The sequence below is a fragment of the Rhodanobacter sp. GW835-FHT13D09 genome (assembly GCF_058793995.1).
Window position 1 is genome coordinate 113,665 of record NZ_JBXAGL010000010.1, and the last position, 54,924, is coordinate 168,588.

Annotated in this window: 53 protein-coding genes and 1 tRNA gene (1 of these 54 only partly in view); 28 read left to right on the top strand and 26 right to left on the bottom strand. The window is 67.3% G+C overall.

Features of this window, described 5'->3' with window-relative positions; genetic code table 11:
• A protein-coding gene (gene trhA / locus AC1Q5A_RS13800) for a PAQR family membrane homeostasis protein TrhA (protein ID WP_492701540.1) crosses the window boundary here: on the top strand, positions 1-660 show its 3' portion. Its footprint begins 6 nt before the window's first position; the window shows 660 of its 666 coding nt (coding positions 7-666); its start codon lies off the left edge, out of view; it ends in the stop codon at positions 658-660.
• Positions 657-989: a TfoX/Sxy family protein gene (locus tag AC1Q5A_RS13805; RefSeq protein WP_492701542.1), complete on the top strand. Its 333-nt coding sequence runs from the start codon at positions 657-659 to the stop codon at positions 987-989. Before trhA ends, AC1Q5A_RS13805 begins: the two co-directional genes overlap by 4 nt.
• A gap of 3 nt (positions 990-992) precedes the next feature.
• On the opposite strand, the gene AC1Q5A_RS13810 is transcribed toward AC1Q5A_RS13805, so the two are convergent.
• The 3 genes from AC1Q5A_RS13810 to AC1Q5A_RS13820 all read right to left on the bottom strand — a co-directional run bounded on the left by AC1Q5A_RS13810 (position 993) and on the right by AC1Q5A_RS13820 (position 4,200).
• A complete protein-coding gene (locus tag AC1Q5A_RS13810) occupies positions 993-2,765 on the bottom strand; it encodes a DUF885 domain-containing protein (protein ID WP_492701544.1) in 1,773 nt (590 codons plus the stop codon).
• A 64-nt stretch (positions 2,766-2,829) separates the two neighbouring features.
• Positions 2,830-3,312 (bottom strand): DUF456 domain-containing protein, encoded by a 483-nt coding sequence (locus tag AC1Q5A_RS13815; protein WP_492701546.1) that lies wholly within the window; start codon positions 3,310-3,312, stop codon positions 2,830-2,832.
• Between the two features lie 111 nt (positions 3,313-3,423).
• Positions 3,424-4,200: a ferredoxin--NADP reductase gene (locus AC1Q5A_RS13820; protein ID WP_492701548.1), complete on the bottom strand. Its 777-nt coding sequence runs from the start codon at positions 4,198-4,200 to the stop codon at positions 3,424-3,426.
• 229 nt (positions 4,201-4,429) lie between these two features.
• Here AC1Q5A_RS13820 and dusA point away from each other — a divergent pair, with 229 nt between their 5' ends.
• From dusA to AC1Q5A_RS13840, 4 genes are all read left to right on the top strand, one after another.
• Positions 4,430-5,434 (top strand): tRNA dihydrouridine(20/20a) synthase DusA, encoded by a 1,005-nt coding sequence (gene dusA / locus AC1Q5A_RS13825; protein ID WP_492701550.1) that lies wholly within the window; start codon positions 4,430-4,432, stop codon positions 5,432-5,434.
• An 88-nt stretch (positions 5,435-5,522) separates the two neighbouring features.
• Positions 5,523-5,882 carry a PepSY domain-containing protein gene (locus AC1Q5A_RS13830; RefSeq protein ID WP_492701552.1) on the top strand — a complete coding sequence of 120 codons (360 nt, stop codon included), beginning with the start codon at positions 5,523-5,525 and terminating at the stop codon, positions 5,880-5,882.
• Positions 5,882-6,574, top strand: coding sequence for a response regulator transcription factor (locus tag AC1Q5A_RS13835; protein ID WP_114345225.1), 693 nt, complete (start codon positions 5,882-5,884; stop codon positions 6,572-6,574). The genes AC1Q5A_RS13830 and AC1Q5A_RS13835 overlap by 1 nt, the downstream gene beginning before the upstream one ends.
• Positions 6,540-7,958 (top strand): ATP-binding protein, encoded by a 1,419-nt coding sequence (locus AC1Q5A_RS13840; protein WP_492701554.1) that lies wholly within the window; start codon positions 6,540-6,542, stop codon positions 7,956-7,958. The genes AC1Q5A_RS13835 and AC1Q5A_RS13840 overlap by 35 nt, the downstream gene beginning before the upstream one ends.
• Before the next feature lie 7 nt (positions 7,959-7,965).
• On the opposite strand, the gene AC1Q5A_RS13845 is transcribed toward AC1Q5A_RS13840, so the two are convergent.
• Positions 7,966-8,760 carry a M90 family metallopeptidase gene (locus AC1Q5A_RS13845; RefSeq protein ID WP_492701556.1) on the bottom strand — a complete coding sequence of 265 codons (795 nt, stop codon included), beginning with the start codon at positions 8,758-8,760 and terminating at the stop codon, positions 7,966-7,968.
• Between the two features lie 12 nt (positions 8,761-8,772).
• A complete protein-coding gene (locus AC1Q5A_RS13850) occupies positions 8,773-9,096 on the bottom strand; it encodes a hypothetical protein (protein ID WP_492701558.1) in 324 nt (107 codons plus the stop codon).
• A gap of 221 nt (positions 9,097-9,317) precedes the next feature.
• Between AC1Q5A_RS13850 and AC1Q5A_RS13855 the strand changes: the two genes are divergently transcribed.
• The 4 genes from AC1Q5A_RS13855 to AC1Q5A_RS13870 all read left to right on the top strand — a co-directional run bounded on the left by AC1Q5A_RS13855 (position 9,318) and on the right by AC1Q5A_RS13870 (position 11,911).
• Positions 9,318-10,295: a biotin--[acetyl-CoA-carboxylase] ligase gene (locus AC1Q5A_RS13855; protein ID WP_492701560.1), complete on the top strand. Its 978-nt coding sequence runs from the start codon at positions 9,318-9,320 to the stop codon at positions 10,293-10,295.
• Positions 10,292-11,050 (top strand): type III pantothenate kinase, encoded by a 759-nt coding sequence (locus tag AC1Q5A_RS13860; RefSeq protein WP_492701562.1) that lies wholly within the window; start codon positions 10,292-10,294, stop codon positions 11,048-11,050. Before AC1Q5A_RS13855 ends, AC1Q5A_RS13860 begins: the two co-directional genes overlap by 4 nt.
• 32 nt (positions 11,051-11,082) lie before the next feature.
• Positions 11,083-11,775 carry an SPOR domain-containing protein gene (locus tag AC1Q5A_RS13865; protein WP_492701564.1) on the top strand — a complete coding sequence of 231 codons (693 nt, stop codon included), beginning with the start codon at positions 11,083-11,085 and terminating at the stop codon, positions 11,773-11,775.
• Between the two features lie 60 nt (positions 11,776-11,835).
• Positions 11,836-11,911 (top strand) — tRNA-Thr (locus tag AC1Q5A_RS13870).
• A gap of 637 nt (positions 11,912-12,548) precedes the next feature.
• On the opposite strand, the gene AC1Q5A_RS13875 is transcribed toward AC1Q5A_RS13870, so the two are convergent.
• The 6 genes from AC1Q5A_RS13875 to AC1Q5A_RS13900 all read right to left on the bottom strand — a co-directional run bounded on the left by AC1Q5A_RS13875 (position 12,549) and on the right by AC1Q5A_RS13900 (position 19,274).
• On the bottom strand, positions 12,549-13,088 hold the full coding sequence (locus AC1Q5A_RS13875) for a PaaI family thioesterase (protein WP_492701566.1): 540 nt from the start codon (positions 13,086-13,088) through the stop codon (positions 12,549-12,551).
• Between the two features lie 91 nt (positions 13,089-13,179).
• On the bottom strand, positions 13,180-13,395 hold the full coding sequence (locus AC1Q5A_RS13880; RefSeq protein WP_492701568.1) for a hypothetical protein: 216 nt from the start codon (positions 13,393-13,395) through the stop codon (positions 13,180-13,182).
• A gap of 135 nt (positions 13,396-13,530) precedes the next feature.
• Positions 13,531-14,337, bottom strand: a complete 807-nt coding sequence (locus AC1Q5A_RS13885) for an oxidoreductase (RefSeq protein ID WP_492701570.1) — start codon at positions 14,335-14,337, stop codon at positions 13,531-13,533.
• A gap of 43 nt (positions 14,338-14,380) precedes the next feature.
• Positions 14,381-17,443 (bottom strand): efflux RND transporter permease subunit, encoded by a 3,063-nt coding sequence (locus tag AC1Q5A_RS13890; protein WP_492701572.1) that lies wholly within the window; start codon positions 17,441-17,443, stop codon positions 14,381-14,383.
• Positions 17,440-18,570, bottom strand: a complete 1,131-nt coding sequence (locus AC1Q5A_RS13895; protein ID WP_492701574.1) for an efflux RND transporter periplasmic adaptor subunit — start codon at positions 18,568-18,570, stop codon at positions 17,440-17,442. Before AC1Q5A_RS13895 ends, AC1Q5A_RS13890 begins: the two co-directional genes overlap by 4 nt.
• An 86-nt stretch (positions 18,571-18,656) precedes the next feature.
• A complete protein-coding gene (locus AC1Q5A_RS13900; protein ID WP_492701576.1) occupies positions 18,657-19,274 on the bottom strand; it encodes a TetR/AcrR family transcriptional regulator in 618 nt (205 codons plus the stop codon).
• An 87-nt stretch (positions 19,275-19,361) separates the two neighbouring features.
• Here AC1Q5A_RS13900 and AC1Q5A_RS13905 point away from each other — a divergent pair, with 87 nt between their 5' ends.
• The 5 genes from AC1Q5A_RS13905 to rocF all read left to right on the top strand — a co-directional run bounded on the left by AC1Q5A_RS13905 (position 19,362) and on the right by rocF (position 24,931).
• On the top strand, positions 19,362-20,819 hold the full coding sequence (locus AC1Q5A_RS13905; RefSeq protein WP_492701578.1) for an efflux transporter outer membrane subunit: 1,458 nt from the start codon (positions 19,362-19,364) through the stop codon (positions 20,817-20,819).
• A 256-nt stretch (positions 20,820-21,075) separates the two neighbouring features.
• On the top strand, positions 21,076-21,756 hold the full coding sequence (locus tag AC1Q5A_RS13910) for a hypothetical protein (RefSeq protein WP_492701580.1): 681 nt from the start codon (positions 21,076-21,078) through the stop codon (positions 21,754-21,756).
• Between the two features lie 399 nt (positions 21,757-22,155).
• On the top strand, positions 22,156-22,407 hold the full coding sequence (locus tag AC1Q5A_RS13915; protein WP_492701582.1) for a hypothetical protein: 252 nt from the start codon (positions 22,156-22,158) through the stop codon (positions 22,405-22,407).
• A 167-nt stretch (positions 22,408-22,574) separates the two neighbouring features.
• Positions 22,575-22,904, top strand: a complete 330-nt coding sequence (locus AC1Q5A_RS13920) for a hypothetical protein (RefSeq protein WP_492701584.1) — start codon at positions 22,575-22,577, stop codon at positions 22,902-22,904.
• Positions 22,905-24,016: 1,112 nt separating this feature from the next.
• On the top strand, positions 24,017-24,931 hold the full coding sequence (rocF, locus tag AC1Q5A_RS13925; protein WP_492701586.1) for an arginase: 915 nt from the start codon (positions 24,017-24,019) through the stop codon (positions 24,929-24,931).
• 52 nt (positions 24,932-24,983) lie between these two features.
• On the opposite strand, the gene AC1Q5A_RS13930 is transcribed toward rocF, so the two are convergent.
• Positions 24,984-25,313 carry a YegP family protein gene (locus AC1Q5A_RS13930; protein ID WP_492701588.1) on the bottom strand — a complete coding sequence of 110 codons (330 nt, stop codon included), beginning with the start codon at positions 25,311-25,313 and terminating at the stop codon, positions 24,984-24,986.
• A 151-nt stretch (positions 25,314-25,464) separates the two neighbouring features.
• Here AC1Q5A_RS13930 and AC1Q5A_RS13935 point away from each other — a divergent pair, with 151 nt between their 5' ends.
• The 3 genes from AC1Q5A_RS13935 to AC1Q5A_RS13945 all read left to right on the top strand — a co-directional run bounded on the left by AC1Q5A_RS13935 (position 25,465) and on the right by AC1Q5A_RS13945 (position 29,070).
• Entirely contained in the window at positions 25,465-26,832 is a 1,368-nt protein-coding gene (locus tag AC1Q5A_RS13935) for a tryptophan--tRNA ligase (protein WP_492701590.1), read from the top strand.
• 38 nt (positions 26,833-26,870) lie between these two features.
• A complete protein-coding gene (locus AC1Q5A_RS13940) occupies positions 26,871-27,197 on the top strand; it encodes a hypothetical protein (RefSeq protein WP_492701592.1) in 327 nt (108 codons plus the stop codon).
• A gap of 277 nt (positions 27,198-27,474) precedes the next feature.
• Positions 27,475-29,070, top strand: coding sequence for a hypothetical protein (locus tag AC1Q5A_RS13945; protein WP_492701594.1), 1,596 nt, complete (start codon positions 27,475-27,477; stop codon positions 29,068-29,070).
• A 153-nt stretch (positions 29,071-29,223) separates the two neighbouring features.
• Here the strand turns inward: AC1Q5A_RS13945 and AC1Q5A_RS13950 are convergent, their stop codons facing one another.
• The 4 genes from AC1Q5A_RS13950 to pdhA all read right to left on the bottom strand — a co-directional run bounded on the left by AC1Q5A_RS13950 (position 29,224) and on the right by pdhA (position 33,278).
• Positions 29,224-29,607, bottom strand: coding sequence for a VOC family protein (locus AC1Q5A_RS13950; RefSeq protein WP_492701596.1), 384 nt, complete (start codon positions 29,605-29,607; stop codon positions 29,224-29,226).
• A 103-nt stretch (positions 29,608-29,710) separates the two neighbouring features.
• On the bottom strand, positions 29,711-31,057 hold the full coding sequence (locus AC1Q5A_RS13955; protein ID WP_492701598.1) for a dihydrolipoamide acetyltransferase family protein: 1,347 nt from the start codon (positions 31,055-31,057) through the stop codon (positions 29,711-29,713).
• A gap of 151 nt (positions 31,058-31,208) precedes the next feature.
• Positions 31,209-32,189: an alpha-ketoacid dehydrogenase subunit beta gene (locus AC1Q5A_RS13960; protein ID WP_492701600.1), complete on the bottom strand. Its 981-nt coding sequence runs from the start codon at positions 32,187-32,189 to the stop codon at positions 31,209-31,211.
• A 3-nt stretch (positions 32,190-32,192) separates the two neighbouring features.
• The gene (gene pdhA, locus AC1Q5A_RS13965; RefSeq protein ID WP_492701602.1) at positions 32,193-33,278 is read right to left on the bottom strand and encodes a pyruvate dehydrogenase (acetyl-transferring) E1 component subunit alpha; all 1,086 of its coding nucleotides are present in this window, start codon (positions 33,276-33,278) and stop codon (positions 32,193-32,195) included.
• 240 nt (positions 33,279-33,518) lie between these two features.
• Between pdhA and AC1Q5A_RS13970 the strand changes: the two genes are divergently transcribed.
• The 3 genes from AC1Q5A_RS13970 (at position 33,519) to AC1Q5A_RS13980 (ending at position 37,608) form a co-directional block, all read left to right on the top strand.
• Positions 33,519-34,367 (top strand): tryptophan 2,3-dioxygenase, encoded by an 849-nt coding sequence (locus tag AC1Q5A_RS13970; protein ID WP_492701604.1) that lies wholly within the window; start codon positions 33,519-33,521, stop codon positions 34,365-34,367.
• A gap of 108 nt (positions 34,368-34,475) precedes the next feature.
• A complete protein-coding gene (locus AC1Q5A_RS13975) occupies positions 34,476-35,978 on the top strand; it encodes a peptide MFS transporter (protein WP_492701606.1) in 1,503 nt (500 codons plus the stop codon).
• 133 nt (positions 35,979-36,111) lie between these two features.
• Positions 36,112-37,608 (top strand): peptide MFS transporter, encoded by a 1,497-nt coding sequence (locus AC1Q5A_RS13980; protein WP_492701608.1) that lies wholly within the window; start codon positions 36,112-36,114, stop codon positions 37,606-37,608.
• 45 nt (positions 37,609-37,653) lie between these two features.
• On the opposite strand, the gene AC1Q5A_RS13985 is transcribed toward AC1Q5A_RS13980, so the two are convergent.
• On the bottom strand, positions 37,654-38,115 hold the full coding sequence (locus tag AC1Q5A_RS13985) for a MarR family winged helix-turn-helix transcriptional regulator (protein ID WP_492701610.1): 462 nt from the start codon (positions 38,113-38,115) through the stop codon (positions 37,654-37,656).
• Positions 38,116-38,224: 109 nt separating this feature from the next.
• On the opposite strand from AC1Q5A_RS13985, the gene hppD reads away from it, so the two are divergent.
• The 6 genes from hppD (at position 38,225) to AC1Q5A_RS14015 (ending at position 44,415) form a co-directional block, all read left to right on the top strand.
• Entirely contained in the window at positions 38,225-39,319 is a 1,095-nt protein-coding gene (hppD, locus tag AC1Q5A_RS13990) for a 4-hydroxyphenylpyruvate dioxygenase (protein ID WP_492701612.1), read from the top strand.
• A gap of 71 nt (positions 39,320-39,390) precedes the next feature.
• The gene (locus AC1Q5A_RS13995) at positions 39,391-39,789 is read left to right on the top strand and encodes an endonuclease domain-containing protein (protein WP_492701614.1); all 399 of its coding nucleotides are present in this window, start codon (positions 39,391-39,393) and stop codon (positions 39,787-39,789) included.
• A 17-nt stretch (positions 39,790-39,806) separates the two neighbouring features.
• The gene (gene hmgA / locus AC1Q5A_RS14000; protein WP_492701616.1) at positions 39,807-41,102 is read left to right on the top strand and encodes a homogentisate 1,2-dioxygenase; all 1,296 of its coding nucleotides are present in this window, start codon (positions 39,807-39,809) and stop codon (positions 41,100-41,102) included.
• A gap of 37 nt (positions 41,103-41,139) precedes the next feature.
• Positions 41,140-42,126, top strand: coding sequence for a fumarylacetoacetate hydrolase family protein (locus tag AC1Q5A_RS14005; protein ID WP_492701618.1), 987 nt, complete (start codon positions 41,140-41,142; stop codon positions 42,124-42,126).
• 94 nt (positions 42,127-42,220) lie between these two features.
• Positions 42,221-43,621, top strand: a complete 1,401-nt coding sequence (hemN, locus tag AC1Q5A_RS14010; protein WP_492701620.1) for an oxygen-independent coproporphyrinogen III oxidase — start codon at positions 42,221-42,223, stop codon at positions 43,619-43,621.
• 32 nt (positions 43,622-43,653) lie between these two features.
• Positions 43,654-44,415 (top strand): helix-turn-helix domain-containing protein, encoded by a 762-nt coding sequence (locus AC1Q5A_RS14015; RefSeq protein ID WP_492701622.1) that lies wholly within the window; start codon positions 43,654-43,656, stop codon positions 44,413-44,415.
• Positions 44,416-44,445: 30 nt separating this feature from the next.
• Here AC1Q5A_RS14015 and AC1Q5A_RS14020 read toward each other — a convergent pair whose 3' ends face one another.
• The 3 genes from AC1Q5A_RS14020 to AC1Q5A_RS14030 all read right to left on the bottom strand — a co-directional run bounded on the left by AC1Q5A_RS14020 (position 44,446) and on the right by AC1Q5A_RS14030 (position 46,260).
• On the bottom strand, positions 44,446-44,742 hold the full coding sequence (locus AC1Q5A_RS14020) for a hypothetical protein (RefSeq protein WP_492701624.1): 297 nt from the start codon (positions 44,740-44,742) through the stop codon (positions 44,446-44,448).
• A 38-nt stretch (positions 44,743-44,780) separates the two neighbouring features.
• Positions 44,781-45,353: a GNAT family N-acetyltransferase gene (locus AC1Q5A_RS14025; protein ID WP_492701626.1), complete on the bottom strand. Its 573-nt coding sequence runs from the start codon at positions 45,351-45,353 to the stop codon at positions 44,781-44,783.
• Positions 45,354-45,495: 142 nt separating this feature from the next.
• Complete coding sequence (locus AC1Q5A_RS14030) at positions 45,496-46,260, bottom strand: cyclic nucleotide-binding domain-containing protein (RefSeq protein WP_492701628.1); 765 nt, start codon at positions 46,258-46,260, stop codon at positions 45,496-45,498.
• Positions 46,261-46,538: 278 nt separating this feature from the next.
• On the opposite strand from AC1Q5A_RS14030, the gene AC1Q5A_RS14035 reads away from it, so the two are divergent.
• Complete coding sequence (locus AC1Q5A_RS14035) at positions 46,539-47,102, top strand: cytochrome b (RefSeq protein WP_492701630.1); 564 nt, start codon at positions 46,539-46,541, stop codon at positions 47,100-47,102.
• Positions 47,103-47,174: 72 nt separating this feature from the next.
• Here the strand turns inward: AC1Q5A_RS14035 and AC1Q5A_RS14040 are convergent, their stop codons facing one another.
• The 6 genes from AC1Q5A_RS14040 to AC1Q5A_RS14065 form a co-directional block, all read right to left on the bottom strand.
• Positions 47,175-48,890 carry a cbb3-type cytochrome c oxidase subunit I gene (locus AC1Q5A_RS14040; protein WP_492701632.1) on the bottom strand — a complete coding sequence of 572 codons (1,716 nt, stop codon included), beginning with the start codon at positions 48,888-48,890 and terminating at the stop codon, positions 47,175-47,177.
• Complete coding sequence (locus tag AC1Q5A_RS14045) at positions 48,890-49,855, bottom strand: c-type cytochrome (RefSeq protein ID WP_492701634.1); 966 nt, start codon at positions 49,853-49,855, stop codon at positions 48,890-48,892. Before AC1Q5A_RS14045 ends, AC1Q5A_RS14040 begins: the two co-directional genes overlap by 1 nt.
• Positions 49,852-50,097, bottom strand: coding sequence for a hypothetical protein (locus AC1Q5A_RS14050; protein WP_492701636.1), 246 nt, complete (start codon positions 50,095-50,097; stop codon positions 49,852-49,854). Before AC1Q5A_RS14050 ends, AC1Q5A_RS14045 begins: the two co-directional genes overlap by 4 nt.
• A gap of 246 nt (positions 50,098-50,343) precedes the next feature.
• Positions 50,344-51,735: an MBL fold metallo-hydrolase RNA specificity domain-containing protein gene (locus AC1Q5A_RS14055; RefSeq protein ID WP_492701638.1), complete on the bottom strand. Its 1,392-nt coding sequence runs from the start codon at positions 51,733-51,735 to the stop codon at positions 50,344-50,346.
• Between the two features lie 40 nt (positions 51,736-51,775).
• The gene (locus tag AC1Q5A_RS14060; protein ID WP_492701640.1) at positions 51,776-54,307 is read right to left on the bottom strand and encodes a cation-translocating P-type ATPase; all 2,532 of its coding nucleotides are present in this window, start codon (positions 54,305-54,307) and stop codon (positions 51,776-51,778) included.
• A gap of 52 nt (positions 54,308-54,359) precedes the next feature.
• Positions 54,360-54,797: a universal stress protein gene (locus AC1Q5A_RS14065; RefSeq protein ID WP_492701642.1), complete on the bottom strand. Its 438-nt coding sequence runs from the start codon at positions 54,795-54,797 to the stop codon at positions 54,360-54,362.
• Positions 54,798-54,924 lie beyond the last annotated feature (127 nt).

Here is a 54,924-nt window from a genome sequence, read left to right on the forward strand (position 1 = left end):
GCCACATCCGTCGCGGCGATTCCCCGTTACAGCTTCGGCGACGAGCTGGCCAGCAGCATCGTGCACGGCCTCGGCATCGTGCTCAGCATCGCCGGGCTGGCGACGCTGGTGGCGTTCGCCGCGCTGCACGGCAATGCGCTGACCGTGGTGGCCTGCGCGGTGTTCGGCACCTCGCTGGTGCTGCTGTACACCGCCTCCACGCTGTACCACTCGATTCCCGTGGCGGCGGCCAAGCCGGCGTTGCGCGCGCTCGACCACATCGCGATCTACCTGCTGATTGCCGGCACCTACACGCCGTTCACCCTGGTGGCCCTGCCGGGGACGTGGGGCTGGAGCCTGTTCGTGGCGGTGTGGGCGCTGGCGCTGGCCGGCAGTGCGCTGGAGCTGGGCCTGCTCGGGCGCCACCGCAAGCTGGCGGTGCTGCTGTACGTGGGCATGGGCTGGATCGGCATGGTCGCGTTCAAGCCGCTCAGCGAGCATCTGCAGACTGGTGGCATCGTGCTGCTGCTCGCCGGCGGGCTGGCCTACACGCTGGGCGTGCCGTTCTACCTGTGGCGGCGGCTGCCGTACCACCACGCGCTGTGGCACGGGTTCGTGCTGGCCGGCAGCGTGCTGCATTTCCTCGCCGTGCTGCTGTACGTGATTCCCGACCCGGCATGAGCATGCCGCCGGGCCTCGCGGCGCTGCGCCGTGAGCTGGAAGACGCGGCCACCCACCTGGGCCGGCCGCACGAGCTGCGCTTCCGGCCGATGTTCGGCGGCCTGATGGCTTACCTCGACGAGCAGCCGTGCGCCTGGCTGACGCCGGGCGGCCTGGCCCTGAAACTGGCGCCCGCCGACCAGCCGGCGCTGCTGCGGCTCGATGGCACCGCGCGGCTGGTCGCGAAACCCGGTGCGGCGCCGAGCCGGCACTACATCGTGCTGCCCGCTGCGCTCAGTCGCGACACCGTGCAGCTCGCCGGCTGGCTGGCGAAGAGCGCGCGGCGCTGATGCTCAGCGCTTGCGCTGCGCCGGCACGAACTGCGTGCGCACCGCCTCGGCCAGCTGCTCCGGCGGCAGCAGGCCCTGGCCGATCACGAAATCGTTGAAGGCCAGGCGGTCGAATTTCTGGCCCAGCGCCAGCTCGGTCTGCAGGCGCAACTGCTGCAGGCGCAGGTAGCCGTAGAAATATGCGTTGGCCTGGCCGGGCGCGCGGAACGTGTAGCGGCTGATTTCCTGCTGCGCCATCGCCTCGGACAGGCCGACCTCGTGGACCAGCACCTGGTGCGCACGCTCGGGCGTGATCAGGCCCAGGTTGAGCATCGGGTCGAGCCATGCGCGCGCGGCACGCAGCAGGCGTGCCTGCAAGGCGGCGAACTGGCCGGCCGGCGGCTCGTACGGCAGCATCTCGGACTCGGCATACAGCGCCCAGCCTTCCACGTTGACGCTGTTGAACGCGAACAGGCTGCGCGCCAGCGACACGCCGCGCTCGACCATCGCGGCGAACTGCAGCTCGTGGCCGGGCCGGCCCTCGTGCGCGGTGAGTGTCCACGCCGCGGCCTTGAAGGTGAAGTCGTCGTAGGCCTGGGTGTTGTCGCCGTTCTTGCCCGGGTTGCCCATGGTCAGCACGAAGGTACCCTGCTCGCCGTGGTTGTTGATGAACGGCGGCGGGTCCATGTGCGGCGCCGGCTGCGCCGCGGATTCGGCCTCCGAGGCCACCCGCATCTGCATCTTGCGCTGCGGCAGGGTGACGATGCGCTCGCGGCGGATGGTGTCCTCGATGTGGCCGAGCACCTCGCGGTACCACGGCTCCACCTGGTCCCTGCCCAACTGCTGTTTCTTCAGCGCCTTCAGCACGTCGCGATAGTCGGTGGCGTCGATGCCTTCGGCCTTCGCCACCACCGGCGCCAGCACCTGCATCATGCCGCGTAGCTCGACGAACTCCAGCTGCGCCTGTTCCATCAGCTGCTGCGGCGGGATGTCGATGCCGACCTGGCGCAGGTTGTAGGCATACAGCGGTTCGGGCAGGCGGAAATCGGCGCGCGCGCGCGGCAGCACGGTGCCGCGCACCCAGCCGTCGTACGCCTTCAGCTGCGTGTCCAGCGCATCCAGCGCGGCCTTGCCCTCGGCATCGTCCAGCTTGTACTTGGCGAACAGCTGGCGGATGCCCTCCACGTAGCGCGAGGTATTGGACAGCTTCTGCTCCACTTCACCCCTGTACGGGCCAAGCAGGGCCTTGTCGCCGAGCCTGGCGACGGTCTGCGCCTTCGCCAGCTCGGCGATCGGCGTGCAGCCGGGCGCCTTGCCTACGTAGCACTGCAACCGCTTCAGTGCCGACGGGCGGCGCGCGGCGGCCACGTCGTCCTTCAGCAGGCTGAATTCGCCACGGAACACCAGCTCGCCGACATCGGTGTACGGCAACAGGTACTGGCGGTCGAGGTCGATGCCCTCGATCCGCTCGGCGGCGGCCTTGATCAGGATCTGCAGGTCCTGCCGCACGTTGGCATCCTGCTCCGTGGCCAGCAAGCCCTGCAGTTTCGCCTTCGCCGCGACCAGCGCGGCGCGCGAGCGCTCGTCCACGCCGGGGCGGAGGTCGGCGACCTTGTCGTCGTAGCCGGACACGCCCACCTGCGAGGCGAACTCCGGCCTGAAGCGGGCGATCTGTTCGAGCAGGATCTGCGAGTCGGCGTTGCTGCGGGCGATCCAGGCCGGCGGTGCGGTCTGGGCGTGCAGCGAACCAGTCGCCGCCAGCAAGGCGGCGAAGGCGAAGGCGAAGCGTCTGGACATGGTGTTCTCCCTGGGGAAGCCCAAGCCTAGGCCGCCGCGCGTCCCGAGGGCATGTGCCGGAAGCTCAGCCGAACAGCATCGCCAGCCCGAACAGGCCCGCCATCACGAACGAGAGCACCAGTTTCACCAGGGTGCCGAGCAGCAGGCCCAGCCAGGTGCCGATGCCGACGTGGGCCGAGCGCAGCACGCTGGTGCCCGAGGCCAGCTCGCCGGCCAGCGCGCCGAGGAACGGCCCGAACAGCAGCCCGGGGATGCCGAAGAACATGCCGACCAGGGTGCCCATCCCGGCGCCCCACAGCGCCCGCTTGCTGGCGCCGACGCGTTTGGCGCCGAGCGTGCCGGCGACGAAGTCGACGATCACCCCGAGCGTGCCCAGCGCACCGATGAGCAGCAGCCACCACAGGCCCAGGTGCCGGTAGTCGTCCACCGCCGCAGCCAGCCAGATGCCGCCGAACAGCATCGGGATGCCGGGCAGGCTCGGCAGCACGGCGCCGGCCAGGCCGCCGGCGATCAGCAATGCGGCGAGTACGTACAGCGCGATGTCCATCAGGCAGGTTCCGTCGACAAGGCGATGGCATTGGAGCAGAAACGAGTGGAGAGGAGTGAGCAACGAGAGAAATCCGCGCACCGGTGGCACTTCCACGCGTTCCTCGTCCGGCTACTTCTCCACGAACGCCCGCTCGACCACGTAGTCGCCCGGTTCGCGCGTGCGCGGCGAGGCGTGGAAGCCGCGGCCGTCGAGCAGGGCGCCGAGGTCGCCCAGCATCGCCGGGCTGCCGCACAGCATCACCCGGTCGGTGGCCGGGTTCAGCGGCGGCAGGCCGGTGGCGTGGCCCATCGCGCCGTCGACGATCGCATCGGTGATGCGGCCGTGGTGGCGGAACGGCTCGCGCGTCACGGTGGGGTAGTAGATCAGCTTCTCGCGCACCAGTTCGCCCAGGTAGTCGTGCCGGGGCAGCTCGTGTTCGAGGTAATGCGCATAGGCCAGATCCTCGACCCGGCGCACGCCGTGGGCCAGCACGATGCGGTCGAAGCGCTCGTAGGTGTCCGGGTCGCGGATGATGCTCATGAACGGCGCCAGCCCGGTGCCCGTGCCGAGCAGGTACAGGTGCCGGCCGGGCTTGAGGTCGGTCAGCACCAGGGTGCCGGTGGGCTTGCGCGTGACGACCAGCGGGTCGCCGGGCTTGAGGTGCTGCAGGCGCGAGGTCAGCGGGCCGTTCGGCACCTTGATCGAGAAGAACTCCAGGTGTTCCTCCCAGCTGGCGCTGGCGATCGAGTAGGCGCGCATCAGCGGGCGGCCTTCCATTTCCAGCCCGATCATCACGAACTGGCCGCTGTCGAAGCGGAAACCGGGGTCGCGCGTGGTACGGAAGGAGAACAGGCTGTCGTTCCAGTGCCGCACGTCGATCACGTGCTCGGTTGCCATTGCCACCATGGTTGGTCGTCTCGCGTTGTTGCGCTGTCGGGTACCGGGGAAGTCGCATGCCAAGCCATCCGGCGGACCGGAGATGGGGACTCGCGGGGAGAGCGGCAACGGCCGCGGTGCCTTGCGAGCGCCGGAATGGACGCGGCGACAGCTGCGTAGGATACGCGAGCGGACCGCGCGGCGCCTGTGCCGGTCGCTCCGGGGCGAGCATCGGGCTGCCAGCCATTACAATGGCGGCATGTCCGGCTTGCCTTCACCACGAACCAGCGCTCTCCCCGCCGACGACTGGCGTGTGAGCGTCGCGCCGATGATGGACTGGACCGATCGGCACTGCCGCTACTTCCACCGCCTGCTGTCGCCGCGGGCGCGGCTGTACACCGAGATGGTGACCAGCGCGGCGCTGGTGCGCGGGAAGCAGCTGCGCCTGCTCGAGCACAGCCAGCAGGAGCATCCGCTGGCGCTGCAGCTGGGCGGCAGCGACCCGCACGAACTGGCGCAGGCGGCGCGCTTCGGCGCCGAGGCCGGCTACGACGAGATCAATCTCAACGTGGGCTGCCCGTCGGACCGGGTGCAGTCGGGCCGCTTCGGCGCCTGCCTGATGTACGAGCCGGCGCTGGTGGCCGACTGCGTGCAGGCGATGCGCGATGCAGTCGGCATCCCGGTGACGGTGAAGTGCCGCATCGGCGTGGACGACCAGGACGACTACGCCGGCCTGCAGCACTTCACGGGGCTGATGCTGGGAGCCGGCGTCGAGGTGCTGGTGGTGCATGCGCGCAAGGCCTGGCTGAAGGGCCTGTCGCCGAAGGAAAACCGCGAGGTGCCGCCGCTGGACTACGAGCGGGTGTACCGGCTCAAGCGCGAATTTCCCGCGCTGGCGGTGGTGATCAACGGCGGCATCACCACGGTGGCGCAGGTGCAGGCGCACCTGGCCCGGCTGGACGGAGTGATGCTGGGGCGCGCGGCGTACCACGATCCGTACCTGCTGGCGCAGATCGAGCATGCGCTGCACGGCGAGCCGTTGCCGGCCCGCGAAAGCGTGCTGCGGCAACTGCGGCCGTACATCGAGGCCGAGCTGGCGCGCGGGACCGCGCTGAAGCACATCAGCCGGCACCTGCTGGGCCTGTATCAGGGCGAGCCGGGTGCGCGCGGCTTCCGCCGCATCCTCAGCGAGGGCGCGCACCTGCCGGGCGCCGGCTGGGCGCTGATCGAGCGGGCGCTGGCGCCGCGCCCGCTGGTGGCGTGACAGCGCACGCCCGTCCGGTCAGTATTCAGCTGCGGTTCCCTAGGCTGAACGGCAACCGGAACCGAATCCGGATGGAATCCAGGCAACGATGTCGAAGCAACGCCTCCCGCTGGTCCTGACGCTGCTGCTGATCGCAGGCGGCGGCGTGCGTGCGGCCCAGCCGTCCGGGCCGCCATTGACCCTGGAGCAGGCGGTGGCGAAGGTGCAGCGGGAGACCGGCGGCAAGGTGCTTTCGGCCGATCCACGCAAGTTCGGCCGCCATACCGAATACCGCATCAAGGTGCTCGATCCGGACGGCCACGTGCGGGTGGTGGCGGTACCCGCCGAGGTTCCCCGGAGTGGTCCGTCGGCGGCGTCGCCGGTCGAGTCGCCCCGGGGCAATTTGCCACCGGTCAACTCGAATCTGCGTCCGGCCATCATCGACTTAGGCAACAGAGGGAGACACTAATGCGCATCCTGTTGGTGGAGGACGAGGCGCCGTTGCGCGAGACGCTGGCGGCACGCCTGAAACGCGACGGCTTCGCCGTCGATGCGGCGCAGGACGGCGAGGAGGGCATCTACCTCGGCCGCGAGGTGCCGTTCGACCTGGCGATCATCGACCTGGGCCTGCCCAAGATGTCCGGCATGGAACTGGTCAGGGCGCTGCGCGAGCACGGCCAGCGCTACCCGATCCTGATCCTGACCGCGCGCGGCAGCTGGCAGGACAAGGTCGAGGGGCTCAAGCACGGGGCCGACGACTATCTGGTCAAGCCGTTCCACGTCGAGGAACTGCTGGCGCGCATCAACGCGCTGGTGCGCCGCGCCAGCGGCTGGTCGAAGCCGGTGCTGGCTTGCGGCATGATCAAGCTGGACACCACCGCGCAGACGGTGACGGTGGAAGGCAAGCCGGTCGATCTCACCAGCTACGAGTACAAGGTGCTGGAATACCTGATGCTGCACGCCGGCGAACTGGTCTCCAAGGCCGACCTCACCGAGCACATCTACCAGCAGGATTTCGACCGCGACTCCAACGTGCTGGAAGTGTTCATCGGCCGGTTGCGGCGCAAGCTCGACCCGGAAGGCACCCTCAAACCCATCGAGACGGTACGTGGACGCGGATACCGCTTTGCCATACCACGCACTGACGGCGACGACGAGTGAGGCAAAGCCGCCGCGCCGCCCGCTGTCGCTGGCGGCGCGTGCGGCGATCGCCACCAGCTTCGTGCTGGCCGGGTTTCTGGGCCTGGTCGGGCTGACCCTCACGCAGACCAACAAGGCGCGTGCGCTGCAGACGCTGCATGATCGTCTCGAGAACTTCGCAATCGCGTACATCACCAACACCGACGTCAACCGGTACGGCCGGCTGCTGCCGCCCGACACGCCGCCGGATCCCAACTTCTCGCGGCCGGGGTCGGGCCTGTACGCGGTGGCGATCGGCGACGGCTTCCACTGGGAATCGTCGTCGGCGATCGGGCGCGACTTCACCTTCCTGAAGCAGCTGAAGCCGGGGCAGGGCCAGTTCGTCGGCCCGATCGACACGCGCATGGGGCGGCTGTACTACTACAGCTACGGCGTGGCGTTCGACACGCCGGACAGGAAAGCCGTGCGGCTCACCATGATGGTGGCGCAGACCGAGGACCAGCTCGAAGGCGAGAATGCGGTGTTCCGCCACACCCTGGTGATCTGGCTGTCGATCCTCGGCGTGATGCTGATCGTGCTGCAGCTGCTGCTGCTGCGCTGGAGCCTGACCCCGCTGCGCGAGGTGGCCAGCGACATGAGCCGGGTCGAGCGCGGCGACAGCGAGCAGCTGGACAGCCAGTACCCGCTGGAGCTGACCGGCCTGACCGAACGCATCAACGCGTTCATCACCAACGAACGCGAGCAGCGCACGCGCTACCGGCACACGCTGGCCGACCTGGCACACAGCCTGAAGACGCCGCTGGCGGTGATCCGCTCGCAACTGGAATCGCCGACCGCGGGCGACGAGGCGGCGCGGCGCGCCAGTGTGCTCGACCAGGTGCGGCGGATGAACGAGCTGGTTGCCTACCAGCTGTCGCGCGCGGCTACCTCGGGCCGGCAGACGTTCGCCAGCGCGGTGCCGATCGCCGGCCATGCCGAAGACCTGGTGCAGGGCCTGGAGAAGGTCTACGCGGCGAAGAACGTGCTGTGCGAATTCGACATCGAGGACGGCGCGGTGTTCTACGGCGAGCAGGGCGACTTGCTGGAACTGATGGGCAACCTGCTGGAGAACGCGTTCAAGTGGGCCGCCCACCGCGTGCTGCTGGTGGTGAAGGTGCGCGCGCAGGCGGGGCGGCAACGGCCGGGCCTGTGGCTGAGCGTGGAAGACGACGGCCCCGGTATCGCCGAGGACAAGATCGAGAAGGTGCTGCAGCGCGGCGTGCGCGGCGACGAGCGGGTGCAGGGTCACGGCATCGGCCTGTCGATCGTGCAGGACATCGTGCACGCCTACCGCGGCGAGCTGGTGGTCGACCGCTCGCCCGAGTTCGGCGGCGCGCGCTTCAGCGTGAGCCTGGCGGCGAGCTGAGCCGGGCTCAGCTCGCGCGGCAGAAGCCGGCCGGTTCGCAGCCTTCGGCCGGCGAGCGGCCGTAGAACATTTCCAGCAACTCGGCGACTGCGGGCTCCGTCTCGCGCAGCAGCGCCGGCTGCGAATAGTGCAGCTCGCTGACCACGGCGAAATACTCGGCGGCGCTCTCGGTGGCGTAGTGGTCGATCGGGCTGTTGTAGCCGCCTTCCGGCAACGCGGCCAGCCGGTCGTAGGCCTTCTGGAACTGCTGGATCCAGCGCCGCCGCGGGATGTCCAGCAGCGGCGGCACGCCGTCGGGCGGCCCATCGAGCATGTCCAGCTTGTGCGCCATCTCGTGCACGACCACGTTGTAGCCATCCCACGGCTGCTCCAGGTCCAGCTGCACGTCGGCCAGCGACAACACCAGCGGGCCGTGTTCCCATGCCTCGCCGATGCGGATCTCGTCGCCCTCGGTGACCACGCCGGTGCGGTCGTCGTGATGGCTGCGGCGCACCTTGAACTCGCCCGGATAGATGAGCACTTCGCGCCAGCCGCGCAGGCTGGCCGCGCCCTGCTGCAGTGCCGGCAGGCAGGCCTGCATGGCGATCAGCAGGCGCCAGTAGTCGTCCAGCACGGCGCCGGCCAGCGCGTGGAAGCGCTTGCGCGCGAGGAACAGCGCGGAGAGCTGGCACAGCTGCTGCTGCCGCGCCGGCTCCAGGCGGCGCGCCAGCGGGCAAGCGGCGATGGCGCGCCGCCACAGCGGATCGGCAATCGGTGCGGGTTCAAGACGCGCCCGCAGGGATTGCCACCAAGGCCCCGGCATGACGCCGAGCGCTTACTGGATGGACCCAGGCAGCAGCGATTGCCAGCCCAGATGCGGCCGGCGGGTTGACGCCGGGGCGGAGGAGGTGCCGCCGGAATGATCATTGCTGTTGCCGGAACCGCCGCCGGAGCCGTCGCGGCTGTCGGTCTGCGGGCAGTCGCGGGCCAGCCCCACGGCATCGCCGCCGCTGCCGCTGCTGCCGTCGCGGCTGCCGACGCCGTCGAGCGCGGCGTGCGACGAGTTTTCCAGGTCCTGGGTGCCTGCGCTTGCTGCCGCGGCGCCGCCGATCCCGGCGATGCCCAGGGTGCAACCGATAAGCCAGTGGGTGATACGCATGGCGATCAAACTCCTTGACCTCGCAAGCGAAGATCCTGATCGTCGCAGAAACACCGGCACCCTGCCAGTGCTGCCGCCGCACCGGAGGCGGGGTCGGACATGGCTGGCGGATGCCGCATGGCGGGCCGCCCGGGCTAGAATCCGCCGATGTTCAGCCCGATCCGATCTGCATCACTCTCCCGCCGCCGGCCCGCCACCGCCCTCGCACGCAGGGCGTGCTGATGCAGCCGGCGCAGTTGCTGGCGCTGCTGGCCGATGGCGCACCCTTGTCCGGCGCCCGTCTCGCCGGGCAAGCCGGGATGACCCGTGCGGCGATCTGGAAACAGGTCGAGGCGTTGCGTGCCCGTGGCGTGCCGATCGAGGCGCGCGGCGTGGCCGGTTACCAGCTTCCGTGGCCGTTGCAGATGCTCGATGCCGCGCGGATTCGCGCCGCCCTGCCGGCGGCGGAGGCGCACGCGCTGGGTGCGCTGGAGGTGCACTGGGAGCTGGATTCCACCTCCAGCGAGCTGCAACGCCGCGGCGCCGCAGCCGGGGATTTCAGCGTGGTGCTGGCCGAGACGCAGAGCGCCGGCCGCGGCCGGCGCGGCCGCGAGTGGCTGTCGCCGCCGGGGCTCAATCTCTACATGTCCTGCCTCAAGCGTTTCGATGCGGGCTTTGCCGCGTTGAGCGGGCTGTCGCTGGCGGTCGGGGTGATCGTGCTGCGTGCGCTTGAGCGCCTCGATATCGCCGGCGCAGGCCTGAAATGGCCGAACGACGTGCTGGCTGCCGCGGGCGGCAAGCTGTGCGGCATCCTGGTCGAGCTGAGCGGCGAGTACCAGGGGCCGTGCGCGGCGATCATCGGCATCGGCCTCAACCTGCGGCTGACTCCGGCACTGCGCGCGCAAGCGGGCCAGCCGGCCAGCGATCTCGCCAGCCTGGCCGGCGGCGTCCCGCCGGACCGCAACCGTGTGGCGGCGGCGCTGATCGCGGCGCTGGTCGAGGGTCTGGAGCAGTTCGAGCGCGACGGTTTCGCCGCGTTCCGCGCCGACTACGCCAGGTACGACCTGCTGCATGGGCAGCCGCTGCAGCTGAGCGGCGCGCTGGGTGCGTTCGGCGGCGTCGGCGCGGGCGTGGACGCACATGGCGCCCTGCAGCTGCGCATGGCCGACGGCAGCGTGCGGCGGATCGACAGTGCGGATGTCACGGTGCGTCGTTCATGAGGCTGCTGCTCGATCTGGGCAACACCCGGCTGAAGTGGGCGCTGCAGGCGCAGGCGGAGGGCTGGCTGGCGCGCGGCGCGGTGGACTGGCGCGATGACGCGGCACGCGTGCTGGAGGCGGCCTGGACCGGTCTGCCGACGCCGCTGCGGTTGATCGGTGCATCGGTCGTCGACGCCGCGCGCGAGGCGCAGGTGGCGGCCGTGGCGCAACGCTGCTTCGGCCATGCGCCGGCATGGCTGCGCACGCCGGCCGAGGCCTGCGGTGTGCGCAATGCGTACGCCGAGCCGGCACGGCTGGGCGTCGATCGTTTCCTGGTGATGGTCGCGGCGCATGCCGGTGGCCACGCGCCCTGCGTGCTGGCCGGCGTCGGTACCGCGCTCACGCTGGACGCGCTGGCGGCCGACGGGCAGCACCTGGGTGGGCTAATCGCGCCGGGCCCGCAGCTGATGCAGCAGTCGCTGCGGGACGCCACGGCGCAGGTGCGGCCGGGACGACCCGGCGCGATCGTGGATCTGGCCGACAACACCGCCGACGCGGTGGCCTCGGGTTGCTGGCAGGCGGCGGCCGCCCTGGTCGAGCGATTCGCGTTGCGCGCGGCGCCGCGGTTTGGCGTTGCTCCCGAACTGATCATTGGCGGCGGCGATGCGGCGTCGTTGCTGCCGCTGCTGTCGCTGCCGGCCCGGCTGAGCCACGACGGCGTACTGCGCGGCCTGGCGGTATGGGCGAATGCGTCCGAGGCCGGTGGCGCCCTCTAGAATGACGACGGTTGCCGGCTGATGGGGGTCCGATGTTGCTGCGTCTGCTGTTCGTTCTGTTGATCGCGCTGAATATCGCGGTAGGCGCATGGCTGCTGCTGGGGCAACCGTATGCCCGTGGCGGCAGCCCCAGCGATCCGGGCGTGGCGCAACTGCGCCTGCTGTCGGAGTTGCCGCCGCCGGCCCAGACCGTGTCGCCGGCCGCCGCGCCACCCGTCGTTGCCGCCGCCGCGCCGCCCGTCGTTGCCGCCGCGGCGCCGCGCAACCCCAGCTACAGCTGCCTCGCACTGGGGCCGTTCGCCACCCCGCAGGACCTGCGCAATGCGCGGCAGGCCCTGGCTGCACAGGCCACGCGCATGCGCTCGCGGCAGGAGCAGACCAGCCAGACCAGCGGCTGGTGGGTCTACCTGCCGGCGGCGAGCAGCCGCGCCCAGGCGCTGGAAACCGCCAGGCAGCTCGCCGCGCACGACATCGGCGACTACTTCGTGGTCAACTCCGGCGACCAGCCCAACACGATTTCACTAGGCCTGTTCCGGGATCCGGCGAATGCGCGCAAGCGCCGCGACGAGGTCGCCGCAGCCGGCTTTCCGGCCCGCATGAGCGAGCGCAGCGAGAACGTACCCGAATACTGGTTGGATCTGGTGGTCGCCGACGGCGGCAACTTCGACTGGCGCAGCCATGTCCGTGCCAACGGCGTCGGCTCGCACAGCACCGTCTGCTTCTGACCAGCCATGGATCGGCCGCCGAGCGTGCCGCCACGCGGCCTGCTAGAATCCGCCACCTCCGCCGGCATAGCTCAGTTGGTAGAGCAACTGATTTGTAATCAGTAGGTCCCCAGTTCGAATCCGGGTGCCGGCACCAGTAAAAACAGGCGCTTAGATAGCCTAAGTGCCTGTTATTAATTGTTGGGGGTCCGGTCATGTCTCCCCCTTGTCTCCCCCCAGGGGCTCATCACATGGGCTTTTCCACGGATTCCCATGGCTCTTCATGTCTCCCCCTGGATTTTTCCCTGGCTCCCCCCGTTGGGCGTTTTTCTACCCTGACCCGCGCCTAAGCACATCCCTTGGGACGGCCGACGTTTGCCCAGGCGCGGGTGGTGGTGTGATGGGGGCTATTCGAACAGGGACCTAACGGTATCCTTTCGGCTGGCGACTGGACGCTGGATCGACGACTTGGCGAAGCTCACCCAGATCACTGAAAACGGGCGCGTCCGACCGCTTCGGAAGGAAGAGGAGCGGAAGGACATGCCGCCTGGCACCAGCTTTGCGTTCGAACTCGTGCCTGGCCGTGGCGAGGTGGTCATGGCGGCGTACATCCCGTCGTCGGTAGGTCGCCGACCAATATGATCAGCCGAAGGCCGCCGTCGATCGGCAGAATTCGACCCTTTCCTGCCGGCCGCGAACGTCTGCTTTCAGGACTCGTGCATCCCGGATAGCCACAACAGCCAAGTGAGCAATGGGCGGAGTCGGTGGGCATTGGGTTTCAGCGCGACTTGGTTTCAAGCCATCGGCATGTCGAAGACGAAGCACGTCGTGGTCGCATGGGCGTATAGCTTGCCCTGTTCGTCTTCAATGCGGGCCTCGGCCGTGGCGATCTGTCGGCCGCCGTGAATCACCGTGCCCACCGCGCGCAATGGACCGGTCTTGTGCGAGGCTGGCCGCACGATGTTGATGCTTAGTTCGGCCGTCGTATAGGAACGCCCAGGCGGCAGTGTGCTCTGCACTGCGCAGCCCAGGGCCGAGTCCAGCAGCGTGGCAAACCAGCCACCGTGCACCGTGCCCAGCGGGTTGTAGTGCTGCGCCAACGGGATGCCCTGAAACACAGCGCGACCATGTTCCACCTCCAGCAACGTCATGTTCATGGTCTCGTTCATTGGAGGGTACGGCAGCTCGCCAGACATCATGGCGTGGAGAATTTCGCGCCCGCTCTTGCCGGCAAGCTGTTCCATTCGGGCGACGCCAGGTTTGCCGCCACCAGCAATCGAACGTCGTTGCGAAGCTTCCTGCTGAGCGGCCCAGTCAATTGTCGTTACGCCCATTGGAGTCTCCGGGTAATCAGGTGCGCCAAATTTGGGGGAACAAAGCTCACGGAGCTTTCAGTTCTTGCACCGCAAAGCGCCATGGATGTCGCTACAGCCAGATAGGGGCGTCGGCTCGACCAACAGCCAATTTGAGCTGCGCCACTTCATGTTCCAAGCTTGAAATGCGCTTTTCGTAGTACTCATGGGTGCCTTCAAAATAAGGCGACGATTCAAACATCAAGATCGTGTCAAGAAAACGGCGCCATAGCGAACGGTTGCCAGCGTTGCCTCGCGTGCTCTCGGCATTGTCAATTTTGTTGGACATAAGTGCTCCGTGAAGTGCGTGCACCTCGATGGGGTCCATTGACCACTCGGGCAACGTGTTTCCCAGGGTGCTGCTGGAAAACCCCAAATCACTACGCGATGCGGCTGTGACCACAAGACCTCGCGTGCGAGGTACTCAGGCAAGTCCAAATGTTTTCCTCAGGCTCCCATCGACGGGGCCGGCAGGCATGAAGCGGCGCAATTTGCGCAGGAGAGAGGCTTCACCTTTCGGAGTACGCCGCATGCGCCATGCACCCAAAGCCGCATCGACAATCGTGGTTGCGACACCGTTGGGCTCTGGTGCGTCGTTGACATTTTTCTGAATGGCGCGGGACACGATGTCGCGCTCATCGTCATAGGCTGAAATCTTGGAAGCCGCATGCGGCGCGTTCATGTCCAGATTGGTTCTGGTGTAGGAGGGCTCGACCAGCACCACTCGGATACCGAACTTGCGCACCTCATGGTCCAAGGTCTCAGACATGCCCTCGACAGCATGCTTGGAAGCCGAATACAAGCCCATATATGGCGCCGGAAGGAAGCCCAGCACCGAGCTGACGTTGACGATTCTTCCCGAACCATGCGAGCGCATGTGCGGAAGTACTGCCTGGGTTGTGCGCAAGATGCCTAAAACGTTGGTATCGAACAGCGACTGGGCTTCGGCAATCGAAGTTTCTTCCGTCGAGCCGATGAGGGTCACGCCCGCACTGTTGACAAGCACATCGATCCGCTTGGCCAGCGTGATAATTGCCTCGATGCCTTGTCGCACGGAAGCATCGTCGCGAATATCCATCTTGACCAGCACAACGCCCGCTATGCCCTGTGCTTTTGTCGTGTTGCGCACGGTGCCGAATACCTTGCACCCCCGCTGGGCAAACTTCTCCGCCGTGGCACGTCCGATGCCCGATGACACGCCGGTGATGACGACAACTTTGGAAGTGGACATGATTGTTCCTTCGTATAGGGAATAAGTGGGGAAGGACGGCAAATCAATCCGGCGTGGGGACGGGCCTGATCTTGAACCAGATGGCATACATGGCCGGCAGGAACACCAGGGTCAAAATCGTGCCTGCAAACGTGCCGCCGATCAGCGTGTAAGCGAGGGTTCCCCAAAACACTGAGTGAGTCAGTGGGATGAAGGCCAGGATCGCCGCCAACGCGGTCAAAATGACCGGTCGTGCACGCTGTACGGTCGCCTCGACCACTGCCTCGAAAGGCGCCAGCCCTGCTTCGATGTTGTCCTTGATCTGCCCGACGAGAATCAGAGAATTGCGCATCACGATGCCGGAGAGTGCGATCAGGCCAACCAGGGCATTGATGCCGAACGGCTGGTTGAACAGCAGCAAGGTCGGCACTACGCCGATGAGGCCGAGCGGACTGGTCGCAAACACCATGATCATGGTGGCCATTGAACGTACTTGCAGGATGATGATCAGAAGCGTCAACGCGATCATGATCGGGAGGAGCGGCACGATGGCAGCCGTGGCTTTACCCGACTGTTCAATAGCACCGCCTTCTTCGATCCGGTAACCGTCCGGCAGCCTGGCGATGATCGGTTGCAGCTGCTTCAGTATGGCCGTGGATACGTCCGGTGGTTGCAACCCATCTGCAATATCGCCGCGCACGGTGATGGTCGATGTGCGGTCTCGCCGGCGCAGGATGGGATATTCCATTCGTACATCCACGGTGCCGATCTGCGAGAGCGGAACGCGCTGGCCAGCTGATCCTTCCAAAGTGAGGCCGTTGATCTTCGCCGGATCCAGGCGGATGTCGCCCGCCGCACGCGCGACAACTTCCACCGAGCGGATGTCCTCGCGAACCGCTGTGACAGGGATGCCGGTGAGCAGGAACTGCAACTGCTGGGCGACCGCACTCGAACTCAGACCCACCGCCTGCAACCGGTTCTGATCCAGGGCGAGGTGCAATGTTGGTACGCGTTGTCCCCAGTCGGTATTGACGGTGTGCATCATCGGGCTTGCGCGCATGACGGCTTTGACCTGCGCAGCAATCGCACGAAGCTTGTCCGGGTTCGGGCCCATCACGCGGAACGCCACGGGATACGGCGAATACGGGCCGAACACCAGTTGGGTGACTCGTACTTGCGCTCCCGGTGCGAGACCATCAGCGATGGCCCGACGCAGACGAACCTCGAGGGCATCGCGTTCGTGTTCGCTGTCGGTCCGAATCACCATCTTTGCGAAGGATGGATCGGGTAGTTCGGGTGCCATGGCGAGATAGAAGCGAGGCGCGCCCTGGCCGATGTAGGAGGTGACGATCTTCGCCGCCTTCTGCTTCGCCAGCCATGCCTCGACCTTGGCCGTTGCGGCGCTGGTCTGCTCGATGGACGAACCGTAGGGCAACTGCACTTCGACCAGCACCTCGGGGCGGTCGGAAGTCGGGAAGAACTGCTTCTTCACCACGCCCATGCCAAGTCCGGCCAGCAGGAGTAAGCCGACGACGATGCCGGCCACCAGCCACTTGTGCTGAATGACCCGCCCCAGCACACGGCGGAAGCGGTTGTAGTTCGGCGTGTCGTAGATGGCCTCATGACCACCTTCAGACTTGGGGAAGTCTGGCAACATCTTCACGCCGAGATAGGGTGTAAAGACCACCGCGACGATCCAGGAGATGATCAGCGCAATGCCCACGATCCAGAACATGTTGTGGGTGTATTCACCCGCCGTGGATCGGGCGAAGCCGTTGGGCACGAAACCCACGGCCGTGACCAGAGTACCGGCCAGCATGGGCGCGGCCGTATGGCTCCACGCATAGGCGGAAGCTTTGACCCGGCTGTAGCCTTCCTCCATTTTCACCACCATCATCTCGATGGCGATGATGGCGTCATCCACCAGCAGGCCAAGCGCGAGGATCAGTGATCCGAGGGTGATGCGGTCGAAGTCCTTGCCCGTGGCCGCCATGACAACGAATACCGCGGCCAGCGTCAACGGAACCGCTGCGGCGACCACCAGGCCGACACGCCAGCCCATGCTCACAAAGCACACGAGCATCACCACCAGCAGGGCGATGAAGAACTTGAGCATGAATTCGTTGGTGGCCAACTTGATGTTGACGGACTGGTCGGTCACCTTGCTCAGGCTCACACCCAGCGGCAACCCTGCGTTGATTCTGGTTACTTCATGATCCAGCGCCTTGCCCAGGTCCAGGCCGTTCCAGCCGTCACGCATCACGACACCCAACAGCAGCGCCGGCTTGCCATTATTGCGAACCAGAAACGTGGCGGGATCTTCGTAGCCGCGCTTCACGGTGGCGACATCGGACAGCTTCAGCGTCCGCCCATGCGCCACAATCGGTGTGTCGCGGATCTGCTGCAGTTTGTCGTAGGCGCCATCCAGGCGAATGAAAACTTGCGGCCCCTGGGTGTCGATCGATCCTGCGGGAGTGAGAAGGTTCTGGTTGTTGAGCGCCGCGAAAATAGCCTGTGGCGTGACGCCCATTGTCGCCAGGCGGTCGTGGGAGAAAGATACAAAGATGCGTTCGGGCTGTTCGCCGATGAGGTTGACCTTTTCCACGCCCGAAACGTGGAGCAAGTCTTGGCGCAGCGTCTCCGCCTCACGTATCAGCAACCGCTGTGGCTCACCTTGCGCCTGCAAGGCGAACAGCGCAAAGGTCACATCCGAGAACTCGTCGTTCACTAGTGGGCCGATGACGCCAGCCGGCAGGTTGGGTACCTCGTCGTGGAGCTTCTTGCGCGCCTGGTAGAACTGTTCCTGCACTTGCGCTGGCGGTGTACTGTCGCGCAGTTCCACCGTCGTGAAGGCCAGGCCCGGGCGGGTAAAGGTCTCCGTGTGGTCATACCAGCGCAATTCCTGCATGCGCTTTTCCAGTGGATCGGCGACCTGATCCTGCATCTGCTGGGCCGTCGCACCGGGCCACGCCGTGATGACGACCATCGACTTGACGGTGAAAGGTGGATCTTCAGCGCGACCCAGTGTGAGGAAGGCGATGATGCCCGCTACCGAGATCAGGATGATCAGGAACAGCGTGATGGAACGTTCGCGGACGGCGAGCGCCGAGAGGTTGAAACCGCTCATTGCAAGCCTCCACGATCCATGATCGCCGCCGTAGTTGTAGCCAGCGGTGTGGCGCGGACTTTCTCGTCCCCATGCAACAACTGGGCACCGAGCGCCACCACCGGATCGCCCACCTTGAGGCCGCCAGAGAGATCCTCAATACGCGCGGTTTCGTCGGTCAGACCAAGTAACTTGACGGAGCGCCATGCGACCTGCGCGGGATGCCCCGTGACCACCCAGACGCCTGCTCCTTCTCCCGGGTCTAAAACAGCACCTATCGGGACCTGCAAGCCCGCCTGCGCCGAACTCGCCGTTGCCGGTATCCAGAGGGTGACCGTGGCACCGAGTGGCGCATGGGCCAGTGCGCCGGTGAGGACATAGCGCGCCTCGTAGGTGCGTGTCGAAGGATCTGCTGCATCCGAAAGCTGCCGCAACTTCGTCGGGACGGCTGGCTGATCTTGGCCGTATTGCCTGGCCTCACTCTGGGAACCGATCGCCGGACGCAGCGTTTCGGGCAGGTGGACGATGGCTTCGCGGGGGCCGGCGTGTGCGAGGCGCACCACGACCTGCCCGGCGCTGACAACCTGGCCTGGCTCGGCCGTTGTGTCCACCACAACGCCATCGGCATCAGCCCGCAGCTCCGCGTAGCTGGATGCGTTCTTCGCCACGTCAGCTTGCGCTTCGGTGGCGGCGAGTTGGGCCCGGGCGGAATCAGCTGACGCCTTGATCTGGTCATAGGCCGACGCTGATATCGCGCCGGCGGCCACCAGACCGCGATAACGGGCTTCATCATCGGCGGTCTGCTTCGCCCGCGCGCGAGCCGCGGCAACGGACTGAATCTGTGCAGATGCATCCAGTCGCAGGTCGATCGGATCGATGCGCATCAGTACCTGGCCGCGCTTGACCGTCTGCCCCGTATCGACCAGACGCTGCAGCACCTTTCCCGAGACACGAAAACCCAGGTTGCTCTGCACCCGGGCAGCCACGACGCCGGTGAATGAGAGCGCCATGGTAGGCGCCACCGTGACAGGCGCAACCCCGACCAGGGGAGCCTCGGTGCGCGGATCGGAAGCATGCCCGTTGCCGCATGCCGTCAGGGCAAGGGGCAGCAAGCAGATGACGAATGAAGCAAGTAGGCGATGGCGCATGAGGTCCTTTTCCTATCAAAGGCAGGACCTGATCTTCATACTTGTGACTAATTAAGTCAATAGTCACTACACATCTTTTTTTCCGGCTATGGCGCCAAACTGCGCAGAATCAGACCGGAAAGCTGGACCGTGGCTTCGGCGGCGAGGTCCAGATTGTGCTGCAGCAGGAGCGGATCGACGTAGGGACGCATCACCAGGTAGATGGCGTTGGCAGTCTCGTCCAGGGGGGTCTTGCGCTCGAATTCGCCTGAGTTGCGGCCATCGACGATGACTTGCGCAACGAGCTTCCTGACGTGGTCTTCGTAAGTGCGCACCGAGGGCCATGGCCCGCTGGCAGCTGCCGCCGCAATGTCGTAGAGCTTGCGTTCGTGGAAGAACAGGTTACTGCCGCCCTCTACCAATGCGGCAAACATTCGGCGCAATCGCTCGGACGCGCTGGGAGCGGAGGACATGGCCTCGTCCACCGCCTTCATGATCGTATTCAGACAGTCGGCACAGATGACTTCGCCGATCGCCTGCTTGGAGCCAAAGAACTTGTAGATGTAAGCCTTGGAAAAGCCGATGGCCTTGGCCAGGTCGGAAACCGTGGTCTTCTCATAGCCGTAATGGCTGAAGTGTTCGGCGGCCGCTTCGACGATTTGGGTGCGAACCTCATGGTCCGACGGTCCCCGCGGTGGCGGGGCAACAGGAGGGATCTTGTTCATGCCATGAGCTTACCGCGGCACGGAAATATTGACAACGTGTGACCATATTGGATTATAGTCACTACTCAGTCACTACCCGAGAACACCATGCTCTCCCGCCGCTCTATCGCTCTTTTACTGTGCGCCAGCGTCACCGCCGGTTGTGCGGTTGGCCCGGACTATCGTCGACCCGACGTACCACTTCCGCATCACTACATGGAACAAGCGGCGGTCGAGCAGCAACATGCTGCCCCCACGGCCGATCTCGCGACATGGTGGCATGGTTTCAACGATCCGCTGCTGACGCATTTCATATCACTGGCTCTTGAACAGAACCTGGACCTGGCGCAGGCAGCGGCACGGGTCACGCAGGCGCGTGCCGCGCTCGGTGGCGCCAATGCCGCGCTGCTTCCCTCGGGCAGCATCAATGGATCGGCTGCCCGGGCACATCAGTCGATTGAAACCCCGCTGGGGCAACTGCTCAACGCCACGCCCAACTATGATCGCTGGGGCAATGCCTACGAGGCTGACCTTGGGGCAAGTTGGGAAGTGGATATCTTCGGGGGACTGCGGCGCGGACACGAAGCTGCGCTGGCGGACTATCAGGCATCGGAAGCAGGCGCCGTTGCCACGCGGCTGGAAGTCGCCGCGCAGACCGCTGACAGCTATATCGCCATTCGGGGGCTGCAGGCTCGTCTTGAGATTGCGCAGCGGCAAGTCAAGGTCCAGCAAGAATTGTTGGCGAAGGTTCGCTTGCTCTATGGCAAGGGCCTCGCTGCTGAATATCAGGTCCGGCAAACCGAGGGCGAACTCGCCCAAGTCCGGGCGACGGTTCCTGTCCTCCAGACCCACCTCGATGCGGCCATGAACGCACTGGATGTGATGCTGGGCTCACCGCCGGGAACGCACCGGGCCGAACTTGCGGTCATCGCACCGATACCCGCCACACCGAAGATCGCCTCCCTGGGCTCGCCTGCGGATCTACTCCAGCGGCGGCCCGACCTCATCGTCGCCGAGCGACATCTCGCGGCGGCCAATGCAAGGATCGGCGAGGCTATCTCCGAGTACTACCCGAAATTCTCACTCAGCGGCCTGCTGGGCAGTGCCACCGCGGTTTCCAGCGGCGACCTGTTCAGCAGTGGCGCAAGCCAGGCAGCCGGCGTGCTGGGGCTGCGCTGGCGTCTGTTCGACTTCGGCCGCATCAACGCGCAGATCAAACAGGCCAAGGGGCGGGATGCGGAAACCTTGGCTGCGTATCGCCAAGCAGTGCTTCGCGCCACGGAAGACGTCGAGGACGCGTTCTCGGCGTTGGTCAATCGTGAAGAACAGGCCAATACGCTAACCCAGGGTGAAGCATCGCTTGCTCAAGCACGCGAATCTTCATCGACAGCGTATCAGCACGGCGCGGCGAGCCTGATCGATGTGCTGCATGCCGACGCGACGTTGCTACAAGCTTCGGATGCGCGAGCACAGGCGAACACGGAATCAGCGATCGCAGCGGTCGCTGTCTTCAAGGCCCTCGGTGGTGGCTGGCAACCCCGCGAATCCTTCGCGGCAATCAAGTAGCAACAACAGTGCACACCAAAGTGAACCGTCACAGGGGCACGGAGGTCATTTGTATAAGTTACTCAGTGCCATGCTCGCTGAGCCTCCGGAGCGAGTTCAGCCAATGACTGCTTTGTAGCAATTAGGTAGGGAAGCGGGATGTCCGGAGTTGGCCGATTCCGGCCCGTGAAACCAACACGTTGAATCAATCGGCAAGGACACGGCCACGACGCAAAACGTGTCGGACTCATATGACGGGAGGCGTGCCACCCTCGTGTTGGATGACGGGCTGGGTCACACGAACCGCAGCGCGACTTGGACCATCGGCACGATCACGTTGACCTGGTTGGGCGACAACGACCAGCCCAACACCGAGCGGTTCCAGTCCAAGACCGATGGGCAATACGCCATGATTCTTCAACAGATCAACACGGCGCGACTGAAACTCGTGGACGAACACAACGCGGCGGAGCTGGTGGCCCGATTGCAGCGTTTCCTGACAAAGGAAGCCACGTGGAACCCGGACCTGATCGAGAAGCAACGGGACAAGGCCCTGGCTTTCGGCGACAAGTCCATCGCCAAGATCAATGAACTGCTGGCCCTTCACCGCGACCAGGCCGATGTGGCGGCCGATCAGGTGGACGTGGGCATGACGCAGGCGCAAATCCAGCCCGACCAGTCCCTGGACGGCACGGATCGCAACATTGCGGGCGATCACCAGACCATGGTGGCGCTGGACCAGGCGTTGGCGAACTCGCCGTGCCTGACACCGACGGATGACCTGCTGCACGGCGCGCGGCCGGCGTGCGATCCTCTGCCGGCGCTGGCAATCCGCTACAAGTCCATTCACGACGGGGCGCTTGCCAAGCTGGCGCAGGCCAGCAGCATTACGGTCCAGACGCGTAGCGACTTCGATGAGAAGGTGAAGGAAGCGGATCAATTGACGCGTTCGCGCTGAAATGCCGAACATCGGAGGCGGGCCGGGAAGGAGCGCGACAGGCGTAGCGTCGACTTGGAGCCATGGCTCCGGTATGGCTCCCCCCAGTTAGATATCTTGCCACCCCTTGGTCCTTTGAGCAGGGTGGCAAAATGGCGTGGTTGAGCCATTTCGGCCCATGGAACGAGCCAGGCAAAGCCCCAAATAATCTGTTTCTTTTTTTTTTTGTAATCAGTAGGTCCCCAGTTCGAATCCGGGTGCCGGCACCAGGAAAGCAGGTTTCGAAGGCCGCCCCCGGGCGGCCTTCGCCGTTCCGGAGCTGATGCTGAATGGCTTTGACCGCCCTTAACGCGGCCATCGCGAATCGTCGACTTCGGTTGATCCACCCTCGGGCATTCGACCGGAGCGAGGGCACGTCATATGGGCACGTTGTACGTGGTGCAAGGTTTTCACGAGATGGACGGGAATGTCGTCGCGGACAAGCCGATCCTGCATGGCCTGGAGCAGCTGGCGCTGACGCGCGGCCAGATCCTGGCGGATCATTTCGATGGCGTGCTGGTGTACGCGCAGGCGGGCGATGTCGATCGTGGCGAATACTCCGAGCCGGTCATTCTGGCCAAGTATGGCCACGTGCCGCATCCGGAACAGCAAGGCCTGGGCCGGTCGGGCTAGCGGCGTCCCCCATTCCGGGACGGGTGCGCACAGCAGGTGTAGGTCGGCGCCGACATACGTATCGAGCAGTTCTCGCCAGACTGGGCGACGCTGGGAATACACGATCATCCGCCCGTGGGGAGGCGACGGTGGGTGTTCCGGGCGACGTCCTTGTCCGGGGTATGGCGATGCGTATTGTCTTGACCATCAAGGAAAGCAGCCACGGCCTGTGGTGCATCTGCGGCGGAAGGGGGCTGCTGTATGACCAGCTGCGTTTCGCACCTGCTATCCGCTTGGCCCGCGGGCTGGCACGAGACGAGCATGCCAGCTCGGGTCGCACGGTGAGCGTCGAGTTGACCTGCGCGGAGTTCACCATCGCCCCGGTGCAGTACGCCGCGCCGGGCACAGCGGCGGGGGGAGACCGCCTTCAATCGCCGCCGTCGTCGGTGGTTTCGTCGCGCGGTGTGTGTGACCTATCACATTTCCGTGTCATGGTATGGGCTGCCTGTTCAAAATGAGAACTACGTGTGCATATAACGTGAAAGCTTGCTAGCATCAGTACCGAAGGCTGCGCAGGGGCAGCTCGGGATGACTGGTATGCAAACGTTGCTTGCACATTCCGCCTTCTGGCGTGGAGTGTCGCTGTTTGCAAGGATGCTGTTCGGCAAGATCGCAAGGAACAAGAGGTCCGGCGGGGTCTATCCCGGCGCGGATCTGGTGTCTTGGCGCCCAGGCGCGCGTTCGCGCCGCGAGGACGAGCTGGCGCGAAGTCGCCAGCTCGGACTCCAGTAGACGAGCGTCCCCGGTAGACGAACTTCCCCGGTATCGGGCATCGGCGCTACGGCGGCAGGCGCGATCGCGCGACCGTGCGACCGTGCGGCGGTTCGTCCCGGTTTCGGGTCGCGGGAAATCATGTCCATGGCCATCTCATCCTGACCGTGGCTGGCCTGCACCGGCACTGCGCCGGGTGTTTTTGCTGGCCGCAGCCGCGTGGGCGCAGTCGGACTCCGGCGGCATGATGGAGGTGGACGCCACCGTGCAAATGCGGATGCTCGGGTGTGGGCGACATGCCGGCGCAGGTCATCACCCGGCTCGTTGCCTGTCCGGGGACCTCGACAGGCGCGTGATGCTGCAGCGGCAGAAGGACTGCGCGGCAAGCCACTACCGGCAGGCTGGTGATGCAGCCAGCCACCACGCGACCCGCGGTGGCGATCGCCGAGAATGGTCGACGACGCGCGCCTCGAACGATTGTCCGGAGGCGATATCCGCGGCAGTGTCCGTGCGCAGCAGCCTTGGCGGCCGCGGCATGGCCGTGGGCTGGCGCGGTCGGCCGTAGCGGCGGCGACTGCGCCGCGAGCCAGCAGGAAAGCGAGTGTGCCGGTGACGCCATGGGCCGACGCTGCTGTGGTCGCGTGGCGCGCGCCTGCATCGGCCACGCCAGCTGCAGGCCGGGCATGTCTCTCGGCGCGGCAGGGCCGTTCCGGTAGACTCCGGAGGATCCGCGACTGGCCGGTCGCGCAGGCCCCTCCCGCCAGGCAGGGACGGCGGCGAGTCGCCCGGAGCGGCATGAGGCCGCTTTCGTCCGGCGAGCGCCGGCGCCTGCCGCCATGCATCAGGTAAACACAGGTATATGGACAAACAGACCGTTTCATTGATCGGTGTGCCGACCGACATCGGCGCCGGCCATCGTGGTGCCGCGATGGGGCCGGAGGCGCTGCGCGTGGCCAGGCTGGCGGAAAAACTGCAGCGCCGCGGACTGAAGGTGATCGACCGCGGCAACCTGCAGGGTCCGCTCAACCCGTGGCAGCCGCCCGAGCACGGCTATCGCCACCTGGATGAGGTGATCGCCTGGAATACGGCCGTCTATACGGCTGTCCACCAGGAGCTGCAGGCCGGGCGCCTGCCGATCGTGCTCGGCGGCGACCACTCCCTGGCGATCGGCTCGATATCCGCTGTGGCGCGCCATTGCCACGACGAGGGCAAGCGGCTGCGCGTGCTGTGGCTGGATGCGCACACCGATTTCAACACGGCGCAGGCCACGCCCACCGGAAATATCCACGGCATGCCGGTGGCGTGCCTGTGCGGCATCGGCCCGGCGGGACTCACCGGGCTCGGCGGCAGCACGCCGGCGACCACGCCGGACGTGTTCCGCTACATCGGCATCCGCTCGGTCGACGAGGACGAAAAGCGGCTGGTACGCGAGGCCAGCATGCAAGTGCACGACATGCGTCATATCGACGAAATCGGCATGAAGCGCGTGATGGAGGAGGCGCTGGCCGGGCTCGATGAGCACACCCACCTGCACGTGAGCTTCGACGTCGACTTCCTCGATCCCAGCATCGCGCCGGGCGTGGGCACCACCGTGCGCGGCGGGCCGAATTACCGCGAGGCGCAGTTGTGCATGGAGATGATCGCCGATGCGGCGCGCGTGGCGTCGCTGGACATCGTCGAGCTGAACCCGGCCTTCGACAAGCGCAACCAGACCGCGAAACTGGCGGTGGATCTGGTCGAGTCGCTGTTCGGCAAGTCCACGCTGATCCGCTGATCCGGAACAAGGAGGTTTCGGCGCGGCCCGATGGGCCGCGCCGAAGAACCGCTCATTCCTCGACCAGCTTGGCGTCCGGCGCGTTCGCCATCACCGAGGCTATGCCGACGTCGCGCGAGCGCTCGCTCTCGTACATCTCGCTGCTGCCGATGACCTGGTGGTTGGCGGCTTTCAGGTTGAAATGGAACTTGCCGTTGGCCGCCACCTTCTTCTCGTAGCGCGCCGCTTCCGGCGCGTTCTTGCGCACCGAGGCGATACCGTTGTGCGCGCCGCTCCGGTCCTTGTAGCCCTGGCTCTGCAGGATGATCTCGCCGTTGCCGGCCTTGAGGTTGAAGTAGGTCTCGCCGTTCTTGCCGGTGAACATCGTGAACTTGCCGCTCATCAGCTTCGAGCTCCTCGCCATGGTCAGGGTTGGCAGAATCTGGACCGCTCCGCGTGATTTTTTTGGGAAGGCACGCCGCCGGTGGCGCGGCCGGCCGGTCGAGCCGTTTTGCCGGATGTCGTAGACTGGCGCTTTACCCGCACGACACCGCATGAATACCCGAGTCCTCACCGGCATCACCACCACCGGCACGCCGCACCTGGGCAATTACGTGGGCGCGATCCGCCCGGCCGTCGCGGCCAGCCGGCGCGACGACGTCGATGCGTTCTTCTTTCTTGCCGACTACCACGCGCTGATCAAGAGCGATGACGCGGTGCGCATCGAGCGTTCGCGGCTGGAGATCGCCGCCACCTGGCTGGCCGCCGGCCTGGACCCGCAGCGGGTCACCTTCTACCGCCAGTCGGACATCCCGGAAATCCCGGAGCTGACCTGGTTCCTCACCTGCATCGCGTCGAAGGGCATGCTCAACCGCGCGCACGCGTACAAGGCCGCGGTGGACAAGAACACCGCGGCGGGCGAGGACGCCGATGCCGGCATCACCGCCGGCCTGTACATGTACCCGGTGCTGATGGCGGCCGACATCCTGGCGTTCGACGCGAACCAGGTGCCGGTGGGGCGCGACCAGATCCAGCACATCGAGATGGCGCGCGACCTCGGCCAGCGCTTCAACCATCTGCACAGCGACGAGTTCTTCGTGTTGCCGGAGGCGCTGATCGAGGAGCAGGTGGCCACGCTGCCGGGCCTCGATGGCCGCAAGATGTCGAAGAGCTACGACAACACGATCCCGCTGTTCGCCGGCGGCAGCAAGCAGCTGCGCGAGACGGTCATGCGCATCGTCACCGACTCGCGCCTGCCCGGCGAGCCGAAGGATCCGGATGACTGCGCACTGTTCACCATCTTCCGCGCGTTCGCCAGCGAGGCCGAGACCGCGGCGTTCCGCCAGGCACTGCTGGAGGGCATCGGCTGGGGCGAGGCGAAGCAGGTGCTGTACGAGCGGATCGAAACCGACGTGGCGCCGATGCGCGAGCGCTACGAGGCGCTGATGGCGGACCCCGCCGCGATCGAGACGATCCTGCGCCAGGGTGCGCAGAAGGCGCGCGCGATCGCCACGCCCAAGGTGGCTGCGCTGCGTGGCGTGCTGGGGCTGCGCGCGATGACCACCGCACCGGCACTTGCCGGCCAGCCGAAGGCTGCGCCGAAGCAAGGCAGGATGCCGCGCTTCGCCAGCTTCCGCGATGCCGACGGCAGCTTCCGCTTCCGCCTGTTCTCCGCGGACGGCGAGGAGCTGCTGCTGTCGAAGCCGTTTGCCGATCCGAAGGCGGCCGGTGCGCTGCAGAAACGCCTCAAGGGGCTGGGCACCGCCGCCGTGCTGCAGGTCCTGCCGCGGGCCCTGGTGCTGGAGCTGGACGGCGCGCCGGTCGCCACGACGCCCGAGTACCACCAGGAGCCGGCACGCGACGAAGCGCTGGCGCGTCTGCGCGAAGCGCTGGATCTGCTCGCCCTCGCCGAGCAGGAGTGAGGCGCAGCGAGTCCCTTTTCCCGCGGAGTCCGTGATCCATGCGCTATCTCGCCATCCTGCTGCTCGCCCCGTGGCTGCTGATCCTCGGCTGGGCCTACTGGGCCTACCCGAAGAACCTGCCGCGCACGCCGTGGCGGCGGATCTTCGATTTCACCGCCCTGCTGCTCGCTGCAGTGGCCACGGTGCAAGGCGCCGTGCTGGGGTTCGAAGGAGCCGGAAAGCCGGCTGCCGGCGAGTTCGGTCCGGCCAGCGGCGCGATCTGGCAGCAGGTGCTGCCGGCGTTGTACGGCTATGGCGCCTGCGTCGCCGTGCTGGCGGTGGCGATGATCGTGCGCCGCATCATCTTCCGCCGCGGTGCGGGCTGAGCAAAACCGGGCCATGCTTCGGCGTGGGCGAGACAAGAACCGGAAGTGGCGCACAAAGTAATTCGTAGAATATTGCGAATCATGTGCTTGCCGAACGCCGGCAGGATTTTCCATGGGATACTCGGCCACCAGCCGTGGGGAGCCATGACAAGGCATGTCGCGGGACGGCTGGTCATCATCGGTTTGCGCGTAGCGCCGGATCATCGGCAGTTGCGGGTGCCGTACGCGTGACCCGATCCTTTCGATAGATCCATGCATCTTCACTGGAGGGGATTACATGTCACCATGCAAATTGGGAGGCGTGGGCGTCGTGCTGTGCGCAGCCGTCAGCCTGGCCGCCGTGGGTATCGCCCACGCCGACACCATCGGATCACCCGAAGTCACTTCGGCGCAACACGACACCCTGCATTCGCTGCGCGGCACCATGCCGCGGCCCGATGATTTCTCCAAGAGCGGCCGCAGCCACCCGGCTCGCCCGCTACCCTGGCTGGATGGTCCCGGCGTGCCGCGCGACGGCGCGGTGCAAAGCACGACCACCGGCGCTGCCGCACCCACGCTCGGGTCGGGCATCGATGGCGTGGGGCAAGGCTTCAGCGGCCCGCAGGGCACCTTCACCGTGAACAGCGCGCCACCGGACACCAATGGCGCCGTCGGCGCCACCCAGTACGTGCAGATCGTCAACAGCGGCTTCGCCGTGTTCGACAAGGCGACCAAGGCGGTGACCTACGGCCCGGTGGCGACGAACACGTTGTGGTCCGGCTTCACCGGCCCGTGCGAGACCGACAACGACGGCGACGCGGTGGTGGTCTACGACAAGGCGGCCGGTCGCTGGGTGATCTCGCAGTTCGCGGTCACCGCCGCGCCCTACTACCAGTGCGTGGCGGTGTCGGCGACCAGCGACGCCACCGGTGCCTACTACCGCTATGCGTTCCCGTACGGCAGCACGTTCCCGGACTACCCGAAGATGGGCGTGTGGCCGGATGCGTACTACGAGGCGTTCAACATGTTCAACGGCAACACGTTCGCCGGCGCGAAGCTCTGCGCCTACGACCGCAACGCCATGCTGAGCGGTGCTGCGGCCACCCAGCAGTGCTTCCAGCTCTCCACCGCCTACGGTGGCGTGCTGCCGGCCGACCTGGACGGTGCCACCGCGCCGCCGGCGGGTTCGCCGAACTACCTCATGAACTTCACCGCGGGCCAGCTCAACCTGTGGAAGTTCCACGTCGACTGGAGCAACACCGCCAACACCACGCTGACCGGCCCGGTCGCCATTCCGGTGGCCTCGTTCGCCACGGCCTGCGGCGGCGGCACCTGCGTGCCGCAGGCAGGCGTGTCGCAGAAGCTCGATTCGCTGGCCGACCGCCTGATGTTCCGCCTGGCCTACCGTCACTTCACCGACCACGAGTCGCTGGTGGTCACCCATTCGGTGAAGGTCGGCACGACCAGGCAGAACCCGTACACGGGCGTGCGCTGGTACGAGGTCCGCAACCCGGGCACCACGCCGGTGGTCTACCAGCAGTCCACCTTCTCGCCGGACACCACCTATCGCTGGATGGGCTCGGTGGCGATGGACAAGCAGGGCAACATGGCACTGGGTTACAGCGCCTCCAGCAGCGCGCTGCACCCGGCGATCCGCTACACCGGCCGCCTGGCGACCGATACGCTGAACACCATGCAGGCCGAGAACAGCATCATCGAAGGCCTGGGTTCGCAGAGCGGCAGCAACCTGTCGCGCTGGGGCGACTACAGCGCGATGACGATCGACCCGGTCGACGACTGCACGTTCTGGTACACCAGCGAGTACCTGAAGACCACCGGTGCATTCAACTGGAACACGCGCATCGCGTCGTTCAAGTTCCCGACCTGCCAGTAAACCGGAACTCCTGTCCCGCATGCCATGCGGGACAGGACCCGCACAGACGAAAGGAGACGGGGCCGCCTTCGGGCGGCCCCTTTTTTACGCGGGTCCACCGTCGCCGGCCTGGCCACGGCACGTCGGCGCGGCGCCGGCCGAATCCGCCAACCCTCACTCCCAGCGGTTGAGGTGCGGGCCGAACGCCTCGCGTTGCCGGCGCACCACGCAGAAGCGGTGGCCGCTCGGCGCTTCCATCACCCACCAGCGCTCGCGCGCGAACGCGATGCGCTTCGCGCCGAGCCGCTCCAGCCGCGATGCTTCGGCTTCCAGATCGTCGGTCTCGATGTCCAGGTGCACGCGGCTGTCGTGCTCGACCTTCTGCAGCAGGATGACCGGTTCGTCGTCGTCGGTCGCCAGCTCGGCGTAGCGGCCGTCGCCGTCCTGGTCCGCCGCACCGGCCGGCTTGCCGAGCGCCTGGCTCCAGAACGCGGTGGATGCGGCGAGGTCGTCGACGCGGCAGTCGAGGACCAGGGTGCTCAGTCGGCTATGGTGCATGGCGGGTCTCCACGGCCGGGCAGCGGCTTGGCGCGCGCCGGCCGGCACAAAAAAACGGGGCGCCATCGGCGCCCCGTCGATCATGCCACGAACCGGCGTGTGCTCAGTGCGGCAGCGCCAGGTCGTCCAGCATCGCCTTGAGGAAGCGCGCGGCCTCGCCGCCGGTGGCAGCGCGGTGGTCGAAGGTGAGGCTGAGCGGCATGCGCCGGTGCACCTCGATGCCGCCGATCACCGCCACCACGTCGTGGCTGAGCTTGCCGGCGCCGACGATGGCGACGGTTGGCGGCACCACGACGGGCGTTGCGTAGCGGCCGGCGAACATGCCGAAGTTGCTGAGGCTGATGGTGTAGCCGGACAGTTCCGAGGCTGGGATCGAACGATCCTCGACCTGCGAACGCAGGCGCTTGATCGCGGCGCGGATGCCGGCGCCGTCGAGCACGTCGGCATTGCGCAGCGCCGGCACGAACAAGCCGTCGTCGGTGTCCACCGCGATGCCGATGTCGACCTGCGGATGCAGGGTGCGGGTGAGGTTCTTGCCGTCGAACCATGCGTTCAACGCCGGCACCGTCTTGCAGGCGAACACGATGGCGCGGATCAGGCGCGCGGTGATGTCCTGCTTGCCGATCCAGGCGTGCAGGTCGGCGTCGTCGACCAGGGTGGTCGGCACCACCTGGGCGTGGGCGTCGGCCATCACGCGGGCCATGTTGCGGCGCACGCCCTTCAGCTGCTCCGGCTGGCCGCTGGCCTGCACCGACGGCGACGCCGTGCGCACCGGCTTGCCGGCCAGCGAGACCGGGCCGCGCTGCGGACTTTGTGGGGCATGTCCGGGCTGCGGCAGTTCCGGCGCCAGGTGGCGGCCCGCCGAGGCGGGCACTGCGCGTGCCGGGGCGGCGCCGAGTGCGGCGCTGCTGTTGGCGGCGGCGTTTTTCACGTCCTGCATGGTCACCACGCCATCGGCGCCGCTGGGGCGCACGCGGGCGAGATCGACCTTGAGCTTCTTCGCCAGCGCGCGCACGGCGGGCACCGCCTTGACGCCGCCGATGCTGGCGGCCTGCTCGACGTGCACGGTGTTGCCGCTGACCATCGCGCCGACCACGGTACCCTCGTCCTCGCGCTCGGCCTTGGCGGCCGGCTTCGCTTCCTCGGCCTTCTTCGGGCCATGATGGTGGCCGGTGGCTTCGGCCTCGGCGCGCTGCTTGGCGTTCGGGTCCGGCTCGAAATCGGCCAGCGCGGCGCCGGTCTCGATGATGTCGCCGGGTGCACCGTGCAGCTTGACGACCTTGCCGGTGTACGGCGAGGGCACGTCGACCACCGCCTTGGCGGTTTCCATCGAGCACAACGGCGCGTCGAGCTTGATGCTGTCGCCCACCTTCACGTGCCACTCGACCACGGTCGCGTCGGGCAGGCCTTCGCCGAGGTCGGGGAGGTAGAACGTCTTGATATCAGCCATGAGCGGATTTCCAGGTATGAGTTTTCCGGTTTGCTCCCTCCCCCGCATGGCAGGGGAGGGTTGGGGAGGGGTGCTCTTTGCCCGGATTTCAGATCAAGAGCTTTACCCCTTCCCGGCCTCCCCCTGCAAGCAGGGGGAGGAGCAAAGAGTGTCAGCTTGCCGCCAACGTGCGCTTGGCCGCGTCGACGACGCGTTCCACGCTCGGCAGGTATTTCATTTCCAGGCGGAACAGCGGGATGTGCGTGTCGAAGCCGGTGACGCGCTCGACCGGGGCGAGCAGGTCGTACAGGCATTCCTCGGCGACGCGCGCGGCGATCTCGGCGCCGAAGCCGGCGGTCTTCGGGGCTTCGTGCACGATCACGCAGCGGCCGGTCTTCTGCACCGACTCGGCGATGGTGTCGAAGTCCAGCGGGGTCAGCGTGGCCACGTCGATCACCTCGGCGCTGATGCCTTCGGCGGCCAGCGCGTCGGCAGCCTCCAGCGCTTCCTTCACCTGCGCACCCCAGGTCACCAGGGTCACGTCGGTGCCGTCGCGCAGTACGAAGCACACGTCCAGCGGCAACGCTTCGCCGTCGTCCGGCACTTCTTCCTTGTACTGGCGGTAGATGCGCTTGGGCTCGAAGAACATCACCGGATCCGGATCGCGGATCGCGGCCAGCAGCAGGCCGTAGGCGCGCGCCGGCGACGAAGGCATCACCACGCGCAGGCCGGGGATGTTGGTGAACAGGTGCTCGTTTGCCTCGGAGTGATGCTCCGGCGCGCGGATGCCGCCGCCCCACGGCGCGCGCCACACGGCCGGCACGGTGAGGCGGCCGCGGGTGCGGTTGCGCATGCGCGCGGCATGGCAGGCGATCTGCTCCATCATCGGGTAGATGAAGCCCTCGAACTGCGCCTCGGCCACCGGCTTCATGCCCTGCACGGCGAGGCCGACGGTGACGCCGGCGATGGTGGTTTCGTCCAGCGGCGTGTCGATCACGCGCAGCTCGCCGAATTTCTCCTGCAGGCCCTGGGTGGCGCGGAACACGCCGCCGTTGACGCCCACGTCCTCGCCCAGCACCACGACCGATTCGTCGTGGGCCATCTCGTAGGCGAGCGCCTGGGTAACCGCTTCGATGAGAGTGATCTGTGCCATAACTCAGTGGGCCTTGTTTTCAAGCGAGAGGACGTAGTCGCGCTGTTTCGCGAGATCGGCGGGGACTTCGGCGAAGGTGTAGTCGAACATCGCCGAGACCGGCTGGGTCCTGGTCTCGAGGTAGGCGTTCACCTCGTTGTCCATCCACTCGTCGCACTCGGCCTTCCAGGCCTCCTCCTTCGCGTCGTCCCACACCTTCTTCGCCACCAGCCAGTTGCGCAGGCGCTTCATGGGTTCCTTCGCCCAGCCGTCCTTCACTTCCTGCTCGCCGCGGTAGCGGCGCGCGTCGTCGGCGGTGGTGTGGTCGCCGAGGCGGTAGGTGACCAGTTCGAGCACGCTGCCGCCCTGGCCACTGCGCGCGCGTTCCAGTGCGTCCTCCATCGCCTTGCGCACGGCGATGATGTCGTTGCCGTCCACCTGGATCGAGAACAGGCCGGCGGCGATGCCCTTCTGCGCCAGCGTGGGCGCGCCGGACTGGATCTTGCGCGGCACCGAGATCGCCCACTGGTTGTTGACGATCACCGCCACCAGCGGCAGGTTCTGCGCGCCGGCGATGTTGATGGCGCCGTAGAAGTCGCCCTTGGACGAACCGCCGTCGCCGATGGTGCATACCGCCACGCGCTTCTCGCCGCGGATCTTGAACGCCAGCGCCGAACCCGCCGCGTGCAGGCACTGCGTGGCGATCGGCACGCTCCACGCGAAGTCGTGGCGCGCCGGCTCCTTCTGGAAGTCGTTGCCGCGCTCGTCGCCGCCCCAGTACATGTACACCTCGCGCGGCTGCACGCCGCGGTACAGCTGCGCCCCGTATTCGCGGTAGCTCACCGCCAGCACGTCTTCCGGCCGCATCGCGCTGCCGATGCCCACGTGCGCGGCCTCGTGGCCGAGGCAACTGGCATAGGTGCCCAGCTTGCCGGTGCGCTGCAGCGCGATCGACTTGGCGTCGAACACGCGGGTGGACAGCATCAGCTTGTACAGCTCGACCATGTGGCCGAGGTCTTTCGCGAACTCGGGCAGATCATCGCGTACCTGCTTGCCCTCGGCATCGAGGTATTGCAGGTATTCGATTTCAAACTTGGCGGCGATGGTCACGACTCGCTCCGGAGTGAGGAATGGGGAAGGCCTGGAACTGGCGTGTCCGGAAGCCTGCAGCACGCGCAAGACGACCGGACAAGACCGCGCTTGATAGCAGGCAGGCATGTTGCGCTGCAAGGTACAGCGCAGCATGCGGAGCCGTACGGAGTGGATGAACCCGCTTGATTCTTGCTTCCGGTCAGGCGCGGCGGCGCGTCCAGCCGCTACCATGATCCTTTCGGTGTGTGACGGAACAGCATGAGCGACAACCAGCGCGATCTCGAAGCGGGCATCCGGACCGACCTCAACGGACAGATCACCTATGGCGGCTACCTGCACCTGGACACGCTGCTGTCGGCGCAGCGCCCGCTCAGCCAGCCGCCGCATCACGACGAGATGCTGTTCATCGTGCAGCACCACGTGGCCGAGCTGTGGATGAAGCTGCTGATCCACGAGTTGAAGGCGGCGCTGGCGCACCTGCGGGTAGATGGCATCGATGCCTGCCTGAAAATTCTTGCGCGGGTGAAGCAGGTGCAGCGCCAGCTGTTCGAGCAGTGGGCGGTGCTGGAAACGCTGACCCCGGCGGAGTACCTGGAGTTCCGCGGCGTGCTGGGGCCGTCGTCCGGTTTCCAGTCGCTGCAGTACCGCACCATCGAATTCATGCTGGGCAACAAGAACGCCGGCATGCTGAAGGTGTTCGCGCACGATCCGGCCGCGCAGGCCGAGCTGCGCGCGGTGCTGGAGGCGCCCAGCCTGTACGACGAATTCCTGGGCTACCTGGCGCGCCGCGGCCATGCGGTGCCGGCCGCGCTGCTGCAGCGCGACTGGACCGAGGCCTACCAGCGCAACGAGGCGCTGCTGCCGGCGCTGAAGCGCATCTACGAGCAGCGCGCGCAGTTCTGGCCGGAGTACCACATGTGCGAGCAACTGGTGGACGTGGAGGAGAGCTTCCAGTTGTGGCGCTTCCGCCACATGAAGACGGTGGAGCGGATCATCGGCCACCGCCGCGGCACCGGCGGTTCGTCCGGCGTGGCGTTCCTGAAGAAGGCGCTGGACCTGGAATTCTTCCCGGAACTGCTGGAGGTGCGCACCGTGCTCGACAGCTGAGGGCCTGACCTTTGCGATCATCCCTGATCGCGAGGATCAAACGGGCGGCCATCCATGGCTGCACTTTTCATGACATCCACCCATACGCCACGGACCACTGGGGAACGCATGATCCAGACCATCGACGCCGGCGGCGCTCCCGATTACCCGCAGCTGCTCGGCCATCCGCGTCCGCTGTGGATGCTGTTCATGACCGAGTTCTGGGAACGCTTCGCCTACTACAGCGTGAGCTGGGCGCTGGTGCTGTACATCGTGGCGCAGTTCTTCCACGGAGACCCTGCGGGGCAGGGCTGGGCCGCCGGCATCTATGGCGCCTACACCGCGCTGATCTATGCCGCCTCGATCTTCGGCGGCTGGGTGGCCGACCGGGTGATCGGCTACCAGCGCTCGATCCTGCTCGGCGCGGCGGTGATGGCGGCCGGCCTGTTCACCCTGCTGGTGCTGAGCAAGCCGCTGATGATGCTGGGGCTGGCGCTGGTGATCGCCGGCGACGGCCTGTTCAAGCCGAACATCTCCACCATGGTGGGCCAGCTCTACGGCCGCGACGACCCGCGCCGCGATCGCGGCTTCACCCTGTTCTACATGGGCATCAACGCTGGCGCCTTCGTGGCGCCGCTGCTCACCGGCTGGATGGCCGCCGCCTTCAGCGACACGCCAATGCAGCAGAACTACCGCGTGGTGTTCGCCGCCGCCGGCATCGGCATGCTGCTCAGCCTGCTGTGGTTCTGGTTCGGCCGGCGCGGCCTGAAGGGCGTGGGGCGGCCGCTGCCGGGCATGGAGAGCCGCGCGCGCGTGCTGTGGGTACTGCTCGGCGCCGCGCTGGCGGTACCGCTGATCTATGCGCTGCTCGCCTGGGTGGGCGCCGACGGCCTGCAGTGGCTGCTCGGCGTGCTGTTCATCGGCGTGGCGGCGGCGCTGATCGGCGAGGCGCGCCGTCACGACCGCGTGCAGCTGCACCGGGTGATCGCCATGCTGATCGTGTTCGGCTTCAGCGTGCTGTTCTGGACCTTCTATTTCCAGTTCGGCACCTCGCTCAACTTCCTCGCCGAGAACTGGGTGGACCGACAGATGTTCGGCGGCTGGAAGTTCCCGGTCGGCTGGTTCCAGTCAGTCACGCCGCTGGCGATCCTGCTGTTCGCGCCATTGCTGACGCTGGTATGGGGCGCGCTGGCGCGACGCGACGCGGAGCCGTCGATCCCGCGCAAGTTCGGCTTCGGCCTGATCTTCAACGGGCTGGGTTTCGTGGTGCTGGTGTATGCGCTGAAGGAACTGCTCGGCCCCACCGGGCTGATCCCGCTCTGGCCGCTGGTGCTGTGCTACGTGATGCAGACGCTGGGCGAGCTGTGCCTGTCGCCGATCGGGCTGTCGATGGTGACCAAGCTGGCACCACCGCGCTTCGTCGGCCTGGCGATGGGCGGCTGGTTCCTGTCGCTGGCCGCCGGCGGCGACTTCTCCGGTCTGGTGGCGCGCTCGATCAGCGGCGCGCACGGCATGACGGTGGCCTCGGCGCTGTCCGGCTTCACTTTCAGCTTCGGCGTGCTGCTCGGCGCGGGCGTGCTGTTGCTGGTGATCTCGCCGCTGATCAACCGGCTGATGCACGGGGTACGCTGACCGCGTCTTGCGCCACGACGGCGGGGGCGCGTGCTGCAGTGCATTTGACGCGACCCGCGGTCAGCGGTTACACCTTCCCGAAAGAATTTACGGATCCCCACGCGGGGTGCCGATCCACCATCGGGGAGCATCCATGAACCAAACCGTCGATACGGCGCCGCGCGCCGTACCCGGGTATCCGCAGCGCCTCGGCCATCCACGCCCGCTGTGGATGCTGTTCATGACCGAGTTCTGGGAGCGCTTCGCGTTCTACGGCATCCGCTGGGCACTGGTGCTCTACATCGTGGCGCAGTTCTTCGGCGGCGCGGGCGCGGGCCAGCAACCGGCCAGCCGCACCTACGGCGCCTACCTGGCCCTGGTGTATGCCGCGGCGATCTTCGGCGGCTATATCGCGGACCGCGTGCTCGGCTACCAGCGTTCGATCCTGCTGGGTGCGGCGGTGATGGCGGCGGGCCTGTTCATGATCGCCGTGCCGAGCCAGCAGGTGTTCGAGCTGGGCCTGGCCACCATCATCGTGGGCAACGGCCTGTTCAAGCCGAACATCTCCACCATGGTGGGCCGCCTCTACCGCACCGGCGACGAGCGCCGCGACAGCGGCTTCACCATCTTCTACATGGGCATCAACGCCGGCGCGCTGATCTCGCCGATCATCACCGAATACCTGGCCAAGGCGGTGTTCGGCAGCGAGGCGATGCCGAGCTACAAGTACGTGTTCATTGCCTCGGGCGTGGGCATGCTGATCAGCCTGGTGTGGTTCTGGATCGGCCGCCGCGGCCTGCAGGGCGTGGGGCTGGCGCCCGCCGGCGGCGAAAGCCTGGCGCGCGTGGCCTGGGTGCTGCTCGGCATGCTGGTGTGCATTCCCGGCGTGTACTTCCTGCTTGCCGCCGGCGCGGGCTTCCTGCAGTGGGTGCTGAGCATCCTGTTCGTGGCGCTGGCCGTGCTGCTGATGGTGGAAGGCATCCGCGAGGGCAGGGTGCAGCGCGACCGCGTGATCGCCATGCTGATCATCTTCGCGTTCAACGTGCTGTTCTGGATGTTCTTCGAGCAGGCCGGCAGCTCGTTCACCTTCCTCGCCGACCAGATCGTCAACCGCCAGCTCGGCGGCTTCGCCTTCCCCACCGCGTGGTTCCAGTCGGTGAACTCGCTGGCGATCATCTTCCTGGCGCCGCTGATCGCGTGGATCTGGGTGGCGATGAAGAGCCGCAACCCGTCGATCCCGCGCAAGTTCGGCCTGGGCCTTGCGTTCAACGGCCTAGCCTTCCTGCTGCTGATGTTCGCGCTGTCCAGCCTGGTGGACGGGGCCGGCAAGATCCCGTTCTGGACCCTGTTCATGGTCTACGTGATCCAGTCGGTCGGCGAGCTGTGCCTGTCGCCGATCGGGCTGTCGATGGTGACCAAGCTGGCCCCGGTGCGCCTGGTCGGTCTGGGCATGGGCGGCTGGTTCCTCTCCACCGGCATCGGCAACAACCTGTCGGGGATCTTTGCCGGCCACGTCAGCGGCGAAAGCGGGATGACCGTGCAGTCGGCGCTGGGCGGCTACACCTTCGGCTTCTGGTCGCTGCTGGGCGCCGGCGTGCTGCTGTTCCTGATCGCGCCGCTGATCAACCGGCTGATGCACGGGGTGAAGTGACCGGGAACGGGGCGGGAGGCCTGGAGGCTTCCCGCCACGGCCGCTTCACGGCTGCAGCTTGTCCAGTATCCGCATCAGCCAGGCCCGCTCCTCCGCGTCGAGCCGGGCCAGCACCTCGCGCTCGCGCACGCGGGCCATCGGCGCGACCTCGTCGTGCATGGCCCAGCCGGCCTCGGTGAGGCTGAGCACCGAGCGCCGCTTGTCGTTGTCGTGGGTGGCCCGGTCGACCCGGCCGGCCCCGACCAGCCGCGCCAGCGCCCGGCTCACCGCCACCTTGTCCATCGCGGTGCGCTCGGCCACCTCGCGCGCGGACAGGCCCGCGTAGCGCCCCAGCACCGCCATCACCCGCCATTCGGTCACCGAGAGGTCGAAACGGCTCTGGTAGTCGTCGGCGATCGTCTGGCTGATCGTGTTGGACAGGATCGACAGCCGGTAGGGCAGGAAGTGCTCCAGCTGCAGCGGGGCATGCTCGGCGGTGGCAGGGGCGGGCTTGTGCTTGGGGGACATTGCGGCGGTGGTCCTTGCAAATAGTTTCATATGAAACTATAACGTAAGACTAATCCACGGGTGGCACGCTTGCGTGCGGCCATCGTGCACCGACAGACAGGAGAGCGCCATGAACGCGCAACCGAACCTTGGCATGCAGGTCACCACGTTCGAGAACCCGATGGGCATCCACGGCTTCGAGTTCGTCGAATTCGCCGCCCCGGCCGGCCGCGCGAACGAGCTGCACGTGCTGTTCAAGCGGATGGGCTTCAGCGCCGTGCTGAGGCACAAGCGCCGGCCGATCACCGTGTACCGCCAGAACGGCGTGAACTTCCTGGTCAACGAGGATCCGGACTCGTTCGCCGCCGACTTCGCCGCGAAGCACGGTCCCAGCGCCTGCGGTTTCGCGATCCGCTTCCGCAAGCCGGCCGCGCAGGTGCATGCCGCCGTGCTCGGCAACGGCGGCGAGGCGATCGGGCCCGCGGAGGCGAGCAAGGCGGTGAACGCACCGGTGGTCAAGGGCATCGGCGACTGCATGCTGTACCTGGTCGATCGTTACGGCAGCGCCGGCAGCATCTACGACGGCGACTACGCGCCGATCGAGGGCGCCGCGCAGGACCCGAACGGCTTCGGGCTCACCTTCATCGACCACCTCACCCACAACCTGTACTTCGGCAACATGCAGCAGTGGTCGGACTATTACGAGAAGCTGTTCAACTTCCGCGAGATCCGCTACTTCGACATCAAGGGCGCCAAGACCGGCCTGGTGTCCAAGGCGATGACCGCGCCGGACGGCATCGTGCGCATCCCGCTCAACGAGTCGAGCGATCCGAAGAGCCAGATCAACGAATACCTCGACGCCTACCACGGCGAAGGCATCCAGCACATCGCCTGCTTCACCGACGACATCTACGCTACGGTGGAGCGGATGCGCGAAGCCGGGGTGGAATTCCTCGACACGCCGGACGCGTATTTCGAGGTGATCGACGTGCGCGTGCCCGACCACGGCGAGGACGTGCCGCGGCTGGCGAAAAACAGGATCCTGATCGACGCCGACCCGGAAACCCACCAACGCAAGCTGCTGCAGATCTTCACCCAGAACGCGATCGGCCCGATCTTCTTCGAGATCATCCAGCGCAAGGGCAACGAGGGTTTCGGCGAAGGCAATTTCCAGGCGCTGTTCGAGTCGATCGAGCGCGACCAGATGAAACGTGGGGTGCTTTGAGCTCCGAAAGCCCCTCTCCCATGGGGAGAGGGGTTGGGGTGAGGGTGCGGGGTTGAGGTGGGGATACGGATATGCCGAGTAGCATCAAACCGCCATTGCCTACGGGAGCACGCCAGCACGCGAGAGATCTGCGTCGGAGCGGAACCGATGCCGAACACAAACTCTGGTATCAATTGCGTGCCGGACGATTGAACGGACTGAAATTCCGTCGCCAGCATCCCATCCCGCCCTACATCGTCGATTTCTATTGCGAGTCGCGAAAGCTGGTAGTGGAAGTTGACGGCTCGCAGCACAACGATGAAGTCGACCGTGAGCGCACCCGGTTTCTCGAGAGGAAAGGCCTGAGAATACTGCGCTATTGGGACAACGAAGTTCTGCAACAGATGCAAGCGGTGCTGGAAGCGATTGTGGATGTTGCCGACAGCCGAACCCTCACCCCAACCCCTCTCCCGGCGGGAGAGGGGCTCTAAGAGCCAAAGGCGTGCGTATGGCTGACATCAGCGGCGATTACCAATCCGGCTTCGGCAACGAATTCGCCAGCGAGGCGATCCCCGGCGTGCTGCCGGTGGGTCAGAACTCGCCGCAGCGTGTGGCGCACGGGCTGTATGCGGAGCAGTTGTCCGGCACCGCGTTCACCGCGCCGCGGCACCTGAACCGGCGCAGTTGGCTGTACCGGATCCGCCCGGCGGCGGTGCACCAGCCGTTCCGGCAGCTGGCGCATGCCACTTTCCACAACCGTTTCGACGAGGCGCCGGCCACGCCGAACCAGTTGCGCTGGGACCCGCTGCCGCTGCCAGCCGCGCCGACCGACTTCGTCGACGGCCTGGTCACCCTGGCCGGCAACGGCGGCCCGGCCGAGCAGGGCGGCATCGGCATCCACCTCTACGCGGCGAACCGCTCGATGCAGGGGCGGTTCTTCTACGACGCGGACGGCGAGCTGCTGATCGTGCCGCAGCAGGGTCGGTTGCGGCTGGCCACCGAACTGGGCGTGATCGAGGTCGAGCCGCAGGAGATCGCGGTGATCCCGCGTGGCGTGCGTTTCCGCGTGGACCTCCCCGATGGCGGCGCGCGCGGCTACGTCTGCGAGAACTTCGGCGCGCCGCTGCGCCTGCCTGAGCTGGGCCCGATCGGCTCGAACTGCCTGGCCAATGCGCGCGACTTCCTTACCCCGCATGCGGCATACGAGGACGTCGAGGGTGCGTTCGAGCTGGTGGCGAAGTTCCAGGGCGGGCTGTGGACCGCGAACATCGGCCACTCGCCGCTGGACGTGGTGGGTTGGCACGGCAACTACGCGCCGTACAAGTACGACCTGTGCCGCTTCAACGCGATCGGCTCGATCAGCGTCGACCACCCCGACCCGTCGATCTTCACCGTGCTGACCTCGGCCAGCGACACGCCCGGCACGGCGAACGTGGATTTCGCGATCTTCCCGCCGCGCTGGCTGGTGGCGCAGCACACGTTCCGGCCGCCGTGGTTCCATCGCAACGTGGCCAGCGAGTTCATGGGCCTGATCACCGGCGTGTACGACGCCAAGGCCGAGGGCTTCGTGCCCGGGGGCGCCTCGCTGCACAACTGCATGAGCGCGCACGGCCCGGACGCCGCCACGTTCGAGAAGGCGTCGCACGCGGACCTGTCGAAGCCGGACGTGATCGGCGGCACCATGGCCTTCATGTTCGAGACGCGCAAGGTGATCCGCCCCACGCGGCAGGCGCTGGACTCGCCGCAATTGCAGCACGATTACTATCGGTGCTGGCAGGACATCAGCAAGCACTTCGCGCCGTGAACCCGACCGACCCACGCACCCGACACAAGGCAGCACGATGAAACTCGGATCCCTCAAGGAAGGCGGCCGCGACGGCACGCTGGTGGTGGTCAGCCGCGACCTCACGCGCGCGGTCAGGGCCAGCGGCATCGCCGCGACGCTGCAGGCGGCGCTGGATGACTGGTCGAACGCCGCACCACGGCTCAACGCGCTGTCCGATGCATTGAATGCCGGCACGGCGACGGGTGCGTTCGCGCTGGAGATCGCCGCGCTCGCCTCGCCGCTGCCGCGCGCGTACGAATTCGTCGACGGCTCGGCCTACCTGCCGCACGTGGAGCGCGTGCGCCGCGCCCGCGGCGCCGAGGTGCCGAAGTCCTTCTACACCGATCCGCTGATGTACCAGGCCACCAGTGCCGGCTTCCTCGGACCGCGCGATCCGGTGGTGGTGCCCAGCGAGGATTTCGGCATCGACCTGGAGGCCGAGGTGGTGGTGGTCACCGACGACGTGCCGATGGCGGCCACGCCGGCGCAGGCGTCCGAACACATCCAGCTGGTCGGCCTGGTCAACGACGTCAGTCTGCGCGGGCTGATCCCGGGCGAGCTGGCCAAGGGCTTCGGCTTCCTGCAGAGCAAGCCGCGCTCGGCGTTGTCGCCGGTACTGGTCACGCCGGACGAACTCGGCGCGGCGTGGTCCGGCGACAAGCTGCACCTGCCGATGCGCACCTGGCTCAACGGCGCGTGGTTCGGCGAAGCCGAGTGCGGCGTCGACATGCAGTTCAGCTTCGCCGAACTGGTCGCCCACGTGGCGAAGACCCGCCCGCTCACCGCCGGCACCATCGTCGGCTCCGGCACCATCGCCAACGAGGACACCGGCAAGGGCGCTTCCTGCCTGGCCGAGCAGCGCACGGTGGAAACCCTGCGCGACGGCCATCCGACCACCCCGTTCCTGAAGTTCGGCGACCGCCTGAAGATCGACGTCACCGACGCCGCCGGCGCCTCGATCTTCGGTTCGATCGAGCAGCAGGTGGTCCCGTACCAGCGGTAGCGCGCCGGCGGGCTGCTGCGGCATCTCGCCGCGATATGGCGGCAATTGACCCGGATCAAGGCACGCCGGGCGGCGCGTCGACAGACTCGCCAGCATGGCCATTCCCATCACTCCTCCCGAATTCGACCCGGCGCTGATCGCCCGCTACGACGTGGCGGGGCCGCGTTACACCAGTTATCCGACGGCGCCGCAGTTCCGCGCCGACTTCGACGAGGCGGCCCTGCGCGCGGTGATCCGCGCCTCCAACGAGGAGCCGATCCCGCGCCCGCTGTCGGTGTACGTGCATGTGCCGTTCTGCATGAGCCCGTGCTTCTACTGCGGCTGCAACCGGGTGATCACCCGCGACGCGACCCAGGCGGACCGCTACCTCGAGCGGCTGTACCGCGAGATCGAGTTGATCGCGCCGCTGTTCGACCGCGACCGCCCGGTACGCCAGTTGCATTTCGGCGGCGGCACGCCGAACTTCCTCGACGCGGCGCACATGGGCGAACTGCTGGAGTCGCTGGCGCGGCATTTCAGCTTCAGCCACGAGGCGGACCGCGAATACGGCATCGAGATCGACCCGCGCTTCGCCGACGGCGCCTACGTGCGCAACCTTGGCGAGCTGGGTTTCAACCGGATCTCGGTGGGCATCCAGGATTTCGATCCGGCAGTGCAGAAGGCGGTCAACCGGGTCCAGAGTTTCGAGCAGACCCGCGAGGTGATCGAGGCGGCGCGCGCGGCGTCGTTCCGCTCGGCCAGCGTCGACCTGATCTACGGCCTGCCGCTGCAGACGGTGGACGGCTTCAGCCGCACGCTGGAGCAGGTGGTGGCGCTGAATCCCGATCGTGTGGCGGTATACGGCTACGCGCATCTGCCGGAGATGTTCAAGGCGCAGCGGCAGATCGAGGCGTCCGAGCTGCCGGACGCGGCCACCCGGCTGGCGCTGTTCGGGCGCGCACTGGAGCAGCTCAGCGCGGCCGGCTACGTCTACATCGGCATGGACCATTTCGCGCGCGCCGACGACGAACTGGCGCTGGCGCAGCGCACCGGCACCCTGCAGCGCAATTTCCAGGGCTACTCGACACACGGCGACTGCGACATCGTCGGCCTCGGCGTCAGCGCAATCGGCCGCATAGGCGACAGCTACAGCCAGAACGCGCGCGACCTGATCGGCTACTACGCGGCGCTGGACGCGGGCCGCTTGCCGCTGATGCGCGGCCTGCAGCTGGACGAGGACGACCTGATCCGGCGCGAGCTGATCAACGAGCTGATGTGCCATGGCGTGCTCGACAAGCAGGCCTTCGGCGTGCGCCACCGGTTGCTGTTCGACGAGTACTTCGAGCGTGAGCGGCAGCGCCTGCTGCCGCTGCTGGAGGACGGGCTGGTGCTGGAGAGTCCACGCGAGATCCGGGTGACCTCGCAGGGCCGGCTGCTGCTGCGTATCATCGCCATGTGCTTCGATGCCTACTTGGGCGACAATGCCCGGGCCTCGCGATACTCGCGCGTGATCTGACCAACGCAGCCTCCACCGGCACGGCCGACATCATGCAATCCAAGTACCCGGCAGGTCGCCTGCCTGATCCGCCCAGCCCGATTGCCGACGACGGCGATGAAACGCATTTCTGCGGTACCTGCGCCTTTTCCAGCGCCTGCATCGCGGCGGGCTACCACAAGCCCGAGCTGGCGGCGCTGCAATGCCTGGTCGAGCACGTGGGGCCGTTCCGCGCCGGCGAGCACATCTTCCGCACCGGCGATCCGTTCCGGGCGATCTTCGCCGTGCGCAGCGGCACCGTGAAGACCTGCATGGTCGACAAGGAAGGCCGCGAGCAGGTACTCGGCTTCTACCTGCCGGGCGAGGTGATCGGCCTCAACGCGATCTACCCCGAGCACTTCCCGTGTGACGCGGTGGCGCTGGACACCACCTTCTTCTGCCGCTTCTCGTTCCCCGCGATGAGCGCGCTGGCCTCGCGCGTGCCGGCGGTGCAGCAGCACCTGTTCCGCATGCTCAGCAAGGAGCTCGGCACGGCCTCGCTGCTGGCCGGCGACCACAGCGCCGACGAGCGCGTGGCCGCGTTCCTGCTCGACCTGGCCAGCCGCTACGCCGCGCGCGGCTTCTCCGCCACCCGCTTCCATCTCAGCATGTCGCGCGGCGACATCGCCAACTACCTGCGGCTGGCCGCCGAAACCGTCAGCCGCGTGCTGAGCCGCTTCCGCGCGCAGAAGTTGATCTCGATCGAGGGGCGCGAGCTGGAGCTGCTGAACCCGGCGCGGCTGCGCGAGATCGGGCAGACACTGCTGCGGGAATAGGGCCGCCTGCCGGACCCGCCGTATACGGGGTCAGTGCTGCATCAGCACCGGCACGCCGGCCTGCCGCGCGAGGGCGCAGAATGCGGTCAGTTCGTCGGCCGATTCGGGGCGCGTTTCGAGCAGCAGGCCCAGCACGGTCGGCTCGGTGGCGTGCGCGCGCAGCGCCGGGTCGATGAAGCAGCCGGTGAGGTTGCTGCCCCAGCGCGCGGCGATCGCGATGCCCGCGGTGACGGCGGGGCTCCATGGCCGGGCCGAGGTGACCAGCGCGAGGATGTCGCCGGGACGCGTGACGCGTGTCGACGGATCGGCTTGCTCGTGGCTTGTCATGTGATGGGGGTGGTCGAGGGTTGGGGCCGGCGCGGTATTCAGAGCTCGAAAGAATGGATGACGTGCGTGGCATCATCCGGGTCGAGCCGGCGGGTAAAGCCCAGGTAGGCGGCCAGCTCGCGCATCGGTTCGTTTCCGGCGGCGTCGATCGAGAACATCTGCCGGAAACCGTTCTTGCGCGCAGCCTCGATCAGGCGGCGCATCAGCAGCACGGCCAGGCCGCGGTGGCGCCAGTCGTCGGCGACCGTCACCGCACATTCGCAGTGCTTGTCGTCGGCGCTGGCGGCATAGCGGCTCACGCCGACTTCGCGCAGCTCGCCGTTGTCGTGGGCCAGCGCCACGAAGGCCATCCGCTGCCGGGCATCCACGTCCATCAGCGAATCGATCAGCGCCAGGTTGGCGCCCTTCATGCTGCCGAGGAAACGGAAGCGACAGGCTTCCCCGGACAGCCGGTTGATGAAATCCGTTTCGCGCTGGCGGTCGTCCGGGCGCAGCGGACGTATCAGCACCGGGCTGCCGTCGGCGAGAGTCTCGATCCAGTGGGTTCCCTCGATGGCGCCGAAGGGCGTGGCGGCCGGGCTGCCGTGGCTGGTCTGGTATGCGCTGGACATGATCTGCCCCGATGACGGATGGATCGCGGTCGATTCCCGCGCCCAGGCGGCTGCCTGCCATGGCGCGGTCCCTTGCAGGGTCGATTTGTACGCCGCGCGGTGCCGCCTGCTGTTGACCTCGGTCAACCAGGCAGGCGGGAGGTCAGCCGGCGTCGTTCCGGCGGGATCCGGTCGGGTGGCCGTTGCGGCAGAGATCGGCGAGCAGGTCGGGGCGCAGGATGCGCACGGCCTTGCGGTTGACCTCAAGCACGCCCATCTCCTCCATCCGCGAGAACAGGCGGCTGACCGTCTCCACCACCAGGCCGAGGTAGTTGGCGATGTCGTAGCGCGACATGGTCAGGGTGAGTGCGGCGCCATCGCGCTGCAGGCGCTCGTAGCGGTCGGCGAGGCTCTTCAGGAAGATCGCCAGCTGCTCCTGCGCCTGCTGCCGGCCCATCATCACCAGGTGCCGATGCTCCTCGACCACCTCGCGGCTGATCACCCGCATCAGCTGGCGGTGCAGCGCCGGCACCTCGCTGGTGACCTGCTGCAGTTGCGCATAGGGCAATTCGCAGATGCTGGAGCGCTCCAATGCCTCGGCCTGGCTGGCGTGCCGGTTCGAGGCCAGTGCGTCGAAGCCGATGATTTCGCCCGGCAGGTGGAAGCCGAGGATCTGCGCGTCGCCCGCCTCGTTCTGCACGAAGGTCTTGAGCGAGCCCGACCGCACCACATAGAGCGCCTTGAACGGATCGCCGTCGCGGTACAGCACGCCGCCACGCTCCAGCGTGCGCTTGTCCTTGACGGTGCCGTCCAGCCGGGTCAGGTCGTCGCCACCGATGCCGGCGGGCAGGCACAGCTCGTTCAGCGCACAGGAGCTGCAGCTGCGGCGCAGCAGGTTCAGATCGAGGACGTTTGTGCTGGGTTCCATCGGCATCATCTATCGATTGGGGAACGGTCCTCGCGGGGCTCCCTCCCGCCGGATCCGAACTTAGCACGGAAGACCGCTGCGCCACGTTGCGGCCGGTGCGGCCGAACCGCACAGGGCGAGTGGTTGCGACTCGTTCGCGTGTTGCCGTGTGCGGTCCGCTCCGCATTTGACCACGCTCAAGTCACCGGCGGGCCGGCGCCGGCAGACTGCACGCGTCAGGGCCACGACCCGCATGCCGGGTCCGGCAGCATCCACGACCCTGCATCAGCGGAGGCCTCATGAACTGGAAGAACACGGTGGATCGTTACGGCTCGCCGTCGGTGGCGATGCACTGGCTGATGCTGCTGTTGCTGGCGGCCGTATACGCCTGCATCGAGCTGCGCGGCATGTACCCGCGCGGGAGCGACATGCGCGAGGCGCTGAAGACCTGGCACTTCATGCTGGGGCTGGGCGTGTTCGCGCTGGTTTTCGTGCGCCTGGCACTGCGCCTGGTGGCCGGGGCGGCACCCCTGATCCGGCCGGCGCTGCCCGCGTGGCAGGCGCGCCTGGCCGCGCTGATGCATCTGGCGCTGTACGCCTTCCTGCTGGCGATGCCGCTGCTCGGCTGGCTCACCCTCAGCGCCGCCGGCAAGCCGATCCCCTTCTTCGGGCTGCAACTGCCTCCGCTGCTGGGCGCGGACAAGGCGCTGGCCGGCTCCCTCAAGGAGATCCACGAGACCATCGGCACGATCGGCTACTACCTGGTCGGCCTGCATGCCGCGGCCGCGCTGTTCCACCACTACTGGACGCGCGACAACACCCTGTTGCGCATGTTGCCGGGATCCGGGCGCCGGGCCGGTTGAACGCGTGCACCGTCGTCGCGGCGTGACGGAAAGGCCACCGGTGACGGTGGCCTTTCCGCGACGACGCCGTGCTCAGGATCGTACCGGCAGCGGCAGCAGCGCATCGGCTGCGACCGTGGGCGACGGCAGCGATGCGCGGGCCTCCAGCGAGGCCAGGAAGCGCCAGACGAAGGCCAGCGTCACCAGCAGCAGGCCGGGATAGCCGACGCCGGCCAGCAGGTAGGGCAGGGTCGGGTCGGCAAGCACGCGTACCCGCGGCAGGTTGAAGCTGAGCAGGCCTAGCGTGATGACGCCACCGAACACCCACATCATCATCAGCCAGATGCCCGCCTCGAACCCGCTCAGCGGGCGGCCCCAGCCGGTGCTGCCGCGCGGCAACGCCGCGTCGCGGTGGAGGACGCTTCGCGGATCGGCGGCAGGCGCACGTACCCGCCGACCCAGCGTGAAGAGGTCGTAGGCGAGGATCCCGGCGCCGACCGTGAAGACGACGCCGAACATTGGCAACAGCAGCTTGAACAGGCCCATGGCGCGTGAGACGTCGCCGCCGAACCAGCCCAGGCCCAGGATGCGGTACACGTAGATCTGTACCGTGCCGCCCAGCGCGAAGGCGAACGCCAGGCCGAGCACGCCGGTGAGCACCAGCCAGAAGCCGAGCTTGCCCAGCCGCTGGTCGTAGTCGGGTGCCTTGCGCATGATCGGCACGGCGTAATACGCCGCGGCGATGCCCAGCATGCCGAAGGTGCCGAACAGCGCCAGGTGGGCATGTCCCGGCGTCACCCAGGTGCCGTGCGACCACACATTGGTCAGCGCGAAGGTCATGCTGAAGCCGAGGATGCCGGCACCGATCTGCTCCAGCACCACCGAGCCGAGGATGAAGTAGAACGCGGGCGCGTTCTCCAGCGGGCGCCGGTTGGTGTGCGCGTCGAGGTAGATGTGCCAGAAGCAGAACACCAGCGGCAGCGGCTCCAGCGCGCTGAACAGCGAGCCCCAGAACTGCCAGAACTCCGGCGTGCCGATCCAGAAGTAGTGGTGCGCGTTGCCGATCAGCCCGGACAGCCACACCAGCGCCACGCCCCAGAACACCGCGAAGCCCACCGATTTGATGTCGACCTTGAACATCAGCACCAGCAGGAAGCCGACCAGGCTGATGTGGATCACCTCCCACACGCCCTCCACCCAGTAGTGCACGACGAACCAGCGGAAGTACTCCTGCAGGTCCAGCCGCGCCACGTAGAACAGGCCGAACACCCACACCGCCATCAGCGCCGTCACGCCGAGGCCCAGTCCCCAGTGGATCTCGTTCCACTGCCGCACCGGCGGGAAGGTGCGCAGCACCACGTAGGCGAGGATCGCGAAGCCGACCAGCACCAATACGCCGGCGATGCGCCCGGCCTCCAGGTACTCCAGCCCCTGCTGCAGCCACGGCTGTCCGTGCCACCAGCCGGCGATGCCGTACTGCGCCAGGCGCAGAGTGAAGAAGTTCCACACGACGATGACGATCAGCGCGTAGAACAGCAGCTTGATCAGCCATGGCGCCACCATCTCGCGCCGGGCGAGCAGCGGTGCGACGAACAGGATCGCGCCGATGAAGCCGGACAGGATCCACAGGATGCCCAGGTTGAGATGCTCGGCGCGGGCGATGTTGAAGTTGATCGTGCCGGCCTGCACGCTGGGATCGACATGCTGGGTGGCGAGGACCAGGCCGTAGCCGACCTGGAGCAGGAACAGCACCAGCATGAGCATGAAGAAGCGCAGGCTGAGCCGCTGCGTCTGGTATTCGATTTGCATCACTGCTTCTCCAGGGAGTGGAGGTAGGCCACGATGGCGTCGACTTCATCGTTCTTCAGCAGGGTGTCGTAGCCGGGCATCACGCTGGCTGGATAACCCGCCACGATCTTCGCGTTCGGCTGGCGGATCGACTCGACCAGGTAGGCGTCGTCGGCCACCACGCTGCTGCCGTCGGCGAGGCTGACGCGTGAGCCGTACAGGCCGCCCCAGCCGGGCCCGACGAGGCGTTGCCGCGTCGTGGCGTGGCAGGCGGTGCAGCCGTTGTCCTTCACCAGCTGCGCGCCGCGCGCCGCCGGATCGGCCGCGACCGCGGCGGGCGGGGCGACGGGCGCGGCGGTCGCCGGCGCGATCGCCTGCACGCCGAGCGCCAGCCGCACGCGTTCGTCGAGCCCGGCCTCGGCCTCCACCCGCGGCGGCCAGCCTTCGGTGTTCATCGCCGAGGTGTACTTGAGGTAGGCGATCAGCTGGCCGATCTCGTCCTTGCTCAGCGGCAGGTTGGGCATGTTGCTCGGCTTGCCGCCGCGCCGGCCGACGCGATCCGCGGCCTCGGGGAACTTGCCGTCGTAGGCCTTGAGCGTGGCGGCGCCGGTATCGGCGTGCTGCACGGGATCCTGCAACTGCGCGCGCACCGCGGCAGCCGTGGGCCAGCTGCCCGCCGACGGCAGGAACGCGGCCAGCCACGCCGGGCCGGCCTGCGCGTACTCGCGGGTGAGGTCCGGGCCGAGGTACGCGCCGTTGCCCACCATGGTGTGGCAACCCATGCAGTTGTAGGCCTGGAACACCCGCTTGCCGTCCTCGGCCTTGTACGGGCCGTAACTGACCGCGCCCGGCGTCACCTGGCCACGCGATTTCATGAACGAGAAGAGGGAGAGCACGACGAAGGCCAGCGTCATGATGCCAAGCATCACGAACGCACCGCGCCGCCGTGGGGTTTCGCAGCTGCTGCCGCCGACTCCGCAGCTCATGACCGCTTCGCCTGGTCGTCGCCGGCCGGGGTCGGCGCGGCGTCATGCAGGAACAGGATGCGCAGGCTGCCGATGAAGACGTAGAAGACGTATACCGACAGTGCGAAGCCGACGCAGAAGTAGACCAGCCAGGCGGCGTGCGACTCCGGCCAGTACTCGAAATCCCGCCAGAACGGCCACGAAAGCAGGAACGCGGCCACGCAGGCCAGCACCGAAATCGTCAGATCAGTGATCCGTTGCATCGCACGATTACCCCCGAGAGTTGGTTTGACGCATTGCCAGGCAACGCCGAAAACCGCCGGGCCCTCTCCCCTGACGGAGGGCCGCGCGTGGGACGGGTCGACTATAGGTACGCCGTGGGGCGGTGCGTCTGATCCAGGTCAAGCGTTGCTGCATCGACGGCAGGCGCCACAGGTGCGGCTGGGCAGCGGCGCCCCTGCATGCGCTTCGGCGCGAAGGGCGCGGTCGTTGAGACTGCGGCCGTCGGTTCAGCCGATCTTGATCGGCTCGTGCAGGCCGGGCAGCTGGACGGCGACGCCGCGCGCTTCCAGCGCTTCCTGCATCGCCCGCATGCCGCGCTCGTATTCGCCGTGCACCAGGAATACCTTGCGCCGCGGCGCGTCGCCCAGCCAGGCCAGCAGCGAGGGCTGGTCGGCGTGCGCGGAGAAACCGTTGATCGTCCACACCTGTGCGCGCACCGGGATTTCCTCGTTGAACACGCGCACGCTGGGCGCGCCGTCGATGATCCGCCGCGCCAGCGTGCCTTCGGCGGCGTAGCCGACGAACACCACGCTGCTGCGTTCGCGCCACAGGTTGTGCTTGAGGTGATGGCGCACGCGGCCGCCGTTGCACATGCCCGAACCGGCCAGGATGATCGCGCCGCCATCGACGTTGTTGATCGCCATCGACTCGGCCGTCTCGCGGGTGAAGTGCAGGCCGGGCATGGCGAACGGATCGTCGTGTCGCAGCTCGTCCAGGAAGCGTTCGTCGAAGCATTCCGGGTGGCGGCGGAAGATCTCGGTGGCGGAGATCGCCATCGGCGAATCCAGGAATACCCGCACATGCGCGGGGATCGCGCCGTCGCGGATGCCGCGGTGCAGGTAGTAGAGGATCTCCTGGGTGCGCTCCAGCGCGAAGGTGGGGATCACCACGTTGCCGCGCCGGTTCACCGTCTCGCGGATGGCCCGGTACATCTCGTCGACGGAGTCGGGCACCGAGCGGTGCGGGCGGTCGCCATAGGTGCTTTCCATCACCACGTAGTCGGCGGCCGGCGCGGGTGTCGGGTCGCGCAGCAGCGGGCGGCCCGGGTTGCCGAGGTCGCCGGAAAACAGCATGCGGCGGTGCTGCCCGCCGTCGTCCAGTTCCAGCAGCACCGAGGCCGAGCCGAGGATGTGGCCGGCATCGAGGAAGCGCGCGGTGACGCCCTCGACGACCGGCACGGTGTCGCCATAGCCGACATCCGGGCCGAAGAAATCCAGCGCGTGCAGCGCGTCGTCCAGCGTGTACAGCGGCGGCGCCAGCGCCTCGCCGCGGCGGTTGTTGCGCTGCGCGCGGCGTGCGTCCTCCTCCTGCAGGCCGGCGGCGTCCAGCATCACCACCCGCGCCAGTTCGCGGGTGGCGGCGGTGGTGAGGATGCGTCCGCGGAAACCCCGGCGCACCAGCAGCGGGATCCTGCCGCAATGGTCCAGGTGGGCATGGGTGAGCAGCAGCACGTCGATGCCGGCCGGGTTGAAGCCGAACGGCTCGGCGTTGGCCTGCTCAACCTCGTCGCTGCCCTGGAACATGCCGCAGTCGATCAGCACGCGGCGGTCGTTGCAGGTGACCAGGTGGCAGGAACCGGTCACCTGCTTGGCGGCGCCGTGGCAACTGTAGATGATCATGCGGTGTTTCCTCAGGGAGGCAGTTCGCCGGACTCTCGCATCATGCCCGCGCCGGCGTACGGGTGCCGGCACGGCGTGTCCGGCGCAGGATCTCCAGCCATGCGACGGTGGCGACAAGCATGCCCAGGGTGCCGGGTATCGCGATGAGGTGCGGAACGCCCAGCCCCATCACTTCGCGGAGGAACGGCATGCCGAGCACCGCGGCCAGCATCAGCACCACGCCGCCGAACATCCGCCCCAGCCATGGGTTAGCTCCCGTTGCACAAGCCAGCGCCGGACGGGACAGGTCGCGGTTGGCCAGGGTCAGCAGGAACAGGCCGAGCACGAGTGCGACGAACACCGCGCTGCGGCTCTGCGCGGCGTCGAGGCGCTGGCCGAGCAGCAGGCCGTAGCCGAGCAGCAGGATGGCGGCGAAGCCCAGCCCCTGCACTACCGCATGGCGCAGGTTGGCGGCGGCGAACGGGGAGTCCGATGGCGCGCGCGGCGGCCGCCGCATGATGTCGTCGGCGGCGGGCTCGGCCTCGAACACCACCGAGCAGGCCGGGTCGATCAGGAGTTCCAGCAGCACGATGTGCACCGGCATCAGCAGCACCGGCCAGTGCAGCAGGGTGGGCACCAGCGCCAGCGCGATGATCGGCATGTGCACGGCGAACACGAAGCGGGTGGCCTTGGTGATGTTGTCGTAGATGCGCCGGCCCTGGCGGATCGCACTGACGATGCTGGCGAAGCTGTCGTCCAGCAGCACCAGCGCCGCCGCCTCGCGCGCCACGTCGGTGCCGCGCTCGCCCATCGCGACACCGACGTCGGCGGCCTTCAGCGCGGGCGCGTCGTTGACGCCGTCGCCGGTCATCGCCACCACCTCGCCGTCTTCGCGCAGCAGCTGCACCAGGCGCAGCTTCTGCTCGGGCTTGAGCCGTGCGCACAGGTCGACGTGACGCAGGCGCTGGCGCAGTGCGGCGTCGTCCAGCAGCGCCATCTCCGCCCCGGTGATCACCTCGGCGCGTTCGCTCAGCCCCACCTGGCGGGCGATCGCGCGGGCGGTGGCGGGATGGTCGCCGGTCATCATGATGACGCGCACGCCAGCGCCGCGGCATTCGGCGATCGCCGCCGGCACCTCCGGCCGCGGCGGGTCGACGAAGCCGACCAGGCCGAGGAAGCGGAAGTCGAAATCGTGCTGGCTGCGCGGCCATGCCGCGCCCCGCCATTCGCCGCGGGCCACGCCGAGCACGCGCAGGCCGCGCTCGGCCATCGCCTCGACCTGGCGCAGGATGGCCGCGGCGTCGGCGGCGCCCAGGTGGCACAGGTCGATCACCGCCTCCGGCGCGCCCTTGGTCGCCAGCAGGTGGGTGTCGCGCGCGTCGCCGCGGAACACGTGGGTCATCGCCAGGATCTCCGGCGACAGCGCGTACTCGAATTCCGGCGCCCATTCGGCGTGCACGTGTTCGGTGTCGGTGAGCCAGCGCAGGCCGGACTGCTGGATCGCCTTCTCCATCGGGTCGAACGGGTCGGCCGGGGTGGCCAGCATGGCGAACTCGACCAGTTCGTGGAACGGCTCGGGCAGTTCGGTCGCATCCTGCTCGTGCGAGCTGCCGTCGACCAGCCGCCATTCGGCCACCTGCATGCGGTTCTGGGTCAGCGTGCCGGTCTTGTCGACCGCCAGCACCGAGATCGCGCCCAGCGCCTCCACCGCAGGCACGCGGCGGGTGAGCACCTTGTGCCTGGAGATCCGCCACGCGCCCAGCGCGAGGAACACGGTGAGGATCACCGGGATCTCCTCCGGCAGGATCGCCATGGTCAGCGCGATGCCGGCCAGCACGCTCTGCAGCAGGCCGTGGCCGTCCCACAGCCAGCCGAGTAGGGCGTAGGCCGCGGCCAGCAGCAGTCCGCCGACGGTGAGGTTGCGGATCAGCCGGCGCGAGGCCTGCTGCAGGCCGGACACCGGCTCGACGGTATCGGCCAGCGCCTGGCCGATATGGCCCACCGCGGTGGCGCCGGCGATGGCATGAACCTCGGCGACGCCCACGCCCTTGGTCACCACGGTGCTGGCGAACAGCTGGCCGGCGTCCTCGCCGGGCAGCTTGGTGGCTGGCACCGCCTCGCCGGTGAGCAGCGATTCGTTGACGTCCAGGTGGCCGTCCAGCAGCCGCGCATCGGCGGCGATGCGGTCGCCCTCATGCAATACCAGCAGGTCGCCCACCACCACCTCGCGGCCGGGGACGCGGATCTCCTGGCCGCCGCGGATCACCAGCGCGCGCGGCGCGGACAGCTCGCGCAGCGATTCCAGGGCCCGCTGGGTCTTGCGCTCCTGTGCCAGCGTGATGCCGATGACGACGAACACGAACGACAGCAGGAACGCCGCCTCGGCGCGGTCGCCCAGCGCCAGGTACAGGCCGCCGGCCACCAGCAGCATCAGGAACATCGGTTCCAGCAGCACGCCGGCGACCATCGACCATAGCGTCCGCGGCGCGCTGCCGGGCAGCAGGTTCGGACCGCGTTCGGCCAGCCGGCGGGCCGCCTCGGCCGGGTCCAGCCCGGCCAGGCTGGCGGGGCGGGGCGGCCGGGCGGTGCTCATGCGCGTTTCCGCGCCGCGCCGGTGGGCAGGGCGCGCCGCGCGAGGGAGCGGTTCAGCGGCAAACCAGCACCGGCACGTCGCCGTTGAGGATCACCTTGTGCGTCTCGCTGCCCAGCAGCAGCCGGTCGAAGCCGCGCCAGCCGTGCGAAGCCATCACGATCAGGTCGCATTGGTGCTTCTTCGCGGCGCCGACGATGGCGGCAAAGGGGCGTGCGTCCACTTCATGGCTGCTCTCGCAGGGAACCCCGGCCGCTTGCGCCCGCCGGCGCACCTCCTCCAGGTAGGCCTCCGCGCTGGCCACCGCCTCGCGGGTGTAGGTCGCCTCGCTGGCCTGGATGAACTCGGCGAAGTAGACGGTGGCGGGGAACGGCACCAGCGCATGGAAGGCGTGCACGCGCGCGCCCAGCCGGGCAGCCAGTTCGATGCCGGTGTCGACCGCGCGCAGCGACAGTTCGGAACCGTCGGTGGGCAGCAGGATGTGCTTGAACATGAGGAGATTCTCCGCGGGAGGAAGCGTCAGAGCTTGTGAAGAAAACCACTTCCTGTGGTTTTCTTCTGTCGCGAGTCCGGCACATGTATGCATGCCATCCTGGCATGCACCCTGCGGGCCAGCCTGC

Bases quoted from the DNA above. Each gene is read 5' to 3' on its own strand.
- AC1Q5A_RS13805 (WP_492701542.1), top strand. From the start codon at position 657: ATGAGCATGCCGCCGGGCCTCGCGGCGCTGCGCCGTGAGCTGGAAGAC.
- AC1Q5A_RS13810 (WP_492701544.1), bottom strand. From the start codon at position 2,765: ATGTCCAGACGCTTCGCCTTCGCCTTCGCCGCCTTGCTGGCGGCGACT.
- AC1Q5A_RS13815 (WP_492701546.1), bottom strand. From the start codon at position 3,312: ATGGACATCGCGCTGTACGTACTCGCCGCATTGCTGATCGCCGGCGGC.
- AC1Q5A_RS13820 (WP_492701548.1), bottom strand. From the start codon at position 4,200: ATGGTGGCAATGGCAACCGAGCACGTGATCGACGTGCGGCACTGGAAC.
- dusA (WP_492701550.1), top strand. From the start codon at position 4,430: ATGTCCGGCTTGCCTTCACCACGAACCAGCGCTCTCCCCGCCGACGAC.
- AC1Q5A_RS13830 (WP_492701552.1), top strand. From the start codon at position 5,523: ATGTCGAAGCAACGCCTCCCGCTGGTCCTGACGCTGCTGCTGATCGCA.
- AC1Q5A_RS13835 (WP_114345225.1), top strand. From the start codon at position 5,882: ATGCGCATCCTGTTGGTGGAGGACGAGGCGCCGTTGCGCGAGACGCTG.
- AC1Q5A_RS13845 (WP_492701556.1), bottom strand. From the start codon at position 8,760: ATGCCGGGGCCTTGGTGGCAATCCCTGCGGGCGCGTCTTGAACCCGCA.
- AC1Q5A_RS13850 (WP_492701558.1), bottom strand. From the start codon at position 9,096: ATGCGTATCACCCACTGGCTTATCGGTTGCACCCTGGGCATCGCCGGG.
- AC1Q5A_RS13855 (WP_492701560.1), top strand. From the start codon at position 9,318: ATGCAGCCGGCGCAGTTGCTGGCGCTGCTGGCCGATGGCGCACCCTTG.
- AC1Q5A_RS13860 (WP_492701562.1), top strand. From the start codon at position 10,292: ATGAGGCTGCTGCTCGATCTGGGCAACACCCGGCTGAAGTGGGCGCTG.
- AC1Q5A_RS13865 (WP_492701564.1), top strand. From the start codon at position 11,083: ATGTTGCTGCGTCTGCTGTTCGTTCTGTTGATCGCGCTGAATATCGCG.
- AC1Q5A_RS13875 (WP_492701566.1), bottom strand. From the start codon at position 13,088: ATGGGCGTAACGACAATTGACTGGGCCGCTCAGCAGGAAGCTTCGCAA.
- AC1Q5A_RS13880 (WP_492701568.1), bottom strand. From the start codon at position 13,395: ATGTCCAACAAAATTGACAATGCCGAGAGCACGCGAGGCAACGCTGGC.
- AC1Q5A_RS13885 (WP_492701570.1), bottom strand. From the start codon at position 14,337: ATGTCCACTTCCAAAGTTGTCGTCATCACCGGCGTGTCATCGGGCATC.
- AC1Q5A_RS13890 (WP_492701572.1), bottom strand. From the start codon at position 17,443: ATGAGCGGTTTCAACCTCTCGGCGCTCGCCGTCCGCGAACGTTCCATC.
- AC1Q5A_RS13895 (WP_492701574.1), bottom strand. From the start codon at position 18,570: ATGCGCCATCGCCTACTTGCTTCATTCGTCATCTGCTTGCTGCCCCTT.
- AC1Q5A_RS13900 (WP_492701576.1), bottom strand. From the start codon at position 19,274: ATGAACAAGATCCCTCCTGTTGCCCCGCCACCGCGGGGACCGTCGGAC.
- AC1Q5A_RS13905 (WP_492701578.1), top strand. From the start codon at position 19,362: ATGCTCTCCCGCCGCTCTATCGCTCTTTTACTGTGCGCCAGCGTCACC.
- AC1Q5A_RS13915 (WP_492701582.1), top strand. From the start codon at position 22,156: ATGGGCACGTTGTACGTGGTGCAAGGTTTTCACGAGATGGACGGGAAT.
- AC1Q5A_RS13920 (WP_492701584.1), top strand. From the start codon at position 22,575: ATGCGTATTGTCTTGACCATCAAGGAAAGCAGCCACGGCCTGTGGTGC.
- rocF (WP_492701586.1), top strand. From the start codon at position 24,017: ATGGACAAACAGACCGTTTCATTGATCGGTGTGCCGACCGACATCGGC.
- AC1Q5A_RS13930 (WP_492701588.1), bottom strand. From the start codon at position 25,313: ATGAGCGGCAAGTTCACGATGTTCACCGGCAAGAACGGCGAGACCTAC.
- AC1Q5A_RS13935 (WP_492701590.1), top strand. From the start codon at position 25,465: ATGAATACCCGAGTCCTCACCGGCATCACCACCACCGGCACGCCGCAC.
- AC1Q5A_RS13940 (WP_492701592.1), top strand. From the start codon at position 26,871: ATGCGCTATCTCGCCATCCTGCTGCTCGCCCCGTGGCTGCTGATCCTC.
- AC1Q5A_RS13945 (WP_492701594.1), top strand. From the start codon at position 27,475: ATGTCACCATGCAAATTGGGAGGCGTGGGCGTCGTGCTGTGCGCAGCC.
- AC1Q5A_RS13950 (WP_492701596.1), bottom strand. From the start codon at position 29,607: ATGCACCATAGCCGACTGAGCACCCTGGTCCTCGACTGCCGCGTCGAC.
- AC1Q5A_RS13955 (WP_492701598.1), bottom strand. From the start codon at position 31,057: ATGGCTGATATCAAGACGTTCTACCTCCCCGACCTCGGCGAAGGCCTG.
- AC1Q5A_RS13960 (WP_492701600.1), bottom strand. From the start codon at position 32,189: ATGGCACAGATCACTCTCATCGAAGCGGTTACCCAGGCGCTCGCCTAC.
- AC1Q5A_RS13970 (WP_492701604.1), top strand. From the start codon at position 33,519: ATGAGCGACAACCAGCGCGATCTCGAAGCGGGCATCCGGACCGACCTC.
- AC1Q5A_RS13975 (WP_492701606.1), top strand. From the start codon at position 34,476: ATGATCCAGACCATCGACGCCGGCGGCGCTCCCGATTACCCGCAGCTG.
- AC1Q5A_RS13980 (WP_492701608.1), top strand. From the start codon at position 36,112: ATGAACCAAACCGTCGATACGGCGCCGCGCGCCGTACCCGGGTATCCG.
- AC1Q5A_RS13985 (WP_492701610.1), bottom strand. From the start codon at position 38,115: ATGTCCCCCAAGCACAAGCCCGCCCCTGCCACCGCCGAGCATGCCCCG.
- hppD (WP_492701612.1), top strand. From the start codon at position 38,225: ATGAACGCGCAACCGAACCTTGGCATGCAGGTCACCACGTTCGAGAAC.
- AC1Q5A_RS13995 (WP_492701614.1), top strand. From the start codon at position 39,391: ATGCCGAGTAGCATCAAACCGCCATTGCCTACGGGAGCACGCCAGCAC.
- hmgA (WP_492701616.1), top strand. From the start codon at position 39,807: ATGGCTGACATCAGCGGCGATTACCAATCCGGCTTCGGCAACGAATTC.
- AC1Q5A_RS14005 (WP_492701618.1), top strand. From the start codon at position 41,140: ATGAAACTCGGATCCCTCAAGGAAGGCGGCCGCGACGGCACGCTGGTG.
- hemN (WP_492701620.1), top strand. From the start codon at position 42,221: ATGGCCATTCCCATCACTCCTCCCGAATTCGACCCGGCGCTGATCGCC.
- AC1Q5A_RS14015 (WP_492701622.1), top strand. From the start codon at position 43,654: ATGCAATCCAAGTACCCGGCAGGTCGCCTGCCTGATCCGCCCAGCCCG.
- AC1Q5A_RS14020 (WP_492701624.1), bottom strand. From the start codon at position 44,742: ATGACAAGCCACGAGCAAGCCGATCCGTCGACACGCGTCACGCGTCCC.
- AC1Q5A_RS14025 (WP_492701626.1), bottom strand. From the start codon at position 45,353: ATGTCCAGCGCATACCAGACCAGCCACGGCAGCCCGGCCGCCACGCCC.
- AC1Q5A_RS14030 (WP_492701628.1), bottom strand. From the start codon at position 46,260: ATGGAACCCAGCACAAACGTCCTCGATCTGAACCTGCTGCGCCGCAGC.
- AC1Q5A_RS14035 (WP_492701630.1), top strand. From the start codon at position 46,539: ATGAACTGGAAGAACACGGTGGATCGTTACGGCTCGCCGTCGGTGGCG.
- AC1Q5A_RS14040 (WP_492701632.1), bottom strand. From the start codon at position 48,890: ATGCAAATCGAATACCAGACGCAGCGGCTCAGCCTGCGCTTCTTCATG.
- AC1Q5A_RS14045 (WP_492701634.1), bottom strand. From the start codon at position 49,855: ATGAGCTGCGGAGTCGGCGGCAGCAGCTGCGAAACCCCACGGCGGCGC.
- AC1Q5A_RS14050 (WP_492701636.1), bottom strand. From the start codon at position 50,097: ATGCAACGGATCACTGATCTGACGATTTCGGTGCTGGCCTGCGTGGCC.
- AC1Q5A_RS14055 (WP_492701638.1), bottom strand. From the start codon at position 51,735: ATGATCATCTACAGTTGCCACGGCGCCGCCAAGCAGGTGACCGGTTCC.
- AC1Q5A_RS14060 (WP_492701640.1), bottom strand. From the start codon at position 54,307: ATGAGCACCGCCCGGCCGCCCCGCCCCGCCAGCCTGGCCGGGCTGGAC.
- AC1Q5A_RS14065 (WP_492701642.1), bottom strand. From the start codon at position 54,797: ATGTTCAAGCACATCCTGCTGCCCACCGACGGTTCCGAACTGTCGCTG.